50 protein-coding genes are annotated in these 57,671 nt (G+C 73.0%); 15 read left to right on the top strand and 35 right to left on the bottom strand.

Going from position 1 to position 57,671, the window contains the following annotated elements:
* The first annotated feature begins 24 nt into the window (after window positions 1-24).
* Complete coding sequence (locus J2X64_RS10050; protein ID WP_310153364.1) at window positions 25-1,200, top strand: MFS transporter; 1,176 nt, start codon at window positions 25-27, stop codon at window positions 1,198-1,200.
* A gap of 66 nt (window positions 1,201-1,266) precedes the next feature.
* On the opposite strand, the gene J2X64_RS10045 is transcribed toward J2X64_RS10050, so the two are convergent.
* The 9 genes from J2X64_RS10045 to J2X64_RS10005 form a co-directional block, all read right to left on the bottom strand.
* Window positions 1,267-1,587 (bottom strand): hypothetical protein, encoded by a 321-nt coding sequence (locus J2X64_RS10045; RefSeq protein ID WP_310153362.1) that lies wholly within the window; start codon window positions 1,585-1,587, stop codon window positions 1,267-1,269.
* Between the two features lie 13 nt (window positions 1,588-1,600).
* Window positions 1,601-3,364 (bottom strand): sodium:solute symporter family protein, encoded by a 1,764-nt coding sequence (locus J2X64_RS10040; RefSeq protein ID WP_310153360.1) that lies wholly within the window; start codon window positions 3,362-3,364, stop codon window positions 1,601-1,603.
* Window positions 3,365-3,442: 78 nt separating this feature from the next.
* Entirely contained in the window at window positions 3,443-5,479 is a 2,037-nt protein-coding gene (locus J2X64_RS10035; RefSeq protein ID WP_310153358.1) for an ABC transporter ATP-binding protein, read from the bottom strand.
* 55 nt (window positions 5,480-5,534) lie between these two features.
* Window positions 5,535-7,268: an ABC transporter ATP-binding protein gene (locus J2X64_RS10030; RefSeq protein WP_310153355.1), complete on the bottom strand. Its 1,734-nt coding sequence runs from the start codon at window positions 7,266-7,268 to the stop codon at window positions 5,535-5,537.
* On the bottom strand, window positions 7,268-7,882 hold the full coding sequence (locus J2X64_RS10025; protein ID WP_310153352.1) for a TetR/AcrR family transcriptional regulator: 615 nt from the start codon (window positions 7,880-7,882) through the stop codon (window positions 7,268-7,270). The genes J2X64_RS10030 and J2X64_RS10025 overlap by 1 nt, the downstream gene beginning before the upstream one ends.
* Window positions 7,883-7,991: 109 nt before the next feature.
* Window positions 7,992-9,491, bottom strand: a complete 1,500-nt coding sequence (locus tag J2X64_RS10020) for a PqqD family peptide modification chaperone (protein ID WP_310153349.1) — start codon at window positions 9,489-9,491, stop codon at window positions 7,992-7,994.
* On the bottom strand, window positions 9,491-10,201 hold the full coding sequence (locus J2X64_RS10015; protein WP_310153346.1) for an AIM24 family protein: 711 nt from the start codon (window positions 10,199-10,201) through the stop codon (window positions 9,491-9,493). Before J2X64_RS10015 ends, J2X64_RS10020 begins: the two co-directional genes overlap by 1 nt.
* Window positions 10,202-10,327: 126 nt before the next feature.
* On the bottom strand, window positions 10,328-12,838 hold the full coding sequence (locus J2X64_RS10010; RefSeq protein ID WP_310153342.1) for a sodium-translocating pyrophosphatase: 2,511 nt from the start codon (window positions 12,836-12,838) through the stop codon (window positions 10,328-10,330).
* Window positions 12,839-13,073: 235 nt separating this feature from the next.
* Complete coding sequence (locus tag J2X64_RS10005) at window positions 13,074-13,418, bottom strand: anti-sigma factor antagonist (protein ID WP_310153339.1); 345 nt, start codon at window positions 13,416-13,418, stop codon at window positions 13,074-13,076.
* Between the two features lie 70 nt (window positions 13,419-13,488).
* Here J2X64_RS10005 and J2X64_RS10000 point away from each other — a divergent pair, with 70 nt between their 5' ends.
* Entirely contained in the window at window positions 13,489-15,876 is a 2,388-nt protein-coding gene (locus tag J2X64_RS10000) for a DEAD/DEAH box helicase (RefSeq protein ID WP_310153338.1), read from the top strand.
* A 126-nt stretch (window positions 15,877-16,002) separates the two neighbouring features.
* Window positions 16,003-16,896 (top strand): hypothetical protein, encoded by an 894-nt coding sequence (locus tag J2X64_RS09995; RefSeq protein ID WP_310153336.1) that lies wholly within the window; start codon window positions 16,003-16,005, stop codon window positions 16,894-16,896.
* A gap of 55 nt (window positions 16,897-16,951) precedes the next feature.
* Here J2X64_RS09995 and J2X64_RS09990 read toward each other — a convergent pair whose 3' ends face one another.
* The 8 genes from J2X64_RS09990 to J2X64_RS09955 all read right to left on the bottom strand — a co-directional run bounded on the left by J2X64_RS09990 (window position 16,952) and on the right by J2X64_RS09955 (window position 23,128).
* A complete protein-coding gene (locus tag J2X64_RS09990) occupies window positions 16,952-17,371 on the bottom strand; it encodes an Rv3654c family TadE-like protein (RefSeq protein WP_310153333.1) in 420 nt (139 codons plus the stop codon).
* A 38-nt stretch (window positions 17,372-17,409) separates the two neighbouring features.
* A complete protein-coding gene (locus J2X64_RS09985; RefSeq protein ID WP_310153330.1) occupies window positions 17,410-17,739 on the bottom strand; it encodes a TadE family type IV pilus minor pilin in 330 nt (109 codons plus the stop codon).
* A 20-nt stretch (window positions 17,740-17,759) separates the two neighbouring features.
* Window positions 17,760-17,954 carry a DUF4244 domain-containing protein gene (locus J2X64_RS09980; protein WP_310153327.1) on the bottom strand — a complete coding sequence of 65 codons (195 nt, stop codon included), beginning with the start codon at window positions 17,952-17,954 and terminating at the stop codon, window positions 17,760-17,762.
* Between the two features lie 135 nt (window positions 17,955-18,089).
* Complete coding sequence (locus J2X64_RS09975; RefSeq protein WP_310153324.1) at window positions 18,090-18,665, bottom strand: type II secretion system F family protein; 576 nt, start codon at window positions 18,663-18,665, stop codon at window positions 18,090-18,092.
* Window positions 18,662-19,363, bottom strand: coding sequence for a type II secretion system F family protein (locus tag J2X64_RS09970; RefSeq protein ID WP_310153320.1), 702 nt, complete (start codon window positions 19,361-19,363; stop codon window positions 18,662-18,664). Before J2X64_RS09970 ends, J2X64_RS09975 begins: the two co-directional genes overlap by 4 nt.
* Window positions 19,360-20,640, bottom strand: a complete 1,281-nt coding sequence (locus J2X64_RS09965; RefSeq protein ID WP_310153317.1) for a TadA family conjugal transfer-associated ATPase — start codon at window positions 20,638-20,640, stop codon at window positions 19,360-19,362. Before J2X64_RS09965 ends, J2X64_RS09970 begins: the two co-directional genes overlap by 4 nt.
* Entirely contained in the window at window positions 20,637-21,449 is an 813-nt protein-coding gene (locus tag J2X64_RS09960) for a hypothetical protein (protein ID WP_310153313.1), read from the bottom strand. Before J2X64_RS09960 ends, J2X64_RS09965 begins: the two co-directional genes overlap by 4 nt.
* 836 nt (window positions 21,450-22,285) lie before the next feature.
* Entirely contained in the window at window positions 22,286-23,128 is an 843-nt protein-coding gene (locus J2X64_RS09955) for a Fic family protein (RefSeq protein WP_310153310.1), read from the bottom strand.
* 78 nt (window positions 23,129-23,206) lie between these two features.
* On the opposite strand from J2X64_RS09955, the gene J2X64_RS09950 reads away from it, so the two are divergent.
* The 7 genes from J2X64_RS09950 to J2X64_RS09920 all read left to right on the top strand — a co-directional run bounded on the left by J2X64_RS09950 (window position 23,207) and on the right by J2X64_RS09920 (window position 30,174).
* Window positions 23,207-24,409 carry a histidine kinase gene (locus J2X64_RS09950; RefSeq protein ID WP_310153307.1) on the top strand — a complete coding sequence of 401 codons (1,203 nt, stop codon included), beginning with the start codon at window positions 23,207-23,209 and terminating at the stop codon, window positions 24,407-24,409.
* A gap of 9 nt (window positions 24,410-24,418) precedes the next feature.
* Window positions 24,419-25,231: a LytTR family DNA-binding domain-containing protein gene (locus J2X64_RS09945; protein ID WP_310153304.1), complete on the top strand. Its 813-nt coding sequence runs from the start codon at window positions 24,419-24,421 to the stop codon at window positions 25,229-25,231.
* Between the two features lie 2 nt (window positions 25,232-25,233).
* Window positions 25,234-25,617, top strand: coding sequence for a hypothetical protein (locus tag J2X64_RS09940; RefSeq protein ID WP_310153301.1), 384 nt, complete (start codon window positions 25,234-25,236; stop codon window positions 25,615-25,617).
* A 40-nt stretch (window positions 25,618-25,657) separates the two neighbouring features.
* Entirely contained in the window at window positions 25,658-27,187 is a 1,530-nt protein-coding gene (locus tag J2X64_RS09935) for a cation acetate symporter (protein WP_310153298.1), read from the top strand.
* Between the two features lie 184 nt (window positions 27,188-27,371).
* Window positions 27,372-27,710, top strand: coding sequence for a DUF485 domain-containing protein (locus J2X64_RS09930; protein ID WP_310153295.1), 339 nt, complete (start codon window positions 27,372-27,374; stop codon window positions 27,708-27,710).
* 50 nt (window positions 27,711-27,760) lie between these two features.
* The gene (locus tag J2X64_RS09925; RefSeq protein WP_310155815.1) at window positions 27,761-29,392 is read left to right on the top strand and encodes a cation acetate symporter; all 1,632 of its coding nucleotides are present in this window, start codon (window positions 27,761-27,763) and stop codon (window positions 29,390-29,392) included.
* Between the two features lie 212 nt (window positions 29,393-29,604).
* Window positions 29,605-30,174: a hypothetical protein gene (locus J2X64_RS09920; RefSeq protein WP_310153291.1), complete on the top strand. Its 570-nt coding sequence runs from the start codon at window positions 29,605-29,607 to the stop codon at window positions 30,172-30,174.
* On the opposite strand, the gene J2X64_RS09915 is transcribed toward J2X64_RS09920, so the two are convergent.
* Window positions 30,116-30,988, bottom strand: a complete 873-nt coding sequence (locus tag J2X64_RS09915) for a hypothetical protein (protein ID WP_310153288.1) — start codon at window positions 30,986-30,988, stop codon at window positions 30,116-30,118. The genes J2X64_RS09920 and J2X64_RS09915 overlap by 59 nt on opposite strands.
* Window positions 30,989-31,139: 151 nt before the next feature.
* Here J2X64_RS09915 and acs point away from each other — a divergent pair, with 151 nt between their 5' ends.
* From acs to J2X64_RS09895, 4 genes are all read left to right on the top strand, one after another.
* Complete coding sequence (gene acs / locus J2X64_RS09910; RefSeq protein WP_310153285.1) at window positions 31,140-33,086, top strand: acetate--CoA ligase; 1,947 nt, start codon at window positions 31,140-31,142, stop codon at window positions 33,084-33,086.
* Between the two features lie 12 nt (window positions 33,087-33,098).
* Complete coding sequence (locus tag J2X64_RS09905) at window positions 33,099-33,746, top strand: GNAT family N-acetyltransferase (protein ID WP_310153282.1); 648 nt, start codon at window positions 33,099-33,101, stop codon at window positions 33,744-33,746.
* Window positions 33,747-34,083: 337 nt separating this feature from the next.
* Window positions 34,084-34,539: a PA2169 family four-helix-bundle protein gene (locus tag J2X64_RS09900; RefSeq protein WP_310153278.1), complete on the top strand. Its 456-nt coding sequence runs from the start codon at window positions 34,084-34,086 to the stop codon at window positions 34,537-34,539.
* 200 nt (window positions 34,540-34,739) lie between these two features.
* Window positions 34,740-35,366, top strand: coding sequence for a hypothetical protein (locus J2X64_RS09895; protein ID WP_310153276.1), 627 nt, complete (start codon window positions 34,740-34,742; stop codon window positions 35,364-35,366).
* A 106-nt stretch (window positions 35,367-35,472) separates the two neighbouring features.
* On the opposite strand, the gene J2X64_RS09890 is transcribed toward J2X64_RS09895, so the two are convergent.
* From J2X64_RS09890 to J2X64_RS09880, 3 genes are all read right to left on the bottom strand, one after another.
* Window positions 35,473-36,177 carry a LuxR C-terminal-related transcriptional regulator gene (locus tag J2X64_RS09890; protein ID WP_310153274.1) on the bottom strand — a complete coding sequence of 235 codons (705 nt, stop codon included), beginning with the start codon at window positions 36,175-36,177 and terminating at the stop codon, window positions 35,473-35,475.
* 68 nt (window positions 36,178-36,245) lie between these two features.
* Window positions 36,246-37,091: a glycerophosphodiester phosphodiesterase family protein gene (locus J2X64_RS09885; RefSeq protein ID WP_310153271.1), complete on the bottom strand. Its 846-nt coding sequence runs from the start codon at window positions 37,089-37,091 to the stop codon at window positions 36,246-36,248.
* Window positions 37,092-37,245: 154 nt separating this feature from the next.
* On the bottom strand, window positions 37,246-38,061 hold the full coding sequence (locus J2X64_RS09880; RefSeq protein WP_310153268.1) for an IclR family transcriptional regulator: 816 nt from the start codon (window positions 38,059-38,061) through the stop codon (window positions 37,246-37,248).
* 112 nt (window positions 38,062-38,173) lie between these two features.
* On the opposite strand from J2X64_RS09880, the gene aceB reads away from it, so the two are divergent.
* Complete coding sequence (gene aceB, locus J2X64_RS09875; protein ID WP_310153265.1) at window positions 38,174-39,790, top strand: malate synthase A; 1,617 nt, start codon at window positions 38,174-38,176, stop codon at window positions 39,788-39,790.
* Window positions 39,791-39,923: 133 nt separating this feature from the next.
* On the opposite strand, the gene J2X64_RS09870 is transcribed toward aceB, so the two are convergent.
* The 14 genes from J2X64_RS09870 to J2X64_RS09805 all read right to left on the bottom strand — a co-directional run bounded on the left by J2X64_RS09870 (window position 39,924) and on the right by J2X64_RS09805 (window position 57,406).
* A complete protein-coding gene (locus tag J2X64_RS09870; protein WP_310153261.1) occupies window positions 39,924-41,231 on the bottom strand; it encodes a guanine deaminase in 1,308 nt (435 codons plus the stop codon).
* Complete coding sequence (gene xdhC / locus J2X64_RS09865; protein WP_310153258.1) at window positions 41,228-42,043, bottom strand: xanthine dehydrogenase accessory protein XdhC; 816 nt, start codon at window positions 42,041-42,043, stop codon at window positions 41,228-41,230. The genes J2X64_RS09870 and xdhC overlap by 4 nt, the downstream gene beginning before the upstream one ends.
* Before the next feature lies 1 nt (window position 42,044).
* Window positions 42,045-44,489: a xanthine dehydrogenase molybdopterin binding subunit gene (gene xdhB / locus J2X64_RS09860; protein WP_310153255.1), complete on the bottom strand. Its 2,445-nt coding sequence runs from the start codon at window positions 44,487-44,489 to the stop codon at window positions 42,045-42,047.
* On the bottom strand, window positions 44,486-46,012 hold the full coding sequence (locus J2X64_RS09855; RefSeq protein ID WP_310153252.1) for an FAD binding domain-containing protein: 1,527 nt from the start codon (window positions 46,010-46,012) through the stop codon (window positions 44,486-44,488). The genes xdhB and J2X64_RS09855 overlap by 4 nt, the downstream gene beginning before the upstream one ends.
* Window positions 46,013-46,304: 292 nt before the next feature.
* The gene (locus tag J2X64_RS09850; RefSeq protein WP_310153249.1) at window positions 46,305-47,039 is read right to left on the bottom strand and encodes an aspartate/glutamate racemase family protein; all 735 of its coding nucleotides are present in this window, start codon (window positions 47,037-47,039) and stop codon (window positions 46,305-46,307) included.
* Window positions 47,036-48,586, bottom strand: coding sequence for an NCS1 family nucleobase:cation symporter-1 (locus J2X64_RS09845; protein WP_310153247.1), 1,551 nt, complete (start codon window positions 48,584-48,586; stop codon window positions 47,036-47,038). Before J2X64_RS09845 ends, J2X64_RS09850 begins: the two co-directional genes overlap by 4 nt.
* A gap of 99 nt (window positions 48,587-48,685) precedes the next feature.
* Window positions 48,686-49,393, bottom strand: a complete 708-nt coding sequence (locus tag J2X64_RS09840; RefSeq protein ID WP_310153244.1) for a GntR family transcriptional regulator — start codon at window positions 49,391-49,393, stop codon at window positions 48,686-48,688.
* A gap of 61 nt (window positions 49,394-49,454) precedes the next feature.
* A complete protein-coding gene (locus tag J2X64_RS09835; protein WP_310153242.1) occupies window positions 49,455-50,297 on the bottom strand; it encodes a bifunctional allantoicase/(S)-ureidoglycine aminohydrolase in 843 nt (280 codons plus the stop codon).
* Complete coding sequence (gene allB, locus J2X64_RS09830) at window positions 50,294-51,679, bottom strand: allantoinase AllB (protein WP_310153241.1); 1,386 nt, start codon at window positions 51,677-51,679, stop codon at window positions 50,294-50,296. Before allB ends, J2X64_RS09835 begins: the two co-directional genes overlap by 4 nt.
* Window positions 51,680-51,750: 71 nt before the next feature.
* Window positions 51,751-52,629: a fumarylacetoacetate hydrolase family protein gene (locus J2X64_RS09825; protein ID WP_310153239.1), complete on the bottom strand. Its 879-nt coding sequence runs from the start codon at window positions 52,627-52,629 to the stop codon at window positions 51,751-51,753.
* Window positions 52,630-52,640: 11 nt separating this feature from the next.
* Window positions 52,641-53,771 (bottom strand): glycerate kinase, encoded by a 1,131-nt coding sequence (locus J2X64_RS09820; protein ID WP_310153237.1) that lies wholly within the window; start codon window positions 53,769-53,771, stop codon window positions 52,641-52,643.
* 7 nt (window positions 53,772-53,778) lie between these two features.
* Complete coding sequence (gcl, locus tag J2X64_RS09815; protein WP_310153235.1) at window positions 53,779-55,557, bottom strand: glyoxylate carboligase; 1,779 nt, start codon at window positions 55,555-55,557, stop codon at window positions 53,779-53,781.
* 45 nt (window positions 55,558-55,602) lie between these two features.
* Window positions 55,603-56,487, bottom strand: a complete 885-nt coding sequence (locus tag J2X64_RS09810) for a 2-hydroxy-3-oxopropionate reductase (protein ID WP_310153232.1) — start codon at window positions 56,485-56,487, stop codon at window positions 55,603-55,605.
* 85 nt (window positions 56,488-56,572) lie between these two features.
* Window positions 56,573-57,406, bottom strand: a complete 834-nt coding sequence (locus tag J2X64_RS09805) for a TIM barrel protein (RefSeq protein WP_310153230.1) — start codon at window positions 57,404-57,406, stop codon at window positions 56,573-56,575.
* Window positions 57,407-57,671: the final 265 nt, after the last annotated feature.

Genomic DNA, 57,671 nt, shown 5'->3' with positions numbered 1-57,671 from the left:
GGATCAGGTCCTAGGGTGCTGCGCATGAGGGAGCTGCCGGTCTGGGTGCGGTGGCTGCTCGCGGGACGGTTCGTCAACGCGCTGGGGTCGATGGCCTGGGTGTTCGTCCCGCTCTACCTGGTCTCCGACCGCCACCTCGACGAGGCCACGGCGGGCTCCGTCGCGGCGGTCTGGGGCGCCGGCATGATCGTCGGGAACCTGGTCGGCGGCACCGTCGGCGACCGCTTCGGCCTGCGCCGCACCCTCGCCGGCGCCTCGCTGGCCTCGGCCGCCGGTTGCCTGCTCGTGCCGGTCACGCCGACGGGCAGCCTGCCGGTGGTCCTGTTCCTCATGGGCGCCCTCGGCGGCGTCGGCCGACCCGTGTCGTTCGCGCTCGTCACCAGCGCGCTGCCCACCGAGCACCGCCGGCAGGCCACCGCGTGGATGCGAGCGGTCAACAACGCCGGCACGGTGCTCGGTCCACCGCTCGGCGGCCTGCTCGCCGTCCACCACTTCGGCGTCGTCTTCGTCATCGACGCCGCAGCCAGCCTGCTCATGCTGGGTGTCGTGATGTTCGTCGTGCCGACCTCCGCCCCCACGACCCTCTCAACCGAGACGCCCACCCGGCTGCTGGCGGCGCTGCGGGCGGACCCTCGCTTCGTCCTGCTCCTGCTCACGGTCGTCGCGGCCGACACGGCCTACCGGTTCGCCTACTCGGCCGTCCCCTGGCAGCTCGAGTCGCTCGGCGCCGCGCCCTGGGTCTACGGGACCACGATCTCGCTCAACTGCGCGCTCATCGTGCTGTTCGAGCCGTGGCTGGCCCACCGCCTGCGCGAGCGGCCGCCGGAGCGGCTCATCGCCGGGGGCTTCCTCCTCGTGGGTGTGGGGTGGCTGCTCGTCGCGCCCGCCCCGGGGCTCGTGCTCGTCCTCGTCGCGGTCGCCGTCGTCACCGCCGGCGAGATGCTCTACAAGCCGACCGCGACCGCCCACGCCGCCGACCGTGCACCCGAGGGCATGCACGGCCGCTACCAGAGCCTCTACGGCGCCGCGTCCATCGGCGGCACGGTCCTCGCGCCACCCCTCTCGGGCGCCCTCTTCCAGGTGGACCCGCGGCTCATGTGGGCGGTGGGCGGCCTCCTCGGGCTGGCCGCCGCCGCGGCGCTCAGCCTCACCGGGCGCAGGGCGCTGCGCCGCACGCCGGAGTCCGTGCCCCACCCCTGACACGCGTATGCCGCGTGGACGCGTCCACGCGGCATACGCACCCCGGTCGGTGGTGACCGGAGAGGGTCAGTGGCTCCCGCCCCTGCGGGTGGGGCCCGGACGCGTCGGGTCGGTCTCGGCCGGCTCGACGTGCTCGGGCACCACGATCGGGCGCAGCCGAGCCCAGCCGAGGAAGACGGCCGAGGCGACGGCCAGGGCGAGGCCTGTCCACAGGTTGGCGTTGATGCCGCCGGTCTTGTCCTTGTCCGGGTCCATGAACAACCCGGCGAGCAGGAGCAGCACCCCGTAGATGCCGAGCAGCAGCCCGATGATGTTGCGGATGTCGAACGCTCCAGCGGTCTTGCGCGGCGCGCGGGCCCCCTGACGGGACCTGTCGTTGTCTGCCATGGCTGCGCTCCTCTCAGAAGGCGACGTTGAGGATGATCACGAGGACGAGGGCGATGCCGGCGAGGGGCATGGTCCGCTGGTACCACGGCTGGCTGGCCTCGTCGGGGTCGACGAGGTCCTCGCGCGGCGTCTCGGAGTAGACCAGGCCCTTGAGCTCGCTGACGGGCTTGGGCTGCGTCACCATCGACACGACCACGCTGAGGACGATGTCGACGACGAACGCGGTCGAGGCGGCCACGAAGCTCGCGCCCTGGCCCGACAACGGGATCACCCCGAGGCTGGCCGAGCCGAAGGCGTCCTTGGACAGGAACGCCACGGCCACCGCCGACAGCGTGCCCGCGGAGAGACCCACCCAGCCGGCCGTCGCGGTCATCCGCTTCCAGAACATGCCGAGGATGAACGTCGCGAACAGCGGGGCGTTGAAGAACCCGAACAGCGTCTGGAGGTAGTCCATGATGTTCGAGAAGTTGCTCGCCAGCGTCGCGGTGAAGATCGCGACGATCGTCGCCGCCACCGTGGCCAGCCGACCGATGCGCAGGTAGTAGTCGTCGCTGTGGTCCTTGCGGATGTACCGCTGCCACAGGTCGTAGCTGAAGACGGTGTTGAACGCCGAGATGTTCGCGGCCATGCCCGCCATGAACGCCGCGAGCAGTCCTGCGATCGCCAGCCCGAGCAGGCCGTTCGGCAGGACGTCACGCATGAGCAGCAGCAGCGCGTCGTTGTACTTCACGCCCTCGCCCGAGGCGCCACCGGGCGGGGAGCCGCCGTTCTTGAGGTCGATCATCTCCTTGACCAGCACCGCGGAGACCATGCCCGGGAGGATCACGATGAAGGGGACGAACATCTTCGGGAAGGCGCCGATGATCGGCGTCTTGCGCGCCGCCGAGATCGACTTGCTGGCCATCGCCCGCTGGACCTCGACGAAGTTCGTCGTCCAGTAGCCGAAGGAGAGGACGAACCCGAGGCCGAAGACGATCCCGACGACCGACCAGAAGCCCGAGTCGAAGCCTGACAGGGCCTGGCCCGGCCAGGACTCCAGCTGCTGCTGCGCGGTGGCGACCTTCGCCGACGGCGGCGCCGCACTGGCGGCCGCGGTGATCTTGTCCTTGAGCCCGCCGTACCCGCCGACGCGGTGCAGGCCGATCAGGGTCAGCGGCAGGAGGGACGCCACGATGACGAAGAACTGCAGGACCTCGTTGTAGATCGCGGCCGAGAGCCCGCCCAGCGTGATGTAGGACAGCACGATCGCCGCGGCGACGATCAGGGCCACCCAGAGGGGCCAGCCCAGCAGCGCGTGGACGATCGAGCCGAGGAGGAACAGGTTGACGCCGGCGATCAGCAGCTGGGCCAGCGCGAAGCTGATCGCGTTGACGAGGTGGGCGCCCGTGCCGAAGCGACGGAGCATGAACTCCGGGACCGACCGCACCTTGGAGCCGTAGTAGAAGGGCATCATCACGACGCCGAGGAAGAGCATCGCCGGGATCGCGCCCACCCAGAAGTAGTGGACTGTCGGCAGGCCGATCTGCGCGCCGTTGGCGGACATCCCCATGATCTCGACCGCGCCGAGGTTGGCGGAGATGAACGCCAGGCCCGTCACCCACGCCGGCAGCGAGCGCCCCGACAGGAAGAAGTCGATCGAGTCGGACACCTGCCGCCGGGCCAGCACACCGATGCCCAGCACGAACGCGAAGTAGGTGGCCACCAGCAGGTAGTCGAGCCAGTTCGCGTTGATGAGGGTGTCGGCGGCCGGGGCGGCCAAGTGGACCAGGGAAGACATCGGCGGCTCCTCGCGCACGGACGGACGTCCCCAAACTAGGCGGTATGCCGTGGTTCGGCACCCGGGGACCCCGTGGCGTCAGCTGCCGGCGGTGGCCATCTCCGCGGCCGGCGCCTCGCCGGTGTCGACGTCCACGGCCGCGCCGCTGAACTGCGCGGCATACAGCTCGGCGTAGGCGCCCCCGCGCTCGAGGAGCTCCTCGTGCGAACCCTGCTCGACGATGCTGCCGTCGCGCATCACGAGGATGACGTCGGCGTCGCGGATCGTCGAGAGCCGGTGGGCGATCACGAAGCTCGTGCGGTCGTGCCGCAGCGCGGCCATCGCCTGCTGCACGAGCAGCTCCGTGCGGGTGTCCACCGAGGAGGTGGCCTCGTCGAGGATGAGCAGCGCGGGGTCGGACAGGAACGCACGCGCGATGGTGACGAGCTGCTTCTCACCGGCGCTGATGTTGCCCCCCTCGGCGTCGAGCACCGTGTCGTAGCCGTCGGGCAGCGTGTGCGCGAACCGGTCGACGTAGGTCGCCCGCGCCGCGGCGAGGACCTGCTCGTCGGTCGCGCCGGGGTTGCCGTACGCGATGTTCTCGCGGATCGTCCCGCCGAACAGCCAGGTGTCCTGCAGCACCATCCCGATCTGGCTGCGCAGGCCGCGCCGGGTGAGCTCGGTGATGTCGACGCCGTCCAGGGTGATCCGGCCGGCGTCCAGCTCGTAGAACCGCATGATGAGGTTGACGAGCGTCGTCTTGCCGGCACCGGTGGGACCGACGATGGCCACGGTCTGGCCGGGCTCGACCACGAGGTCCAGGTGCTCGATGAGTGGCGCGTCCTTCGTGTACGAGAAGGACACGTCCTCGAACGCAACCCTGCCGTGCGGCGTCGCGAGCGTCGTCGGGTTCCCGCTCTCCGGCTGCTGCTCGGGGGCGTCGAGCACCTCGAAGACCCGCTCGGCCGACGCGACGCCCGACTGGAGCAGGTTGGCCATGGAGGCGACCTGCGTCAGCGGCTGGGTGAACTGGCGCGAGTACTGGATGAACGCCTGCACGTCGCCGAGGCTCATCGACCCGCTCGCCACACGCAGGCCGCCGACCACCGCGACGACGACGTAGTTGAGGTTCCCGATGAACATCATCGTCGGCATGATGATGCCGCTGATGAACTGGGCGCTGAAGCCGGCATCGAAGAGGTCGTCGTTGCGGGACCGGAAGGCCGCGCGGACCTCGTCCTGGCGGCCGAAGACCTTGACCAGCTGGTGCCCGGTGAAGGCCTCCTCGACGATCCCGTTGAGCTCGCCCGTGCTCTTCCACTGCTGGACGAAGTGCTTCTGCGAGCGCTTGCCGATGGCCGCGGTCACCACCATGGTCACGGGGATCGTCACGAGCGCGATCACCGCCAGCAGAGGGGAGATGTAGAGCATCATCGCGATCATCGCGACGACCGTCAGCAGCGAGGTGAGCATCTGGCTCAGGGTCTGCTGCGTGCTCTGCGCGACGTTGTCGATGTCGTTGGTCACCCGCGACAGCAGCTCGCCACGGGGCTGCGCGTCGAAGTACGGCAGCGGCAGCCGGTTGAGCTTGTCCTCGACGTCGCGCCGCAGGGTGAAGATCGTCCGGTTCACGGCCCCGATGAGGATCCAGCCCATCGCCCACGACAGCAGGCTCGCCACGGCGTAGATCGCGAGGACCGCGAGGAGCACGCGACCCACCGCGCCGAAGTCGATGCCCTGGCCCGGGACCAGGTGGTCCATCCGCGCCACCATGTCGGCGAACGTGCCCTTGCCCTGCGCCCGCAGCGCCTCGATCACCTGCGCACGGGTCGCCGTCGCCGGCAGCCGCTGGCCGATGACCCCGGCGAAGATCAGGTCGGTGGCCCGGCCCAGGATCTTGGGGCCGATCGCGTTGAGCGCCACGCTCGCGACCGCGAGGCCCAGCACGGCATACAGCCGGTGGCGCTCGGGGCGCAGCAGGGACAGCAGCCGCTTGGCCGACGGGACGAAGTTCTGCGACTTCTCCGCCGGCATGCCGACGCCCGCCATGGGCCCGTGCCGCTGCCCGGCGCGTGCCGCCGGCCCTCGTCGGGCCTCGGCGGCCCGCTCCTCCTCGGTCTTGACTCCCTCAGCCATCAGGCTGCCCCCGTTCCCCGGTCGGTCGTGGTGTGCTCGTGGTGGGCGCGCGCGGTCATGCCGCCTCCTGCGCCGCTCGCTGGGACTCGACGATCTCGACGTACGTCGGGCACGTCGCCAGCAGCTCGTCGTGGGTCCCCGTGCCGACCACGCGGCCGTTGTCGAGGACGACGATGTGGTCCGCGTCGACGATCGTCGAGACCCGCTGGGCCACGACGACGACTGCCGCGTGGCGGGTCACCGGCCGCAGGGCCGACCGCAGCCGCGCGTCGGTCGACAGGTCGAGGGCGGAGAAGCTGTCGTCGAACAGGTAGATGTCCGGCTTGGCCACCAGGGCCCGCGCGATGGCGAGGCGCTGGCGCTGGCCGCCGGAGACGTTGGTGCCGCCCTGCGCGATCGTGGCGTCGAGGCCACCGGGCATCGCCCGGACGAAGTCGTCGGCCTGCGCGATCCGCAGTGCCTCCCAGAGGTCGTCGTCGGTCGCGTCGGCGTCGCCGTAGCGCAGGTTGGAGGCGACGGTGCCGGTGAAGAGGTACGGCTTCTGCGGGACCAGGCCGATCCGGGCCCAGACGTCCTCGAGCGCCGCCTCACGGATGTCCACCCCTCCGATGAGGACGGCCCCGCCGGTCACGTCGTACAGCCGCGGGACGAGGGAGACGAGCGTGGACTTGCCGGAGCCGGTGCTGCCGATGATCGCCGTCGTGCGGCCGGGCTCGGCCGTGAGCGAGACGCCTTGCAGGACAGGGACGTCCGCGCCGGGATAGGTGAACTCGACGTCCCTCAGCTCGAGCGTGACGCCGCGGGTGGGCAGTGGCACCGGGGCCGAGGGCTCGACCACGGTCGACGCGGTGTCGAGGACCTCCCCGATGCGCCCGGCCGACACGGTCGCGCGCGGGATCATCATCGACATGAACGTCGCCATCATGACCGACATGAGGATCTGCATGAGGTAGCTCATGAAGGCCGTGAGCTCGCCGATCTGCATCTGCCCGCTCTCGACACGGTGCGAGCCGAACCACAGCACCGCCACCGTCGAGGCGTTGAAGATCAGCATCACGATCGGGAAGACCATGGCCATGAGCCGGCCTACCGCGAGCGCCGTGCCGGTGTACTGCGTGTTGGCCTCGGCGAACCGGGCCTCCTCGTGCTCCTCCCGGACGAATGCGCGCACGACCCGGATGCCGGTGATCTGCTCGCGCAGCACCCGGTTCACCCAGTCGACCGACTCCTGCATGAGCCGGAACTGCGGGATCATCCTGCGGATCACCAGTGAGACGGACAGCGCCAGCAGCGGCACCGCGACGGCCACGAGCCAGGACAGCCCGACGTCCTCGCGCAGCGCCATGATGATCCCGCCGACCATCATGATCGGCGCGGAGACCATCATCGCGGCGCCCATGAAGACGACCGTCTGAACCTGCGTCGCGTCGTTGGTGTTGCGCGAGATCAGCGTGGGTGCGCCGAACCGCGACACCTCCTGCGCGGAGAAGTCGCCGACGCGGGCGAAGACGTCGGCGCGCAGGTCGCGGCCGAGCCCCGCGGCGCACCGGGCGCCGAGGTAGGTCGCCGCGACCGTGGCCGCGATCTGCGCCAGCGAGACCGCCAGCATCCAGCCACCGGTGCGGATGATGAAGCCCGTGTCACCGCGCGCCACCCCCTCGTCGATGATGCGGCCGTTGAGGCTGGGCAGGTAGAGCGAGGCGATGGTGCCGACGAGCTGGAGCGCGACGAGCGCGACCACGAGGCCGCGGTACGGCGCGAGGTAGCTGCGGATGATCCTGACGAGCACTACTTCTTCCCCCTGGTGGACGGTGTGGCGGTGTCGGCGAGCGCGCCGTCGAGGAGGACCCCGACGAGGGCCTCCGGCGCGGCGTTCGTGCCGTCGAGCATCGGGTGGACGCTGGAGAGCGTGAGCATGCGCAGGTAGGCGAGGAAGTCCCGGGCCGGGATGCGCAGGTCCTCGACGTCCGCGCCGACGAGGTCGACGAAGGCCGCGTCGAGCTCGGCGGTGGCCTCGCGCCTCCGGCGGACGGCGTCGGCCCCGGTCGGGTGGGCCAGCGGCTGCCCGGTCGCCTGCAGGACGCTCATCATCGTGAAGATGCCCTTGAGGTGGTCCTGCATCACCCCGACCGCGACCGCCAGCCGGTCGCGCAGCGGCAGCCCCCGGTCGACCGCGGCGAGGTCGGCGAGCAGCCCGGCGTTGTCGAACGCCTCGTGGACGCACGCCGTGATGATCTCGTCCTTGTTGTCGAACGCGCGGAAGAGCGTGCCCTCGGCGACCCCGGCCGCCTTGGCGATCTCACGGGTGCTCACCGCCCGGCCCTTCTCCCGCAGCAGCGGGAGGGTGGCCGTGACGATGGCTGCACGACGTGCGTCGGGCGTCATGGGGCGGGCTCGGGTCACGCCCTTCAGGCTAAGTGAGTGAGCACTCACTCACAACAGTGTTTCCGACCTGCGCAGATGCCGTCCCCCGTGACGGAGGTCTGGGTCGCCGCTCACTCCGGCGCCGCGGTCAGACGAGCAGCCCGTCCGCCACCAGCGCCCGGAGCAGCGGCAGCACCTCGGCGCGCACCTCCGTCTCGTCGACCCCGAGGAGCGAGGCGATCGCGGCGACCGCCGCACCGGCCGACAGGCTGCCGTCGCACACGCTGACGAGGGCGGCCCCGGCGGTGCCGAGGCGCACGACCCGGCCGAGCCCGCCGCCCTGCCGGAGCAGGATCACGGTGGGGTCGGTGTCGCCGGGACGGCCGTGCCGCTCCTCGGTGACGTCGTCCGCGCAGCGCCAGGCCACCTCGAGCAGCTCGTCGTCGGTGTGCTCGGCCAGCCACGTCCGGGCGGCCAGGCCGGCGAGCACGGCCGGACCCATGGGGCTCGCCACCGGACCGGTCGCCTCGGTCAGGTCGAGGAACGGGTCGCGGTCACCGGTCGGCCGCTGCAGCGTGATCACGCCGAAGCCGATGGCGCTCACGCCGCGCGAGGCGAAGTCGTCCAGCCACGCGGCATACATCGTCGCGAACTCGCTCGTGGCGCTGTGGTGGCCGCCGTCGCGCGCCCACGTCTCGGCGTACTGCGCCGGGTCCTGCACCTCGCGCTGCACGACCCACGCGTCCAGCCCCGAGCCCGCGACCCAGCCGCGCACGCGGTCGCGCCAGTCGGAGTCGCCGACGACCTCCCAGTTGCCGAGGAACTGCGCGATCCCGCCCGGCGCGAGGTGGTCCCCGATCGAGCGCACGAGGTCGGCGACCAGGGAGTCCCCGGCCTGCCCGCCGTCGCGGTACTCGAAGAGGGGGACGTCGGGGGTGCGCGGTGTGATGACGAACGGCGGGTTGCTGACGATGAGGTCGAACCGTTGTCCCGCAACGGGATCCAGCATCGACCCCTCGACGAACGTCCAGTCGCACCCGTTGAGCTCGGCGTTGAACGCGGCATACGCCAGCGCGCGCGCCGAGATGTCGGTGACGGTGACGGACGCGGCGTGGGCGCCGAGGTGCAGCGCCTGCACGCCGCAGCCCGTGCCGAGGTCGAGGGCCCGCTCCACCCGTGGGCGGGGCGTCCAGGAGGCGAGGGTCGTCGAGGCGCCGCCGATGCCGAGCACGTGGTCCTCGGACAACGGTGCGCGGGTGGCGAGCTCGGACAGGTCCGAGGCCACCCACCAGGCGTGGTCCTCGTCGGCGTAGGGGCGCAGGTCGCACGTGGCCACGACGCCGGGGCCCTGCTGCACCACGAGGCGCAGCCGCTCGGCCCCCTCGACGCCGAGCGTGGGCAGGGCGCGGGCCGCGTCGTCGGCGTCGACCGCGTCACCGAGGGTGAAGAGCCGGACGAGCGTCGCCAGCGGGGTCCCGGCCGTGGCGGTCACCCGCTGCGCGGGCAGCACCTGCTCGCGACCCAGGGCCGCGGAGGCGAGCGGCCCGAGCAGCTCCCCCACCGCCTCGACGGTGTATGCCGCGTGCTCGAGGTCGGCGCGCAGGCGGGCGACGAGGTCGGCGTCGACGATCGGCGGCGGCGCGCTCATCAGTCGAGCAGCCCGCCCAGGTTGAAGCCACCACCGCTGCTGCCGCCCTGCGCCGGCGGCGGGGTCCACTCGTTCGGCTGCACGATCACGAAGCCCGGTCCGGAGAACGCGTACTGGAACGCCTCACCGGAGCCGCCGCGCAGCATGGACCGCACGTTCATGCTCGACACGACCTGGGGCACGAGGTTGGCGGACCAGCCGACGCAGGCCTGCACGTCGACGTACGTCGGCTGCTGGCCGCAGTCGAGGACGACGGGCTGGCCGACCGTGTGGATGGCCACCGTGCCGGTGCCCTGCAGGGTCGTGTTGAACAGGCCGCCGCTGAGCATGCCGGCGCCCTGGACCCGCTTGATGTCCCAGCCGATGCTCGAGTCGAACGCCAGCAGGTTCCGGGCGTTCACCGACAGGGCGTCCCCGGCGAGGTCGACGAGGAAGACGAAGCCGCCCTCGGAGGCGAAGAAGACGTCACCCTCTCCGGAGACCCGCATGAGCGACACGTCCTCGCCCGTGACGACCTTCTTGAAGAGCTTGCCGACGCTGCCGGCGCTCTCGTGGTCGAAGCGGATCGCCCCCTGGTAGGCGACCATCGCTCCCTTGACGGCGAGGACGTCGCCACCGAGGTGGACGCGCAGCATCTGCGGGTTCTGCAGGGCGAAGCGCTGCTGCGCCTGGACCTCGAGGTTGGCCTGGTCGAAGAGAGGGCTGTGCACGCGCCCCAGCCTAGGGGCGCGGGGGTGCGCGCCGACACCGGTCCGAGTCGACTGAACGCAGTTCCCGCACGACGACGCGGCCGGCGCCACCCGTGGTGGCTCCGGCCGCGTCGGCTCCCGAGGGGGTCAGCGGTTGACGGGCTCCTCCGTCGCCTCGGCGGTGTGGCCGGGGACGGTGCCGTCGGTCGGGCCCGCTCCGGGGGTGGGACCACCGGCGGTCGAGGCCTCCGAGGAGGTCGCCGCACCCGGGACGGTGGCGGCGCCCGTGTCGGGAGCCACTGCGCCGGCCCGCGTGGCGGACTCGTCGTCGCCGATCGCGAGGTCGCGGGACTTGGAGACCGCGACCGCACCGATGACGATGACCAGCGCCGCGATCGCGATGCCGTATCGGACCGGGCTGTTCTTCCCGTCACCGATCGACAGGGTCACGATCGCGGGGGCGATGAGCACCGACACGAGGTTCATGACCTTGATGAGCGGGTTGATGGCGGGGCCGGCGGTGTCCTTGAAGGGGTCACCGACGGTGTCGCCGATGACGGTGGCCGCGTGGGCGTCGCTGCCCTTGCCGCCGAAGTGGCCGTCCTCGACGATCTTCTTCGCGTTGTCCCAGGCCCCACCGGAGTTGGCGAGGAACACGGCCATGAGGGCGCCGGTACCGATGGCGCCGGCGAGGAACCCGGCCAGCGCACCGATGCCGAGGCCGAAGCCGACCGCGACCGGCATCAGGGCCGCCAGCAGGCCCGGCGTCGCCAGCTCACGCAGCGAGTCCTTGGTGCAGATGTCGACGACCTTGCCGTACTCGGGACGGGCGGTGCCCTCCATGATCCCGGGGATGTCGCGGAACTGGCGACGGACCTCGAACACGATGGCACCGGCGGCGCGGGTCACCGCGTTGATGGCGAGCCCGGAGAAGAGGAACACGACCGCGGCACCGATGAGCAGGCCGACCAGGACGTTCGGGGAGACGATCTCCAGCCCGAAGGAGGTGGTCAGCTGCTTCTGGATCGCCTGCACCTCGGCCTGGCCGATGACGCCGGTCTGGGCCTGCTGCTCGAGCTTGGCCAGGATCGGGTCGAAGGCGCCGCGCCAGGCGTCGGAGTACGAGCCGAACAGCGCGGTGGCCGCGAGGACGGCCGTCGCGATCGCGATGCCCTTGGTGATGGCCTTGGTGGTGTTGCCGACCGCGTCGAGGTCGGTGAGGATCTGCGCGCCCTCGCCGTCCACGTCGCCGGACATCTCCGCGATGCCCTGGGCGTTGTCCGACACCGGGCCGAAGGTGTCCATGGCGACGATGACGCCGACCGTGGTCAGCAGGCCGCAGCCCGCGAGCGCGATGAGGAACAGGGACAGGACGACCGAGCCGCCACCGAGCAGGAAGGCCAGGTAGACCGCGCCACCGATGATGACCGCGGTGTAGACGGCCGACTCGAGGCCGACGCCGATGCCGGACAGGACGACCGTGGCAGCGCCGGTGAGCGAGGTGCGGGCGACGTCCCGGGTGGGACGCTTGTCGGTGCCGGTGAAGTAGCCGGTCAGCCACAGGATGATCGCGGCGAGGACGATGCCGATGACCACGGCCAGGATCGCCGTGACCCGCGGGTTGCCCGTCAGCTGCGACACGGACTGGTCCGTCGACTCCAGACCCTTGAAGGTGTCGGGCAGGTAGACGAAGGCGGCGACGGCCGACAGGACGGCGGCGATGGCGGCCGAGATGTAGAAGCCGCGGTTGATGGCCGACAGCGCGTTCTCGCCGGGCTTCACGCGGGTGATGAAGACGCCGATGAGGGCGGTGACCGCGCCGATGGCGGGCACGAGGAGCGGGAAGACCAGGCCGTAGGTGCCGAACGCGACCGAGCCGAGGATCAGCGCGGCCACGAGCATCACGGCATACGACTCGAAGAGGTCGGCAGCCATGCCGGCGCAGTCACCGACGTTGTCGCCCACGTTGTCGGCGATCGTCGCGGCGTTGCGCGGGTCGTCCTCGGGGATGCCGGCCTCGACCTTGCCGACGAGGTCGGCGCCCACGTCGGCGGCCTTGGTGAAGATGCCGCCACCGACACGCATGAACATGGCGAGCAGGGCGGCGCCGAAGCCGAAGCCCTCGAGCACCTTGGGGGCGTCACCCTTGTAGAGCAGGACGACGACGGAGGCGCCGAGCAGGCCGAGGCCCACCGTCGCCATGCCGACGGTGCCACCGGTGCGGAACGCGATCCGCATACCGCCGTCGCGGTCGCCCTCGCGTGCAGCCGAGGCGACCCGGACGTTCGCCTTCACGGCCAGGCTCATGCCGAGGTAGCCGATCGAGGCGGAGAAGAGCGCGCCGACGACGAAGAAGGCGGACCGTCCCCAGCGGATGCTCGCCGTGTCGGCGGGCAACAGGAGCAGGAGGCCGAAGACGAGCACGACGAAGATGCCGAGGGTCTTGAACTGCCGGGCGAGGTACGCCTGGGCGCCCTCCTCCACGGCGGCACCGATCTCCTGCATCTTCTCGGTGCCGGCGTCGTGCGACAGGACCTGCTGGCGGAAGAACACACCCATGCCGAGCGCGATGACGGCAACCACGGCCACCACGATCACCAGGGTGAGATTGGAGCCGTCCAGTGTGAGGGCACTGGCGGCTGGCGCGACGCGCAACATTCCATCCTCCTCGATGGGGAAACTCTCCAAACCGCCCACGGGCACGCTGGCCAGCGCGCCGCACGAGGGGACGATGTCGCGAGGGTAATGCACGTCACACCGTAAATGTCAGCGGGTGAGCAGGGTCACACGCAGATTTCCTGCGGTGTTTTCGCAGCGTGTGCGCCTGTCCGTGGCCGCGGCGCGGCGTGTGAGCCGGACCGGTCGGCCGCCTCCGTGCTGTGACGCCGAGAGCTCAGACCGCCGACGCGGCGGTGGCTTCCTCGACGGTCGGGTAGATGTGGAACACCTTGTCCAGGCCGGTGATCTTGAAGACCTTGAGGATGCGGTCCTGGGCGCTGACGATGCGCAGCGTGCCGTTCTGGCCGCGGACGAGCTTGAGCCGGCCGACCAGGACGCCGAGGCCGGTGCTGTCCATGAAGGTGACCTTCTCGAGGTCGACGACCAGCTCGGTGCGCCCGGCGGCCACCTGCTTGTCGAGCACCTCGCGCAGCAGGGGGGCCGTGTAGACGTCGATCTCACCGGCGACGTGCACCACCGTCACGGCACCCTGCTCCGTGCTGGAGACCGACAGATCCACGCCTCTTGCCTTTCACCGCGTTGACCGGGCGCGACGGAGACCGTCAGCCCACGGGATTACCGTAGCGGCAATGTCCATCCCCAGCGCCACCGGATCCCCAGCGGCGAGCCGCGGGGCGGCCGGAGAGCTCGGCCGACCCCCCGGCTTCGACCCGCTGGCCGCACTGTCCGCGCTCGCGTCCGGTGCGCCCGACCGGCTGCGCCACGTCCACGAGGTGCCGGCGCGGAGCGCGCGTCCCGAGCCGTGGCCATCGTGGGTGGACCCGACCGTGTATGCCGCGTGCGCCGGCACCGGGATCACCTCCCTGTGGTCCCACCAGCGCGAGGCCGCCGACCACGCGTGGGCCGGCCGGCACGTCGTGATGTCGACCGGGACGGCGTCGGGCAAGAGCCTGGGGTACCTGCTTCCCGTCCTCTCGGCCGTCGTCGAGGGCGCTGCGGCGCCGTCGGGCCGAGGTGCGACGGCGCTCTACCTCTCCCCCACCAAGGCACTGGCCGCCGACCAGCTCGCCCGGATCCAGGCGTGGGCCGTGCCGGGAGTCCGCGCTGCCACCTACGACGGCGACACCCCCACCGAGGAGCGGCGCTGGATCCGCGACCACGCCCAGCTCGTCCTGAGCAACCCGGACCTCGTGCACCACTCGCTGCTGCCCGGGCACGAGCGCTGGGCCCCGTTCCTACGGGCCCTGAGGTACGTCGTCGTGGACGAGTGCCACGTCTACCGGGGCGTGTTCGGCTCGCACCTCGCCGCGCTGCTGCGCCGGCTCCGGCGGGTCTGCGCGCGGTACGGGTCGCACCCGACGTTCGTGCTGGCGTCCGCGACCGTGCGCGACCCCGGGCTGCACGCGCAGCGGCTCACGGGGCTCGAGTTCGAGGAGGTCACGCGGGACGGGTCACCGCGGGAGGCGATGACCTTCGCGCTGTGGGAGCCGGGCGAGCTGCCCGACGGGTCGGGCCGCCGCAGCGCGACGTCCGAGGCCGCGGACCTGCTCGCGTCGCTCGTCGCCGACCGGGTGCAGACCGTCGCGTTCGCGCGGTCGCGCGCCGGTGTCGAGGCGCTGGCGACGAGCGCCCGGCGCACGCTGGACGACGAGGGGCACGTGCGGGCGGCCACGGGCGTCGCGGCATACCGGGGCGGTTACCTTCCCGAGGAGCGCCGCGAGCTCGAGCGCTCGCTGCGCGACGGCACGCTCGTCGGGCTGGCTGCCACCAACGCGCTCGAGCTCGGCGTCGACGTGTCCGGCCTGGACGCCGTGCTCATGGCCGGGTGGCCCGGCACGCGGGCCTCGCTCTGGCAGCAGGCGGGACGGGCCGGGCGCGCCGGGACGCGCTCGCTGGCCGTCTACGTCGCGGCCGACGACCCCCTCGACACCTACGTCGTCGGGCACCCGGAGGTCGTGTTCGGCCAGCCGGTGGAGGCGGCGGTCCTCGACCCGGAGAACCCGTACGTCCTCGGTCCGCACCTCGCGGCCGCCGCGGCGGAGCTGCCGCTGCGTGAGGTCGACCTCGACCTGTTCGGGGGCGAGGCGGTGGCCCGGCCGCTGCTCGATGCGCTCGTCGCGCGCGGCATCCTGCGGCGCCGGCCCAACGGCGGGTGGTACTGGGCGCGCTCGGACCGGCCCGGTGACCACCTGTCCCTGCGCGGGGCCGGCGAGGTCGTCGGGATCGTGGAGAGCCGCACGGGTCGGGTGCTGGGAACCATCGACGGCGCGAGCGCCCACACGCAGGTGCACGCCGGGGCGGTGCACGTCCACCAGGGCCAGACGTACGTCGTCACCGAGCTCGACCTCGAGGGCGGCACCGCGACCGTCGTGCGCGGCGACCCGGGGTGGAGCACGTTCGCCCAGTCGGTGAGCGCGTTCGACATCGTGGCGGCCGAGCGCTCGCGACGGGTCGGGCCCCTCGAGGTGTGCTTCGGCTCGGTCCGGGTCCACACGCAGGTGACCTCCTTCCTGCGGCGCCTGCCGAGCGGGGAGGTCCTGGGCACGCACCCCCTCGACCTCCCGCCGCGGACGCTGCGGACCAAGGCTGTCTGGTGGACGATGCCGGTCTCGTGGCTCGCCGCTGCCGGGGTGGCCGAGGTCGACATCCCCGGCGCCGCCCACGCGGCCGAGCACGCAGCCATCGGGATGCTGCCCTTGGTGGCGACCTCCGACCGGTGGGACATCGGCGGTGTGTCCACGGCCGATCACCCCGACACGGGCCTGCCGACGATCATGGTCTACGACGGGTACCCCGGCGGGGCAGGCTTCGCCGAGCGCGCGCACGAGGCGGTCAGTGCCTGGCTGCGGGCCACGCTCGAGACGATCGAGGGGTGCGGCTGCGAGGCCGGGTGCCCGGCGTGCGTCCAGTCGCCCAAGTGCGGCAACGGCAACGAGCCCCTGGACAAGGTGGGAGCCGCGCGGCTGCTGCGGGCCACGATGGGCGAGCTGGGACGTGAGGCGGCGTCAGGTCCCTGACCTGCGGTTTTGCCGCCGGCCGTGCTGGACAAACCGGACGTTGCTCGAACAGCGCTCCGCCCACCCAGCCACTATGGTCGAGGCGGACGGCGCACCACGCGCCCTTGACCACTGGAGGTAGGCCTCGTGCTGGTCCTCGGACTTCTCGTCGTCATCGTGGCGATCGCAGCAGGCGTGCTGCTGTTCCTCGCCACCCAGTCACTGACCACGCCCGTGAACCTCGATGCCGCCGGGATCAGCGTGGGCATGACGCCCCTCGCGCTCGTCATCGCCGGTGCCGTCGTGCTGCTGCTCCTGTGGCTCGGCCTCGCGCTGCTGCGCGGCAGTGCCCGACGCCGCGCCCGTCCTCGCCGCGAGGCCAAGGAGGCGCAGCGACAGGCCGAGTTCGAGGAGAACATCCGCGCCGACGAGCGCAACCGCGCCGAGGAGACCCACCAGCAGGCGATCGCCGAGCGCGACCGGGTCCGCGAGCAGGAGTTCGAGTCCCGGCTGGCCGAGCGCGACCGGGCCCGCGAGGAGGAGTACGCGAGCCGCCGCTCCGAGGACGAGTCACGCATCCGCGCCGACGAGCGCGCCCGGGTCGAGCGTGAGCTCGAGGACCGCCACAGTGCTGCGGTCGCGGCCGGCGGGGGGGCCCTGGCCGGAGCCGCCGCCGAGGGCGTCGCCCACCGGGACGACCGCACCCACGACGGGCTCGGTGACCGCGGCGCGACCGAGGCCGCGGACCGCGACGGTCTCGGCACCGACGCCGCCGGGTCCGCCGGCGCTGCCCCGGACCACGACAGGGCGCTGGACGACAGCGCCAACGAGCGGCGCGCCGAGGCCACCGACCTGCCGGCGACCTGGGACGACGGCGCCGGGTCCTCGCGGAACGGGGTCGAGGGCAACGGCACCACGACGCACGACGCGGACGACGAGGTCGACGACACCGCCTCCGACGCCGAGCCCGGACGCCACCGCCACCGCACCGTGGCCGACAAGATCATGGGCCGCACCGGTCGGGACGACAGCACCAGCTGACCGCGTCGCCGACGCACACTCGAGGCCGCCGCCCGGACCCTTCCGGGCGGCGGCCTCATTGCATTGGATCGGGCGGCGTCGGACCAGCTCGTGCCGAGGCAACGGCGGCCCGGGGCTGGCCGGGGATCGCGAGGGTGACGTGGGTGCTCGTCCGCACCAGCACCGAGCCGTCCGCCCCGGCCCGGCAGTTCCGGAGCACGGCACCGTTGCGCGCCGCCACGACCCGCGCAGCGCCACAGGCCGAGGAGGACGGCTGACCCTGCGCCAGCGCCACCGCGCCCGAGAGCGCAGCCAGGTCGGCTGCCGCCCTGGCGCGGTGCATGGCCAGCACCGCGCTCGCCACGGCGACCCCGGCGATGGTGAGCAGGAACAGCACGGCAACGACGGCCACCATCAGGACCGTCCCGCTCCCGCGCTCCTGGCACGACCCGCCGGCGCGGGCACGGGCCAGCCGGCCGTCACGGCGACCTGCCACGGGGTGGGGGCGGACCCTGTGGCGGCCGGTGACCACACTCACCCGAGGTCCTCGCGTGCAGCCACGGCGCGGGCGGACGGCGCACCGACCGGACCGAGCCAGTGCAGCGCACGAGGTGGGCGGCCGCGGACGGCGGACTCGACCGTGGACCCCGCCACCTCGACGGTGACGGTGGCCCCGGGTGGCGCCAGCCGGCGTCCGAGGGCGACCGCGTTGCCGGGGGCGTCGCCGCGGGCGGCGGCCCGCGCTGCCGCCCGGGCCGCGTCGGTGCACCGGACCTGGTCCGTGACGGCCCGCACCGCTCCCAGGCCGAGGACGAGGCACAGCACGACGGCGGGGAGGGCGACCGCCAGCTCGACGGTCGCCATCCCATTCTCGCGTCGCCGGCTCACCCGACCGTCCGGAGGGCGGTGGTGATGATCCCCGCCAGGGCGGACTTCACCCCGCCGGAGCGGACCACCGCCAGCAGCACGGCCGCAAAAGCGCAGGCGGCCAACGTGCCCACCGCGTACTCGGCCGTCGTCATGCCGGCCTCCGCGCGGCGCCGCAGCCCCTCGAACCTGTGGGCCAATGACCTCTTCATGAGAACTCCTCCCGTGTGGTGAAGGCCATCGCGCCTTCCCTGTCACCAGCGAAGCGAGGATCCGAGAACCCGGGCAGGTCGGCCGTCGCGACCCGTGGACAACGTGCGGGCAGGCGACGGACTGTGGACGAAGCCTCACGGTGCCGACGAGCCCAGCACGCTCGTCGCCAGGGCCAGCACGACGGGGACGACGGCCGTAAAGGCGAACGCGGGCAGGAAGCCGAGGCCGAGCGGCAGCACCAGCAGCACCCCGGCCCGCGCCGCGCGGCGCGCCTGGTCCTGCTCCTGCTCGTCCCGGATCCGGGCGCCGGCCTCGACCAGCAGGCCGGTGGGAGAGGCGCCGGTGCCGGCGGCCATCTGGAACGCGAGCGCCGCCGGACGCCAGACGGGCCCGGCATACCCCCACGCCTCGGCGACCGGTACACCCCAGCGCAGCGCAGCCACGACCGCGTCGAGGTCACGGCGCACCGCACCCTGCGAGACGGCTGCCACGCCGCTCACCGCACCGGCCAGGTCAGCACCCGACCGCAGGGCCAGGACCACCAGCACCAGCGTATCAGCGACGTCCTCGGGTCGCGGCGTCGTCGCGGGGGCAGGTGCCGCCCCTCGCGGTCGTCGGGCGGTCACGGCAGCCGGAGCTGAGCCGGCCCGGTCGCGCGACGGCCACAGCAGGACCGCGGCCACGGCGAGCAGCACGGCCAGCCCGGTCATGCGGCCCGCGCCAGGATCCGGGCGCTCCACCACCGCGCCAGCGCCGCCAGGACCAGTCCGGCGAGCAGGCTGCCGGTGGCCGCCGGGCTCGACAGGTAGAGCGTCCGGGGACCGATCCCACAGGCCAGGCCCACGAGCGGCCCGGACAGCGGCAGGAGCAGCAGCACGAGCATCGAGGCCCGCGGTCCCGCGGCTGCCGAGGCGACCCGGTCCGCCGCACGACGCCGGGCGCGCACGACGTCCAGGGAGGTCTCGAGGGCGTTCGCGAGCGGGGCCCCGGTGTCCTCCGTGAGCGCCCAGGCCCGCGCGACGAACCGCAGCTCGTCGCTCCCGAGGCGGTCCGCCCACCGTGACCACACGGGCGCGAGCGGCTCGGCGCGCCGACCGGTCGAGACGAGCTCGGCCACGAGGCCGTCCAAGGGGCCGGGTCCGAGGGCCGACCGCGCGGCCTCCAGCGCGACCGGGGCCGGTGCACCGGAGCGCAGGGGACCGGCCACCAGCGCGAGCAGCTCCCCCAATGCCTCGTCCCGGCTGCGGCGGGCCCTGCGCGAGCCGGACCCCGTGAGCCGCCCCCGCAAGAACCCGCCGCCCGCGACCTCGTCGCCACTCGTCGACCACTGGGGCAACGGCGGTCCCGCACGGGGCCATGCCAGCACGGCCACCCCCGCCAGCAGCGAGCACAGGACGACACCGGTCATGCGCCCGCCCCCGTCAGCGGCCCACCGACAGGGCGCGCACCGTGGTCAGCGCCCGCGACACCGTCGCTGCGTCGGTCGCCACCGCCGTGGTCGCCGGCCGACGGAGCGGCAGCGACCGCCTCGCACAGCTCGAGCCACGCCGGGCCCCTGGTACCAGTGACCGCGTCCAGCGCGAGGGCACAGCGGACCTGCCCGGTGTCACGCGCCGACCTCAGCACGGACAGCGACGCCACCCGGCGCCCCTCCGGGCGTCGCTGCACATGCACGACCACGCGGACCGCGGACGCGAGCTGGGCGTGGACGGCAGCCGGCGGCATACCTGCCAGCGCCCCCAGGGCCTCGAACCGGGCCGGGACGTCGGCGGGCGCGTTGGCGTGCACGGTGCCGCAGCCGCCCTCGTGGCCGGTGTTGAGCGCGGCGAGCATCTCGCGGACCTCGGCGCCGCGCACCTCCCCCACCACGAGCCGGTCCGGGCGCATGCGCAGGGCCTGTCGCACGAGGTCCACGAGGCCGACCGCCCCGCGTCCCTCGACGTTGGCGCCCCGGCCCTGGAGGCGTACGACGTGGGGATGGCTCACCTGGAGCTCGCGCACGTCCTCGACGAGCACCAGGCGCTCCGGGTGCGGCACCTCGGCCAGCAGGGCGGCGAGCAGGGTCGTCTTGCCGCACCCCGTCCCGCCCGTCACGACGAACGAGCAGCGGGCGAGCACGAGACGGCGCAGCAGCTCCTCCGTCACCGGCCCGAACATGCCGGATTCCCGGAGGGCGCGCAGCCCGTCGGCTCGGGCCCGCGGCACCCGCAGGCTGACGTGGGCACCGCCGTCGACCAGCGGCGGGAGGATCGCGTGGAGGCGCACGCTGCCCGGCAGCAGCCCGTCCACCCAGGGCTGGCTCTCGTCGAGCCGCCGCCCGGCGAGCCCGGCCAGCCGGACGGCCAGGCGACGGGCCGCGGCGGGGTCCTCGAGCTGCACCTCGGCCCGGACGAGGCCGGCCCCGCGGTCGGCCCAGACCGAGCCGTCGCCGTTGACGAGCACGTCGGTGACGTCGGGGTCGAGCAGCAAGGGCTCGAGCGGGCCTGCCCCGAGCACCTCGGCTGCCAGGTGTTCGCGCGCGGCACGGACACCGGCGGCACCGAGTGTGGCGGTGTCGACCGCCGCGACCTCCCGGACGAGGCGCTCGTCCGGGGACTGGCCTCGTCGGATCTGGTCCGCGATGGCTCGACCCTGGCCGGGTGCGACCGGGCGGGTCCGACGACCGTCGGCGTCCGCCCGGGTCACCGCCCACCTCCACGGTCCGCGGGCGTCGTATCGAGCTCCCCCAACCGGTCCGCAGCCGACGGCACCGACGGCCATGGGTCCGCCCTGTCCTCCGGCGGCGCCGGCCGGGGCACGGCCGGCCCCGGTCCCGCGCCCACCCCCACGAGCGCCAGCAACCGGTCGGCCACCGTCTCGACGGCGCCGCGCGCACGCGACCCCGGCAGCCGTGCACGGTCCTCGTCGGCACGCACCCGCGCGTCGTCCCGCAGCACCGCCGCGAGGGGGAGGTCCAGGTGCACGGCGACGTCCTCGGGCGCGACCGGCTCGCGGTGTGCGCCGCGCAGGACGAGGTGGGTGTCGGCCGGCAGCGCAGCGGCCTGGACCAGCGCCCCCGCGTCCGCCAGGCGCCGGGCGCTGACGCCGGCCAGGACCACGACCGAGGTGCACAGGTCCACCAGCTCCGGGGCCGCTCCGGTGTCGAGGACCACGAGACCGCACACGCCCGCCAGCCCTTCCACGACCGCCCGAACCGTGGCACGGCCCGCAGGGGTGCCGCGGGCGGCGAGCACGCGCAGGGACCCGTCCCCCGGCAGCGCCCGCAGCAGCGCGGCACCGTCGACGCGGCCGCGCAGGTCGGCGAGGTCTCCCCAGCGCAGCCCGGGCAGGTGCTCGACGCAGGCGGTGACGTCCACCCCACCGACGTCGGGACGGCCGTCGACACAGGCGGTCACGCCGACGAGCGGACCCGCGCGGACGGCGAGGGCGACGGCCAGCGTCGACGCCCCCAGGCCTCCGGAGGCGCCGACGACACCGATCACGTGGTGGTCCATGCCGGCCAGCCTCGTGTGGGACAACCGGTGCGGGCAGTGCGGGGCCACGGGCCTGTGGACGAAGCGGTCCGTGGCCGCGGGCTGTGGACGACAGCCACCGAGGACCGGGGCACGCCCTCAGCAGGCCGGCCAGGACCGGCGTGCCCCGCGTCCGCGAGCGCAGCGGACGTCACGGTCGGCCCGGCGCTCACGCAGCAAACCTCGGCTGCAGCACACCTCGGCGGCGGTTTCTGCGCCGGGAAAGGGGACGGCCCCGGTCGGGGGGACAACCGGGGCCGTCGACGCGCCATGCTCCGGGGGGGAGGAGCAGGTGCGCCGGTCCGCTCGACCCCGAGGGGGAGCGAACGGAGTAATCGTGGACCATTTAGCCTTCAACCGCAACTCGCCACGCGACCGGCGTGGCGCGCGCCTGGCCCGAGTCCGGCGCGGGCCCCGGCCGGTTCGGCGCCGGCCCGCCGGGCGCCCCCACCGCGAGCCTGCGCGAGCCCTGCGCGGACGAGGCCGACCCCTGTGACGGTGCTCACAGGTGCGCCCGGACAGGCCCGGACACGGGATGGCACCCCGCTGGTGCGAGGTGCCATCGACCGCGACCCGGCTCGAGTTACCAGGCGTGCACTCTGTTGTCGCAGCGGGACAAGCCCGCCCACGATCGGTCCACCAGTGGACTGCCCGCGCGTGGGTGCCCGAGGAGGATCGCGGTGGTCGTCGGACTCGCGTACGTCGACTTACCTCATGTCTACCCCTGTCGGCGGGCCAACGTAACCCTTGACTTTGGTCCCGGGTTCGTCCCGAGCAGGTCGCTGCAGGTCAGCAGCCTGCGGGCCCGGACGGGCGACTCAGGACAGCCGGCCGGCCCGCACGGCGTCGCAGACCTCGACCCCCGCACCCGCCGCCGCGACGAGCGCGTCCGCGCAGTGCTCCAGCCACAGGCCCACTCCTGCACCGGAACCGGTGGCGTAGGCCGCGAGCGCGCCGAGGTACGCCGGGCCGCCCTGGGCCGCGTGGCCGGCCTCCACGACCGCGACCCCGGTCGGGTCGAGTCCCCGGGCCTGGACGACCGCCCGGGCCAGTGCCCGGGCGACGACACCGTTGCCGCGGACGAAGGGGCGCGCCGTGACCACCTCGGCATGGGCGACGGCGGCGACGACCAGGGCCGGGACAGCCGCGTCGACGGTGAGGACCGCGGTGAGGGACTCGAGGCGTGCCGCCAGCGAGGCGGCGTCCGGGGCCGGGCCCAGGTCGGTGAACTCCGCACTGCCCTCGTCACCGGTGCGCGGACGACCGAGCTGGTCGGGAGCCACGAGCCCGGCGGCCGCAGCCACGTGCAGCCGCGCCAGGGCCTGAAGGGGCACCGACGACACCAGCGCCCGCACGTGCTCGCTCTCCGCGGTCGCCTGGACGGCACCGCGGGCCACCTGCTCGACCGGGTCCGGCTCGAGGGGCCACTGCGCCGCCCCGCGCATGACGTCGCGGACCAGGTCGAGCGGCACGGTCGCGCCCTCGAGGGCGGCGCTCGCCTGGGCACCGCGGACCCGGGACTCCGCCGACGCCTCGGGGATGCGCCGGCGCAGCGCCTCGTGCCAGCGCAGCTGCTCGCACGCCTGCCGCGCGGCCGCGACCTTCTCGGGTATGCCGGGCAGCTCGCCCAGGGCGGTGAGGGAGGAGGCGACGTCGACCACGGCCAGCAGCCTAGAGAGGCGGCCACCGCCCGGCGCAGGCAGCCACCACCCGGACGCCCCGCGCCCTACAGTGCCCCTGTGTCGGGCAGCTTCTCCGTCCCCACCGCCATCGTCGTCGCGGGCGCGATGGTGCTCCTCTACGCGCTGGTACGGCTGGTCCACCAGGGCCGCAGCGCCCGGCGCGGCTTCGTCTCGGACGTCGACCAGGCGACGTACCGCACCCTGCACACCGCGTCCCTCGCCGCCAGGCACCTGCAGGACGGGCTCACCCCCGAGGGCACGGCCAAGGCGGCCCGACACCTGCGCAGCCTGCTGGGCTCGTCCGCCGTCGCCGTCTGCGACGGCACGGGACTCATCGCAGCCGACGGGCTCCCCGACCAGCACGCCCCCAAGGCCCCGGAGCACGCCGCCGAGGTGCTGCGCACGGGCCGGACCATCGTCCTGGGCCCGGACCGGGTGCAGTGCCACGACCCCGACTGCCCGCTGCGCACCGCCGTGGTGGCACCGGTGGTGACCGGCGACCGCGTGGTGGCCGCCATCACGGCATACGGACCGCAGGCCTCGGCAGGCCTCGCCCGCGCGACCGAGGAGGTGGCGGGCTGGATGGCGACCCAGGCCGAGCTCGCGGAGCTCGGCCACCAGCGCAGCCGCGCCATGGAGGCCGAGCTGCGCGCCCTGAGGGCCCAGATCAGCCCGCACTTCATCTACAACGCCCTCGCGGCGATCGCGACGTTCGTCCGGACCGACCCCGCCCGGGCCCGGGAGCTGCTGCTGGAGTTCGCCGACTTCACCCGGTACGCCCTGCGGCGCGGCGGTGCGTTCACGACCCTCGCCGAGGAGCTGCGCAACGTCGAGCGGTACCTCACCCTCGAGCAGGCCCGCTTCGGCGACCGGCTGCGGATCTCCCTGCTCGTGGCCCCCGAGGTGCTGCCGGTCACGGTGCCGTACCTCGCGATCCAGCCGCTGGTCGAGAACGCCGTCCGCCACGGCCTCGCCGGCAAGGAGGGCGGGGGCCAGGTGCGGATCGTGGCCACGGACGACGGCGCCGCGGCCACGATCACGGTCGAGGACGACGGCGTCGGGTCCGACCCGGTCGTCGTGCGGGCGGCGCTCGACGGCCACGCCGACGCCGACAGCATCGGCCTGGGCAACGTCGACGCCCGCCTGCGGCAGGTCTACGGCGACGACTTCGGGCTCGTCGTCGAGACCGCGCCGGGCGCCGGCACCAAGGTGACGTTCCGGGTGCCCAAGTACGCGCCCGGCGTCCACGCCACCACGTAGGCTTCGCCCGTGGCCGGCGCCCCCTCCGCAGACCCGGAGAACGTCCGCCCGCAGGACGCCGACGGCGGCGCCGCGGGTCCGGCCCTCCGCGCCCTCGTCGTCGACGACGAGGCGCCCGCCCTCGAGGAGCTCAGCTGGCTGCTGCGCCAGGACACCCGTGTCCGCGAGGTGCGCACCGCCTCCAGCGGGGCCGACGCCCTCCGGGCCCTGGACGCCGGCGACGTCGACGTCGTCTTCTCCGACATCTCGATGCCCGGGCTCGACGGCATGGAGCTCGCCCGGGTCATCGCCCGGTTCAGCCAGCGACCGCAGGTCGTCTTCGTCACCGCCCACGACAAGCACGCCGTCGACGCGTTCGCGGTGGAGGCCACCGACTACGTGATGAAGCCGGTGCGCGCCGACCGGCTCGCGGAGGCCGTACGCCGCGTGGTCGCCGCGCGTGAGCCCGGCCCTCCCCTGCCCCGCACCGAGCCCGACGACGAGACGATCCCCGTCGAGCTGGCCGGCGTGACGCGGTTCGTGGCCCGCAGCCAGATCCGGTACGCGCAGGCGCAGGGCGACTATGCGCGGCTGCACACCGACACCGGATCGCACCTGGTGCGGATCCCGTTGTCGACGCTCGAGGAGCGTTGGGCCACAGCGGGTTTCGTCCGCATCCACCGCAGCACGCTCGTGTCGCTGCCCCACGTCCGAGAGGTCCGCATGGAGCACGGCCGCTGCAGCGTGGTCCTCGACGACGTCGAGCTGCAGGTCAGCCGACGGCACACGCGTGAGCTGCGCGACCGGCTGCTGCGGGCTCCGAGGCCGGCACCGGGGACCTAGCGGTGAGCGAACGGGAGGACCCGCCGCCGCGGGTGCGTGTCACCTCGAGCCGCCGCGACGCGCCCACGCGCAGCACGCCGCGACCGCTGACCCGGGACCTGGACGAGCAGAGCACGCTCGGCGAGGTCTACATGTCCGGCCTGATGGCGGCGCAGCTGCGGCTGGCCCTGCAGGTGCTGGCGTTCGGCGCGGTCGGGCTCGGGGGCCTGCCACTGCTGTTCCTGCTGGTGCCGGCGACCCGGGCGCTGACCTTCGGCGGGATCCCCCTGGCCTGGCTGGTCCTGGCGCTCGTCGTCTACCCGGTCGCCCTCGTCGTCGCCCGGTACTACGTGCGCGCCTCGGAACGGGTGGAGGCGCAGTTCAGCCGCGAGGTCGGACGGCGATGACGCACGGGACCACGGCGCGCGGCGCGGGCGGGGACCCGGCGTGAACACGGCATACGGCGTCGTCGCGATCGTCCTGGTCTGCGCAGTGACGCTCGCGGTCGGCGCGTTCGGCCTGCGGCTGTCGCGCACCACGAGCGACTTCTACGTCGCCGGCCGCACCGTCACGCCCTACCGCAACGCGAGCGCGATCGGTGGCGAGTACCTCTCTGCCGCAAGCTTTCTCGGCATCGCAGGCCTGGTCTACACCGGAGGCCTCGACATGCTGTGGTTCCCGGTCGGGTACACCGTCGGCTACGTCGTGCTCCTCGTCCTCGTCGCCGCCCCGCTGCGGCGCTCCGGGGCGTACACCCTCGCCGACTTCGCCGAGGCCCGGCTCGAGTCCACCGCGATCCGGCGCCTGTGCTCGCTGCTCGTGGTCGGCATCGGCTGGCTCTACCTGCTGCCGCAGCTGCAGGGTGCAGGGCTGGCACTGCGGGCCGTGACCGGGGCGCCGTCCTGGCTCGGCGGCCTGGTCGTCGCGGTCGTCGTCGTCGCCAACGTCGCCGCCGGTGGCATGCGCTCGATCACCCTCGTGCAGGCCGTGCAGTACTGGATCAAGCTCACCGCCATCGCCGTGCCGGCCTTCGTGCTGCTGGCCGTCTGGGTCGGCGACGGCACGCCGGCCCCGGACGTCCTGCGGTCCGACCCCGGGTGGGCCCAGCCGCTGCACGGTCTCGCCGGGCAGGGCCACCCCGTCTACGCGACGTACAGCCTGCTGCTGGCCCTCGCCCTCGGCACCATGGGCCTTCCGCACGTGCTGGTCCGCTTCTACACCAACCCCGACGGCCGGGCCGCCCGCCGGACCACGCTGACCGTCGTCGCGCTGCTCGGCGTCTTCTACCTCTTCCCGCCGCTGTACGGGCTGTTCGGCCGCGTCTACCTTCCCGCGCTGCCCAGGGGCACCGCGCCGGACACCGTCATGCTCAGCCTGCCGGGGAGCGTGCTCGGGGGCACGGGCGGCGAGGTCCTGTCGGCGGTGCTGGCGGGTGGCGCGTTCGCCGCGTTCCTCTCGACGGCCAGCGGCCTGACCATCTCGGTCGCCGGGGTGCTCGACCAGGACGTCCTGCGCACGCGGCTCGCGCGGGTGACGTCGCACGACGCCACGACGGTGCAGGGGTTCCGGCTCGCGGCGGTGCTCGCCGTGGTGGTGCCGTATGCCGCGTCGCGCGTCGTCGAGCCCGTGGGCCTGGCGACGATGGTGAGCCTGGCGTTCGCCGTCGCGGCCTCGACGTTCTGCCCGCTGCTGGTGCTCGGGTCGTGGTGGCGCGGCCTGTCGACCGTGGGGGCGGCTGCGGGGCTCGTCGTCGGTGGCGCGCTGGCGGCGGCAGCCGTCGGCATCACCGTGCTGGCCGGGCCGATCGACGGCTGGCCGGGGGCGCTGCTCGGGCAGCCGGCGGCCTGGACCATCCCGCTGGCCTTCGCGACCAGCGTCCTGGTGTCGCTGGCGACGCCGGGGCGCATCCCCCGCCACACCGCCCGGACCATGGTGCGGCTGCACACCCCGGAGGACCTGGCCCTCGACCGCGGGTGACGCCCGCCGTGCAGCACCGTTCATCGCGCCGGGACGACCGCTCGGCGCAGGCCCGCGCACCATCCGGCGACCACGGCCCCCGCACGGCGAGAGGCACCGGGACGCACCTCCCGGGAGGGCGTGACCGGCGCCACAGTGACGCGCAACGCGGGAGTGGCCCGCGCAACCACTGGAGGTGCCTGCCGTGAGCAACGACGCTCGCACGGACAGCGACCGCTACCTCGACCTGCAACGGTCCGAGGAGTTCGCTGAGCTGCGGAACCGGTTCCGCAGGTTCGTCTTCCCCATGACCGCGCTGTTCCTGGCGTGGTACTTCCTGTACGTCCTGCTGTCGACGTACGCGCACGACTTCATGTCGACCAAGGTCGTCGGCAACATCAACGTCGGGCTCATCTTCGGGCTCGGGCAGTTCGTGTCGACCTTCGTCATCACGATGCTCTACGCCCGCTGGGCCGACCGCGAGTTCGACCCCCGGGCCGCCGAGCTGCACGACCGGCTCGAGGAGCAGGGGGTGGACCTGTGAGCGCGCTCGCCACCACGGCCGCCACCGGCGTCACCGCCACGCCCTCGCTCGTGCCGCCGTCGCTCGTGCCGGCCGCGACTGACGTGGGCAGCCCCACGCTCAACATCACGATCTTCGGCGTCTTCGTCGTCATCACGCTGGGGATCGTCATCCGCGCCTCGCGGAACAACCGCTCCGCCGCGGACTTCTACGCCGGCGGACGCGCGTTCACCGGGCAGCAGAACGGGATCGCCATCGCGGGCGACTACCTGTCGGCGGCGAGCTTCCTCGGCATCGCCGGCGCCATCGCCCTCAACGGCTACGACGGCTTCCTCTACTCGATCGGGTTCCTCGTGGCCTGGCTGGTGGCGCTGCTGCTCGTCGCCGAGCTGCTGCGCAACGCGGGCAAGTACACGATGGCCGACGTCCTGTCGTTCCGGCTGCGGCAGCGGCCGGTCCGGATGGCCGCGGCGATCTCGACCCTGGCCGTCTGCTTCTTCTACCTGCTCGCCCAGATGGCCGGTGCGGGCGGCCTCGTGGCCCTGCTGCTCGGCATCGAGGACAAGGCCGGCCAGTCGCTCGTCATCGCCGTCGTCGGCGTGCTGATGATCGCCTACGTCCTCATCGGCGGCATGAAGGGCACGACCTGGGTGCAGATCATCAAGGCCGTGCTGCTCATCATCGGCGCCGGCGTGATGTTCCTGTGGGTGCTGGGCAAGTTCGGCGTCAACCTCAGCTCGCTGTTCGGCGACGCGGTCGAGGCGTCCGGCGGCAAGAAGGTGCTCGACCCGGGCCTGCAGTACGGCAAGACCGGGACGACGAAGATCGACTTCATCAGCCTGTCGCTGGCCCTGGTCCTCGGCACGGCGGGCCTGCCGCACGTGCTGATGCGGTTCTACACGGTGCCGTCGTCCAAGGAGGCGCGTCGCTCGGTCGTCTGGGCGATCTGGCTGATCGGCATCTTCTACCTGTTCACCCTCGTGCTGGGCTACGGCGCGGCTGCCCTCGTCGGCCCCAAGGAGATCGCGGCGGCCCCCGGCAAGGCGAACTCCGCCGCACCGCTGCTCGCCTACGAGCTCGGCGGCGAGCTGCTGCTGGGCGTCATCTCGGCGGTCGCCTTCGCCACGATCCTCGCTGTCGTCGCCGGCCTCACCATCACGGCGAGCGCCAGCCTCAGCCACGACATCTACAACTCGGTCATCAAGGAGGGCACCGCCACCCAGGCCGACGAGGTCAGGGTCGCCCGCATCACCGCGGTCGTCATCGGCATCCTCGCGATCCTCGGCGGCATCCTCGCCAACGGCCAGAACGTCGCGTTCCTCGTCGCCCTCGCCTTCGCCATCGCGGCGAGTGCGAACCTGCCGACGATCCTGTACTCGCTGTTCTGGCGCCGGTTCAACACCCGCGGGGCACTGTGGTCGATCTACGGCGGGCTCATCACCGCGCTGACGCTGATCGTCTTCAGCCCCGTGGTCTCGGGCAAGCCGGCCGACCCGGTGACCGGCAAGTCGCTGTCGATGTTGCAGGGCACCGACTTCCACTGGTTCGCGCTCGACAACCCCGGCATCGTCTCGATCCCGGTCGGGTTCCTGCTCGGCTGGATCGGCACGGTGACCAGCACGGAGCACAACGAGGCGAAGTTCGCCGAGATGGAGGTCCGCTCCCTGACCGGCCACGGCGCCGAGAAGGCGACGAGCCACTAGCCGCAAGGCCCCCCGACCACGGTGCCGTGTCCCCGCAGCAGGGGGCACGGCACCGTGCTGCCGGGCACTATGCGGCCGGACCGGCGGCTGGTGAGCGCGCTGACCGCCGCGGACGAACTTGGGACGATGGACCCTGTTCCCGGCTGCTGCGGTCAACCAATGGTGGGTCTCGGACGTCCTTGGGGGGTCCGCATGGTCGAGAGGAGACCGCCATGAACACGCACCGCACCACCCGTTCGCGACTGGCAATCAGGTCGCTCGTCGTCGCTGTCGCCGCTGGAGTGCTCCCGCTCGCGGCCGCAACCGCACCCGCCGAGGCGGCTCCCTACTGCGGCATCCGGTGGGGGTCACTGCCCAAGAGCGTCTCCACCATGGTGCGGGGCCCGGTCACCAACATCCGTTCCGGGCAGCACGCCTGTTACGACCGGCTGGTGGTGGACCTCAAGGGGAAGGCGCCCGGGTACACCGTCAAGTACGTCACGAACGTCTACAGCGAGGGCAAGGGCACCGTGGTGCCGCTGCGTGGCGGCGCCAAGCTGCTCGTCGTCGTGCGCGCCCCGGCCTACACGTCCGCCGGAAGGCCGAGCTACGTCCCGCGCTACCAGGCGAACGTCGTGAACGTCGCGGGTTACCGGACCTTCCGTCAGGTGGCGTGGGCCGGCACGTTCGAGGGCCAGACCTCGCTCGGCCTCGGGGTGAGGGCACGACTGCCGTTCCGGGTCTTCACGATCCAGGACGCGACCTCGGCGCGGCTCGTGATCGACGTCGCCCACCGCTGGTGATCGCGCGGGCCGCGGCGATGGCGACGGCCAGCGCCGCGGCCACCCAGAACCAGCTGGCCTGCGCGCGCAGCATCGCCTCGCTCGAGGTCCACCACTGGGTGCGCACGAAGTCCCAGCAGGCGTTCGCCACGACGCGCGCCTCGCCGCGGCGCGACCCGATGTTCATCTGCGGGTGCAGCACGTCCCAGCCGTACCGGCACGCGGCCGCGAGCAGTCCCGCCACCAGCCAGGTGACCAGCACCCGCAGCACGCTCAGCACGGTCGGCGCGACCCGGTGCCAGCTCGCCACCGCGAACGGCAGCGCGAGCGCGACGGCCAGGGGGGCACCGTGCGGCCAGGTCGCCGGGGAGAACCCCGCCACGAAGGCGAGGACACCGGCCGCACCGAGCGGCCCCTTGTGCCCCCGGGCTCCGAGCACGATCCCGACGAAGGCGCTCCCGGCCAGGATCAGGGCCAGCGACTGGCGCTCGTCGGGGTAGGTGTCGTGCGAGGGCGCACTGACCAGCCAGCCCAGTGCGCTCCAGCCGATGACGATGACGAACCGCGGCCAGGGCGAGCGCACCACCAGCGACACCGACGCCGCCGCAGCCGTCGCGCCCAGGAGCAGCAGGTCGCCGTCCAGCGGCCGCAGCGGCAGCCGCGGCCACGACTCCAGGCCCCAGAAACCGGCCGGCCACCACAGCACCGCACCCACGGCGACGGCCACCCAGGGCCACACGCGGCGCGACGTGCGCCGCCAGCCGGCGAGGGCACCGGACGCACGGCCCGGCTGGGCCTGCGAGGGCGCGGCGAGCGGTGCCGTCTTCTCGGTCACGACGCGAGGGTAGCCGCCCGGCGCGGCAACCGTCCGTCGGTCGAGCCGAGCCGGCCCTCCCCTTGTCCCGCGCGGCGGATGCGGGTTGGCTGGGCAGGTAACCGCGTGCTCGCCCACCGAGCCGCCTGTCGTTGATGCCAGGAGGTCCACCGTGTCCCAGTCCACGTCATTCGAGCCGAGCGCCGAGTTCGCCGAGCAGGCCAACGGGCAGGCGGGGCTGTACGACGAGGCGGCCGCCGACTTCGAGGGCTTCTGGGCCACCCAGGCGCGCGAGCGGATCAGCTGGGCCACCGACTTCGGGCAGACGCTCGACTGGAGCGGCGCCCCCTTCGCCAAGTGGTACGTCGGCGGCGAGCTCAACGCGGCATACAACTGCGTCGACCGGCACGTCGAGGCCGGCAACGGCGACCGCGTCGCCATCCACTTCGAGGGCGAGGGCGGGGACACCCGCACCATCACGTATGCCGACCTGCAGCGTGACGTCGCGAAGGCGTCGAACGCGTTGCAGGACCTGGGAGTTCGCAAGGGTGACCGGGTCGCGATCTACATGCCGATGATCCCCGAGACCGTCGTGACCATGCTGGCCTGCGCGCGGATCGGCGCCCCGCACTCGGTGGTCTTCGGCGGGTTCTCGGCCGACGCGCTGCGCACGCGGATCGCCGACGCGGAGGCCAAGGTCGTCGTCACCAGCGACGGGCAGTTCCGCCGCGGCAAGCCCGCCCCCCTCAAGGCCGCGGTCGACGAGGCGGTCACGGTGGACGGCTCGCCGGTGGAGAAGGTGCTCGTGGTCCGTCGCACCGAGCAGGAGGTCGAGTGGGACGACTCGCGCGACGTGTGGTGGCACGAGGCCGTCGAGTCCGCCAGCGACCAGCACGAGGCGCCCGCGCACGACAGCGAGCACCCCCTGTTCATCCTCTACACGAGCGGCACGACCGGGAAGCCCAAGGGCATCTTCCACACGACGGGCGGCTACCTGACCCAGGCGGCATACACGAACTCCGTGGTGCACGACGTCCACCCGGAGAGCGACGTCTACTGGTGCACGGCCGACGTGGGCTGGGTGACCGGCCACTCGTACATCGTCTACGGGCCGCTGGCCAACGGTGCCACGCAGGTCATCTACGAGGGCACGCCGGACACCCCGCACCAGGGCCGCTGGTGGGAGATCGTCGAGAAGTACAAGGTGACGATCCTCTACACGGCCCCCACCGCGATCCGGACGTTCATGAAATGGGGCGACGACATCCCGGCGAAGAACGACCTGTCGTCGCTGCGCGTCCTCGGCTCCGTCGGCGAGCCGATCAACCCCGAGGCGTGGCTCTGGTACCGCAAGCACATCGGGTCGGACCGCTGCCCCATCGTCGACACCTGGTGGCAGACCGAGACCGGGGCGATCATGATCAGCCCGCTGCCGGGCGTCACCGACCTCGAGCCCGGCTCGGCGCAGAAGCCGATCCCCGGCATCAGCGCGGAGATCCTCGACGACGACGGCAACCCCTTCACCGAGCCGGAGAAGGTCGGCTACCTCGTCCTCACCAAGCCGTGGCCGTCGATGCTGCGCGGCATCTGGGGCGACCCCGAGCGGTACAAGGAGACGTACTGGAGCCGGTTCGGCGAGAAGTACTACTTCGCCGGCGACGGTGCGAAGTACGACGAGTTGGGCAACATCTGGCTGCTCGGCCGGGTCGACGACGTCATGAACGTCTCGGGGCACCGCCTGTCGACGGCGGAGATCGAGTCCGCTCTGGTGTCGCACCCGTCGGTCGCGGAGGCCGCCGTGGTGGGCGCGACCGACGAGACGACCGGCCAGGCCGTGTGCGCGTTCGTCATCCTGCGCGGTGGCGCCGAGGACCACGGCGACGAGACCGTGCAGGAGCTGCGCAACCACGTGGCCAAGGAGATCGGCCCGATCGCCAAGCCACGGCAGATCATGGTCGTGCCCGAGCTGCCGAAGACGCGCTCCGGCAAGATCATGCGCCGTCTGCTGCGCGACGTGGCCGAGAACCGCGAGGTCGGCGACGTCACGACGCTGGCCGACTCCTCGGTCATGAGCCTGATCAAGCAGGGCATGTCCTCCGGCGCCTCCTCCGAGGACTGAGCCATCCCCGACGTGGCGGACGACGGCGGTCCAGCAGAGGCGCCGCCGGAGGGCACGAGCGGCCCGGTCCGCGGGTACACCCCGCGCGACCGGGCCGCGCTCTACCAGGTGTGCGTGCGCACCGGGGCCGAGGGCGAGGACGCCAGCGACCTGTATGCCGTGCCGCGGCTGCTGCCCGAGGTCTACCTGGGTGCCTACCTGGAGTTCGAGCCCGAGCTCGCGTCCGTGCTCGACGACGGCGCGGGGGCCGAGGGCTACGTCGTGGGCACCCTCGACACCCGGGCGTTCGAGGCGCGCTGCGAGCGCGAGTGGTGGCCGGCCCTGCGGTCCGCCCACCCGGAGGGCTCGGTGCCGGAGGGGACCGCGGATGCCCGGCTGGTGCACCTGCTGCACGAGCCGCCGGTCGCGCCGGCGCACGTAGTCGCGCAGCACCCGTCGCACCTGCACGTCGACCTGCTGCCGCGCTGGCAGGGCGGCGGTTGGGGTCGCGTGCTGCTCGAACGGCTCTTCGCCCAGCTCGCGGCGGCCGGGTCGCCGGGGGTCCACCTCGGCGTCGGGACCGCCAACGAGCGCGCGGTGCGGTTCTACGGCCGGCTGGGCTTCGAGGTGCTCGACGACACCTTCCCCGGCGCCCTCTTCCTCGGCCGCCGCCTCCCCTGAGCGCCGGCACACCCCCGCTGCTCGAGGTGTGCCGTGACGTCCGGGGGACGAGCCTGCCTGCCGTGCGGCCGGGTCCTCAGCAGAGGTAGGCGCACTCAGCAGAGTGTGCATCCTGCGCTGAGCGCGCGAACCTCTGCTAGCAGAGGTTCGTGCCGACCCAGCAGAGGGTGGTGCCGGCGGATCGGTCACTGGTGCAGCGGCGACGAACACCCCGCAGCGGTGGGCTCGCAGCCCGTCGAGTGACCGCCTGACCTGCGAGGACGCCGGACCTGTGTCAGGGTCGAGGGAGACAGATCGGCACGACACGCAGGGCCGACCGACACCGAAGGAGTACCGCATGTCAGCTGACGCAAAGGTCGCCAAGGAGCTCGTCGAGACCCTCAAGGACGGCGAGAAGGGCTTCGCCTCTGCCGCGGACAAGCTGCGCGACAGCGACCACCCGGAGGCCGCCGCGACGTTCCAGCGCTTGTCGGAGCAGCGGGCCGGCTTCGCCCGCGACATCGTCGCCATGGGTCACGAGTACGGCGACGACGTCGACAAGGGCGGCACCGCGACGGCTGCGCTGCACCGCGGCTGGCTCTCGCTCAAGGACGCCCTCACGGGCGACGACGCCTCGGGCGTCATCGGCGCCGCGGTGACCGGCGAGGACCACGCCGTCTCCGAGTACGAGAAGGCGCTCGACGAGGACGACCTCAGCGACGGCTTCCGCGCGCTGGTCCAGCAGCAGCACACCGCCGTCGTGGCGGCGCGCGACGAGGTCAAGGCTCTGCAGAACCTCTCCCAGGACGACTGAGCCCACCGACCGAGCGCCCGGTCCGCACCAGCGGGTCGGGCGCTCGGCCGTGTCGGGCCCGGTCCCTACCACGGCACCTCCAGGCGCGCCAAGGACGGTGACGGGTTCCGGCACCGGACCTGTCCGACGGATCAGCCGCCGCGATGGGATCGGTCGCGCAGCCGCTCCGGCTCGCGTCCGAACCATCCACAGGAGGATCCGTGCACACCGCCATCGAGCACACCACCCCGACTCCCGCCCGGCGCGGCCGCACCCGCGCCGCCGTCCTTGCCACCGCCGTGGCCCTGGTCGCCGCCTTCATCACCGCCCTGGTGGGCAGCCCGGCCCAGGCCCACACGCTCAACGAGCTGGCTCCGTCCGGCGCGTCGCCCTGGCTGTACTCCCAGTCGTGGGCCCTGACGGGCTACGGCTACAACACCGCCCCCACCCACGTCGACTACTACAACGGCGACCACCTCGCGGACAACTACGCGCTCGACATGACGCCGACCGGCGGCCTCAGCGCCTGCGGGCAGCCGATCTACGCCAGCTGGGACAACATGACCGTCTATGCCATCTCGACCGGCACGGGGAGCATGTACCTGCGCAAGACCATCAACGGCGCCCTGTACGAGCAGAAGCTGACGCACATGAAGAACCTCCAGTACGGCGTCGGCCAGACGGTCGGGACCCTCAAGCCCGCCGGCTACAGCAGCAACACCGGCACCGGGTCCTGCCACCTGCACGTCGCGATCCACAAGATCGTCAACGGCACCCGGTATGCCGTGCGGCCCGTGTTCTGCGGCAAGGAGATCACCGTGCGCAACGTCGGCTACAAGGGCTGCTGAGGTTCACCTCGGGCAACCCGACGCGGTGCACCACCCGGCGACCGGCCGGGTGGTGCACCGCCGTCTGCAGGTGACCTCGCCGTGGTCGCCGGCGGGAGCGCGGTGCTCAGCCGGCCGGCACGAGGGTGCGCACGCGGCGGTCGACCTCGGCCAGCTCGTGCGAGACCGTGCGTTCGGAGATGCCCACCGCCCGGGCGATCGCGGCATGGGTGCGTCCGAGGGCGCGCTCCCTGGCGATGGTGAACTGTCGCGTCGTCAGCCGCGGCCAGGCCGTCTCCGTCGCGGGTCGCGACAGCTGGGCGGTGGTGCGCCACAGCGCCACCACGTCCGCGACGACCTCCGGCCGCGTGAAGACCCACGCCGTGTTCCCGCCCTGCCTGGTCGGCACCCCGGGCAGCACGGCGCACACGTCGTCGACCAGGATCGCCGGGCCCAGCACGGGCCCGCAGCGGGCATGCGGGTTGACGGTGCGCAGGTAGGGATTGACGACGCCGGCACGCTCCGGGGCCACCATCTCCATCCGTATGCCGCGGCGCCGGGACAGCGCGTCGCGCTCCGGCTCGTCGTCGGTCGGGTCGAACGGCCCTCCCGGCTGGAGGGCACGCACCGACCGGCGACAGCGCGCCTCCACGTGCGCCAGCCGCTCGCGGATCTGCACGTTGCCCTCACCCAGCAGCCACACCCCGTCCGGCGCCCGTCCTCGACCGGCAGCGGCGCTCAGCTCGACCGACCGCACGAACAGGGCACTCCACCGTGCCACCAGCTTCACCAGCTCCGCCGTCGTGTCCTCCACGGGCACGGCTGGCTCCATGACGCCCCCTCGTCCCGGGCTCCCCCGAGCCCTGCAGGGACCGTATCCGGCGCTTGTTCTGCTGCGGGTCAAGCCCCGGACAGGTCCCGGTCAGCGCGCGAACCCGCCGGCCCGGGCCCCATCGCCCGCGAACCGTCGGTCGTGGGCGCAGGACCCGGCATCGGCGTCCACGCGCCGCGGGCCACCAGCACCTCGCGCAGGACGTCCGGCCGGTCGGTGATGACGCCGTCGACGCCCGCGTCGAGCAGGCGCGACATCACCACCGGGTCGTCGACCGTCCACACGACGACCCGCACACCGATGCGGTGCGCACCGTCGACCAGCCGCTCCGCGAACACCGGCACCCGTCCCAGCCGCAGCGGCACGTGGGCGAACTCGGCCGTGGCGAACCGCCGGGCACACGGCATACGCGCACGGGTCGAGGTGACCAGCGCGGTGAGCGACCGCCAGCCCAGTGCCGTGTGCACCCCCGGCACGCGGGCGCGCAGCTCGTCCAGCCACTCGTCCCACGCACCCGCCACGCAGACGCGGTCACGGACGTCCTTGTCCTGCAACAGTTTCGCGAGCGGGGCGATGGCGGCGCGGTCCTTGAGGTCGACGGTGAAGTTCGCGTCCGGCAGGGCCGCCAGCGCCTCACCCAGGGTCACCACCGGCTCGCGCCCGTCGACCGGGGTGGCCCGCACCTGGGCCAGGGTGTGCCGCCGGACCGGTCCGCGCAGGCCCGTGACGCGGTCCAGCGTCGCGTCGTGGAAGCAGAGCAGCTCGCCGTCCGCAGTGAGCCGGACGTCGGTCTCGAGGTAGCGGAAGCCCAGGGCCGCCGCCCGCGCGAACGCCGCCATCGTGTTCTCGGGTGCGAGGCCCGCCCCACCCCGGTGCGCGACCGCGAGCGGCAGGGACCCTGCGCCGTATGCCATGGGCCCAGCGTGCCCCGGGACGGGACCGCCCCGGGCGGCGACGTCCCCTTCGCACGCGAAGTTCACGGACCCGACGGCGCCCGTTGGACGGAGCGTGGCCGGCCCGTGGGGTGCCCGACGGCGCCCGTTGCACGGGGCGCCATCGGGGCACCGGTCAGCCGGTGGCGCCCCGCATCTGGGCGGCAACGGCCTCGGCGGCCTGGTGCAGCGGCTCGACGGCCTCGGCGACGAAGTCGTCGGTCATCCGCGGCAGCGGACCGGACACCGACAGGGCGAGCGGCTGGGGCGCGTCGGGCACGGCCACGGCCACGCAGCGCACGCCGACCTCCTGCTCCCCCTCGTCGAGGGCGTACCCGCGCTCGAGGGTGCGGTCCAGCTCGGCGACAAACGCGCCCGGCGTCGTGATCGTGTGGCTCGTCATCGCCGGCATACCGGTGCGGTCGAGCAGCGCGAGCACCTCGTCCCGGTCCATCGAGGCCATGATCGCCTTGCCCACCCCGGTGGAGTGGGGCAGCACCCGGCGTCCCACCTCGGTGAACATGCGCATCGAGTTGCGCGACGCCATCACCTGTCCGACGTAGACGATCTGGTCGCCGTCGAGCATGGCGAGGTTGACCGACTCGCCCAGCTCGTGGGCGAGGCGCTCCATGTGCGGCCGCGCCCATCGGCCGAGCATGCGCGAGGTGGTGTCGCCGAGGCGGATCAGGCGCGGGCCGAGCGAGTACTGGCGCGACGCCTCCTGCCGGACGTAGCCGAGGTCGACGAGCGTGCGCACGAGCCGGTGGATGGTCGGCAGGGGCAGCTGCGCGTCGTTCGCGAGCTGCGACAGGCTGATGACACCGCCGGCGTCGGCCATCGTCTCGAGGATCGCGAAGGCACGCTCGAGCGACTGGACCCCACCGGTCCCCTTCGCACCGGCACTGCCGGGACCGGCGGCCGGGGCCCCGGCACCGGACGTCGCGGCGCTCATATATCTGACCCGCGACGGATGCCAGTGAAAGGAAGATTCCGTATCATGGAACAATCGTAGCCCGCCGCCGTGCTCGACGGTGGCACCTCCCCATCGAGACCCGAGGACTGGCATGTCGGACAGCACCGTGACCGTGGACGCCCCCAGCACCGTCGAGCGGAGCGAGGAGATCCTCACCCCCGAGGCACTCGCGTTCCTCGCCGAGCTGCAGACCCGGTTCGGGCCCCGGCGCGACGAGCTGCTCGCCGCGCGCAAGGAGCGTCGCGCGCAGGTCTCGCGGACCGGCCGCCTCGACTTCCTCGAGGAGACGAAGGAGGTCCGCGAGGGCGACTGGCGGGTCGCCGAGGCACCCGCGGACTTCCGCGACCGCCGCGTCGAGATCACCGGCCCGACCGAGCGCAAGATGGCGATCAACGCCCTCAACTCCGGAGCGAAGGTCTGGCTCGCCGACCTCGAGGACGCCAACACGCCCCATTGGCAGAACGTGATCGGCGGCCAGGTCAACCTCAAGGACGCCGTCCGCCGCACCATCGAGCTGACCACGCCCGAGGGCAAGCACTACGCGCTCAACACGCCCGACTCGATCCCCGTGATCGTCCCCCGGCCGCGTGGCTGGCACCTCGACGAGAAGCACCTCACCCTCGACGGCACGCCGCTGGTCGGCGGGCTCGTCGACTTCGGCCTCTACTTCTTCCACAACGCCACCGAGCTCCTCGCGCGGCACAGCGGTCCGTACTTCTACCTGCCGAAGATGGAGAGCCACCTCGAGGCCCGGCTCTGGAACGACGTCTTCACGTTCGCCCAGGACCACCTCGGCGTCCCGCAGGGCTCGGTGCGCGCGACCGTCCTCATCGAGACCATCCCGGCCGCGTTCGAGATGGACGAGATCCTCTACGAGCTGCGCGACCACGCCGCCGGCCTCAACGCCGGGCGCTGGGACTACCTGTTCTCGATCATCAAGTACTTCCGCGACTCCGGGCCCGAGTTCACCCTCCCGGACCGCAACGCGGTCACCATGAACGCGCCGATGATGAAGGCGTACAGCGACCTGCTCGTGCAGACCTGCCACAAGCGCGGCGCCTTCGCGATCGGTGGCATGGCGGCCTTCATCCCGAGCAAGGACCCCGAGGTCAACGAGCAGGCGTTCGCCAAGGTCCGGGCCGACAAGGAGCGCGAGGCCGCGGCCGGCTTCGACGGGTCGTGGGTGGCCCACCCCGGCATGGTCGACCTGTGCAAGGAGGTCTTCACCGAGACGCTCGGCGACTCCCCCAACCAGCTCGCCAAGCAGCGCGACGACGTCTCCGTGGCTGCCGACGACCTGCTCGCCGCCTCGAAGACGCCCGGCGAGCGCACCCTCGACGGCCTGCGCGGCAACGTCACGGTCGGCATCCAGTACCTCCAGGCGTGGCTGCGCGGCAACGGCGCGGTCGGCATCCACAACCTCATGGAGGACGCCGCGACCGCCGAGATCTCGCGCTCGCAGATCTGGCAGTGGCTGAACTCCGAGGCCGAGCTCGAGTCCGGGGAGAAGGTCACCCGCGACCTCGTGGACCGCGTGGTGGAGGAGGAGTATGCCGGCCTGCTCGACTCCGCGGGCGACGACGAGGCGGTGCGCGCCTCGCTCGAGACGGCCCGCAAGCTGTTCGTCGAGTGCGCGATCGACCCCGACTTCCCCGACTTCCTGACCCTGCCGGCCTACGACGAGGTGCTGCGCGCCGAGCGCGCCTGACCTCAGCCGCGCCGTCGGGGCCCGGGTAAGCCGGGCCCCGAAGATTGGGCACTTCTTCACTGTGGCCGGGAACCTTTCCCTAGAGGCCGAAGAAGTGCCCAATCTTCGTATGCCGCGGTGGGGCGGCCCACGCCTAGCGGCGGGGCGGCATCCGCCAGCGGCTCGCGGCGATCTGGTCGCCACCGACCCACACGCCCCCGACGTCCGAGGTCGTGCCGAGCGCGAACACCTTGGACAGGGCGTCGAGTGGCGACTTGGCGTTGCCGAGCCCGACCGCGAGCGGGTCACCCGCCTCGGGCAGCAGCCACACTGCGTCGAACTGCTTCCCCACGGACAGGTCGCCGACCTCGTCCCCCAGCCCGAGCGCCCGCGCCCCGGCGGCGGTGCAGAGCCAGAGCAGGTGCGCCGAGGTGAGCGGCAAGCCCTCGTCGGCCAGCAGGCGCTGCATGAAGTACGCCTGCAGACCCTCCTTGAGCATCGAGAAGCCGGTGCCGGCGCCCACGTCAGAACCCATGCCCACCCGCACCCCGGCCTCGACGTGCCGCCGCAGGGGGAAGAGCCCGGACCCGAGGGCTGCGTTGCTCGTCGGGCAGTGGGCGACCGAGGCGTCGCGCGCCGCCAGGGTGGCCAGCTCGGCGTCGGTCGGGTGCACGTTGTGCGCCAGCACCGAGCGGCGGCCGAGCAGGCCGTGCCGGTCGTAGGTGTCGACGTAGGACGCCCCGTCGAACAGGGCGCCGACCTCCTCGATCTCCCGGAGGTTCTCGTTGACGTGCGAGGTGAACAGCGCGCCGTCGACCGCGGACATCGTCGCGGCGCACGACTCCAGCAGGGCGTCGCTGGCGGACAGGGAGAAGCGCGGCGTCACGGCATACCGCAGGCGGCCCTTGCCGTGCCAGCGGGCGGCGAGCCCGCACGCCTCCTCGTGCGCCCGCTCGGGGGTGGTGAGCAGCGGCTCGGGCAGGATGCGGTCGGACGTGACCAGGCCCGTCGCGACGCGCAGCCCCCAGAGGTCCGCGGCCTCGAACATGACGTCGACGGCGGAGGCGAAGTGCGAGCCGAAGACGAGGGCTGTGGTGGTGCCGGCGTCGACCAGGCCGGTGACGAAGTCTCGCGCCACGCCGCGGGCGTAGTCGACCTCGCGCATCCGGATCTCCTCCGGCAGGGCGCACTGGTCGAGCCAGTCGAGCAGGGGCATGCCCAGGCCGCCGATGACGCGGACCTGCGGGAAGTGCACGTGGGTGTCGACGAGCCCCGGCAGCACCATGCCCTCGCGCAGGTCGAGGACCTCCTCGTCGCGGTGGGCGGCGCGGACTTCCGCGAACGGCCCGCGCGCCGTGATGACTCCGTGCTCGACGAGCAGGCCGCAGTCCTCCTCCGAGCGGAGCTCGCCCCCGGCGAAGGGGTCGGCTGGCGTGTCGAGGACGGTCGCGCGGATGATCACCGGGACACCTCCGCCCGCTCGTGGGCGAACGACTCGAGCAGCTCCGCCGCGACGGCGACGGCGATGACGGCGGGTTCCTTGCCGGCGAGCGAGGGTATGCCGATCGGCGTGTGGATGCGCTCGAGGTCCTGCGGCGAATGACCCTCTGCCGCAAGGCGCTTGGCGAAGCGGCGCCACTTCGCCGACGAGCCGATGAGCCCGATCGAGCCGAGGTGCCCGCACCGCAGCGCGGCGTCGCACAGGGCGGCGTCCTCGGCGTGGTCGTGGGTCATGACGAGCACGTGGGTGCCGGGCGGGACCTGGCCGAGGACCAGCTCGGGCACGGGTGCGTGGTGCACGTGCACCCGGGCGACGGCGTCGTCGAGCGCCCGGAGCCGGGCCGGCTCGAGCTGGTCGGCGCGGGAGTCGACCAGGTGCAGCTCGAGGTCGTGCCGGGCGAGCACCCGTGCGAGCTCGAGGCCGACGTGGCCCATGCCGAAGACCGCCACGGCCGGGACGACGGCCAGCGGCTCGAGCAGGATGACGACCTCGCCGCCGCAGCACTGCTGGCCGTGCTCGACCGGCGCCCGCTCGTTGAGCGCCAGCTCGAGCTGCTCGGGCACACGGGCGCCCTCGGCGAGCATGGCGCGGGCGCGCGCGACCGCCGTCGCCTCGAGGTTGCCGCCGCCGATGCTGTCCCAGGTGGCGTCCGCCGCGACCACCATCTTGGCGCCGGCCTCGCGCGGTGAGTGCCCGCGCACCGACGCCAGCGTGACGAGCACGCCGGCGCGTCTCTCCCGCCGGAGCCGCTCGACGGCCCGGGCCCACGACACCTCAGGCTCCTGTCTGGCCGGCCGGCTCGGCGACCCGCTCGGAGTGCGGGTGCAGCCGCGGCGCACCGTCCCCGGGCTGGTCCGGCACCTCGCCGGGTGCGCCCGCGCGCAGGGGGGTCATGTGCGGCGGCTCGGCGCCGCCGCGAGCCTCCTCGACCGCCCAGAAGACGGCCTCGGGCGTGGCCGGGGAGGCGAGGTCGACGCTGGTGCCGGCCGGGCCGAACGCGGCGGCCGCCTGGCGCAGCGCCTCGCGCACCGAGAAGGCCAGCATGAGCGGGGGCTCGCCGACGGCCTTGGAGCCGTAGACGGCGCCGTCCTCGTGCGCGCGGTCGAGCAGCGCGACGTTGAAGACCTCGGGCATCTCCGACAGGCTCGGCAGCTTGTAGGTGCTGGCCGCCTGGGTGGCGAGCCGGCCGCGGGTCGGTCGGTCGGACTCGTCCCAGCGCAGGTCCTCCAGGGTGAGCCAGCCCGTGCCCTGGACGAACCCGCCCTCGACCTGGCCGATGTCGACCAGCGGCGACAGGCTGTCGCCGACGTCGTGCACGATGTCGACCCGCCGCAGCCGGTAGGCACCGGTGAAGCCGTCGACCTCGACCTCGGCCGCGGCAGCGCCGTAGGCGAAGTACTTGAACGGCGACCCGTGCATGACCGAGGAGTCCCAGTGCAGCCCCTCGGTGCGGTAGAAGCCAGCCGCCCAGAGCTGGACCCGCTGGAAGTACGCCTTGCTCACCAGCTCGGGCCAGGACAGCCCGGCGTTGGCCGGGTCCTCGCGCAGCGGGCGCAGCCGCTCGAGGATCTGCTCGCAGGCGTCCTTGACCGCGCCGCCGTTGAGGTCGGCGCCGGAGCTCGCCGCCGTGGCCGAGGTGTTCGGCACCTTGTCGGTGCGCGTCGGCGCGAGCCGCACCATGGACAGCGGGACCCCGAGGGCGGTGGCCGCGACCTGGAGCATCTTGGTGTGCAGGCCCTGGCCCATCTCGGTGCCGCCGTGGCTGATGAGGACCGACCCGTCCTTGTAGACGTGGACGAGCGCGCCGGCCTGGTTGAACGCAGTGAAGTTGAACGAGATCCCGAACTTCACCGGCGTGATGGCCAGCCCGCGCTTGGTGTGCTCGTGCGCCTCGTTCCATGCCGCGACCTCACGACGGCGGGCGTGGAGGTCGCCGCTCTCGACGACCTGGTCCCAGCACCAGCCGGCCCGCTCGGGGTGGCGCACGGGCTGGCCGTAGGGGGTGCTCTGGCCCTCGCGGTAGAAGTTGCGGCGACGCAGGTCGGCAGCGTCGATGCCGAGCAGCGGGGCGCAGCGGCCGAGGATGTCCTCGGTCACGAGCATGCCCTGCGGGCCGCCGAAGCCGCGGAACGCCGTCTGGGACGTCTTGTGCGTCTTGGCGATCCGGCCGTTCACCCGGACGTTCGGGATCCAGTAGGCGTTGTCGATGTGGCAGAGCGCGCGGGCCAGCACCGGCTCGGACAGGTCCAGGCTCCAGCCGCCGTCGCTGGTGAGGGTGGCGTCGAGCGCCTGCAGCATGCCGTCGTCGTCGAACGCGACCCGCCACTGGGCGTGGAAGCCGTGCCGCTTGCCCGACATCGTCATGTCCTGGGCCCGCGACAGGCGCAGGCGCACCGGGCGGCCGGTGAGGGTCGCCCCGAGGGCGGCGATCGCGGCATACCCGTGCGGCTGCATCTCCTTGCCACCGAAGCCGCCGCCCATGCGCAGGCACTGCACGGTCACGGCGTGGCTCGGCAGCCCGAGGACGTGGGCGACGATGTCCTGGGTCTCGGTCGGGTGCTGGGTGCTGCACTGGACGAAGACCTGGCCGTTCTCGTCGACCTGCGCCAGCGAGCAGTGGGTCTCGAGGTAGAAGTGCTCCTGGCCGGCGAACTCGAACTCGCCGCTGAACACGTGCGGTGCGCCCTCGAAGGCGGTATCGACCTCACCGCGCTCCATCGTCGGCTGGCCACCCTGGAAGCTCTCTGCCGCAATGGCTTCCGTGACCGTCACCAGCGACGGGAGCGGCTCGTACTCGACCTCGACGGCCATTGACCCGAGGCGGGCGGCCTCGAGCGTCTCGCCGAGGACCCAGCAGACCGAGTGCCCGAAGAACATGACCTCGGAGGGGAAGAGCGGCTCGTCGTGCTTGACCCCGGCGTCGTTGACGCCGGGCACGTCGTCGGCGGTGAGCACGCGCACCACGCCCGGGACGGCGAGCGCGGGAGCCACGTCGAGCCGGGTGACACGCGCGTGGGCGTGCGGCGCCTGCACCGGGTGCGCGTGCAGCACGCCGGGCGTGCGCCCGATGAGGTCGTCGGTGTAGAGCGCCTGGCCCGTGACGTGCAGGGCCGCCGCCTCGTGCGGGATCGACTCCCCCACGACGGGGTTGTCAGGGCGGCGGGACAGGGGGCTGGGCGTGGTGGCCGTCGTGTCGGTGGCCGTGGCGTCGGTGGTCATGCCCCCACCTCCTGCGGGGTCGCGGTGTCGGCGTGCAGCTTCAGCAGGGCGGTGCCGAGCGTCGCCGCCCGGTATGCCGCGCTGGCGCGGTGGTCGTCCATCGGTGTCCCCTCGGTGCGCATCACCGCCGCGGCGGCGCGCGCGGTCTCCCGCGTCCACGGCCGGCCCTCGAGCGCGGCCTCGGTGGCGAGCCCGCGGATGGGCGTCGCGGCCACGCCGCCCAGGCCGATACGGGCCTTGGCCACGTGGCCGTCGACGACGTCGAGGGCGAACCCGACGGCGACGCTGGAGATGTCGTCGAAGCGGCGCTTGGCGATCTTGTGGAAGGCGGTGACACCGCTGAGCGGCAACGGGATCCGCACCGCCCGGATCAGCTCGCCGGGCTCGCGGAGGGTCTGGCGGTACCCGGTGAAGTAGTCCGCGAGGGCGACGACCCGCTCCCCACCGGCGGAGGCGAGCACGAGCTCGGCCTCGAGGGCCAGCAGGGCAGGAGGGGTGTCGCCGATCGGGGACCCGGTGCCCAGGTTGCCACCGAGGGTGGCGCCGTTGCGGATGAGCCGCGAGGCGAACTGCGGGAAGAGCTGGTCCAGCAGGGGCACGCGTCCGGCCAGGCCGCGCTCGACCTCGGACAGGCTCAGGGCAGCGCCGACCTCGATGACGTCGTCGCCGACGTCGAGGGTCCGCAGCTCGGGGAGCCGGTCGATGCCGATCGCGAACTCCGCCCGCGAGCCGCGGACGTTCGTCTCCACGCCCCAGTCGGTCGAGCCGGCCACGAGGACGGCGTCCGGGTGCTCGGCGAGCAGGCCCAGCGCCTCGGCGAGGTCGGCCGGGCGGGCGTACGTGCCGCTCGGGCCGCTCAGCCGGGTGGACGCCGCAGCGGGAGCGGGCTCGCGAACCCGGGCGGCGAAGGGGTCGTCCGCCTCGGGGCTGCCGAGCGCGTAGGCCGCGTCGCGGATCGGCCGGTACCCGGTGCAGCGGCACAGGTTGCCCGACAGGGCGTGCAGGTCGAACCCGTTCGGCCCGCACTCGTGGTCGGCGCCGTGCTGACCCGAGCCGCCCCCAGGGCGGTGGCCGTTGCCCTCGGTCCCGGCCGCAGCCGAGCCCGCGGCCACCGGCGCCCGGTCCGGGCGGTAGAACTCGGCCGCCATGCTGCAGATGAAGCCCGGGGTGCAGTAGCCGCACTGCGACCCGCCACGCACCGCCATCTCCCGCTGCACGGGGTGGAGCGCGTCGGGCGTCCCGAGGCCCTCGGAGGTGACGACCTCCTGGCCGTCGAGGGCGGCCGCCGGGACGAGGCAGGCGTTGACCGCGGTCCACCGGGTGCCCCCGTCGCCGTCGGGGCGGGCGACCATCACCGAGCAGGCGCCGCACTCGCCCTCGGCGCAGCCCTCCTTGGCGCCGGTCAGGCCTTGGCCGCGCAGCCAGTCCAGGGCGTTCGTCGCCGGGTCGGTGCCCTGCAGCGAGCAGGTCGTCCCGTTGACCGTGACCTGGTGTCCGCCGCCGTGTCCGTCGTTCGCAGCCATCGCGCGCTCCCGTCGCCCCGTCGTCGGGGTCCATCATCCACCAGCCCGTCCGGGCAGGTGCATGGTTCGGTGCGTGAGGCGGGCCGTCGGTTATCCATGCAGAACAACGGCCGCCGAGGTTCCGACGACGGTAGCTCTCAACAAACTGTTGAATCAAGGGTTTCGGGAGCGGGATTTCACCAGGTGGAATCCCGCTCCCGAAACCGCACCCACAGGGTGACCCCGGACCGCCCGTGCTGCCGGCAGGGGCGGTCCGGGGACGCTGGGTGGCGGGGGCCTGTGCTCCCGGGCCTCAGCCGCGGCCGAACCCCGCGAGGATGCCGGTGTAGGCCTTGGGCGGCGGGGGCGCGAGCTCGCCGTGCGTCGACGGCTGGAGCCCGAGCCGCACGATCCCCTCGGCCATCACCGTGGCGGCGGCCACCCCGTCCACGACGGGGACGCCGAGCTCCGCGCTGAGCAGCTCGGGCAGGCCGGCCATCCCCGCGCACCCGAGGACCACCGCGTCGCTGCCGTCCTGGGCCATCGCCGTCTTCGCGAACGAGAGGATCACGGCATACGTCCGGTCGCGGTCCTCCTCGAGCTCGAGGACGGGGATGTCGCAGGCGTGCACCCCGGCGCACTGGCGCTCCAGGCCGTAGACCCGTGCGAGGTCCCACGCCCGGCCGACGGTGCGGCTCAGCGTCGTCACGACGCTGAACGAGCGGCCGAGCAGCGACGCGGTCTTCATCGCCGCCTCGGCGATCCCGATGACCGGCCTGGACGCCGCCTCGCGGGCAGCGTCCAGACCGGGGTCCCCGAAGCAGGCCAGGACGAACGCGTCGGCCTCGGTGTCCTCGCGGACGACCTGGAGGAGGCCGGGCACCGCGAGCGCCTCGTCGTAGTGGCTCTCGATGGATGCCGGTCCCATCGCCGGCGTCCGGCCCGTCACCACCGTGTCCGGGGCGGCGACCCTGCGGGCCTCCGCCTCGATCAGGGCGGTCATCGACTGCGTGGTGTTGGGGTTGACCACGCTGATCCGGATGGTCACTTGACGCACTTCTTCGAGTCGAGGACGCGGTCCGAGACGCCCATCCGGGGAGCGAGCAGGGCGTAGGCGACGAAGCCGACGCCGCACCCGATGAACCAGCTGTAGTCGTCGAGGACCTTGGCACCGGGGACGAACACCACCGCCAGGGCGCACAGGGCCGCGAGTGCCGTCGCGATGATCGCCGGCGGGTTGTAGCCGCGCTTGTAGTGGTAGGCGCCGGACGGGTCGAGCGTGAACAGGTCGTCGATGCAGACCCGCTGCTTGTGCACGGCGTAGTAGTGGGCGATGAGGACCCCGAACAGCGGGCCGATGAAGGCACCGAGCGTGTCCAGCGTGTAGTGGATCGTCTCCGGGCTGTTGTAGAGGTTCCACGGGGTCAGCAGCACCGACCCGACGGCCGCGATCATGCCGCCCATCCGCCAGCTGATCTTCTGCGGCGCGACGTTGGAGAAGTCGAACGCGGGGCTGACGAAGTTGGCGACGATGTTGATGCCGATGGTGGCGGTCGTGAAGGTCAGTGCGGCCAGGACGAGGGCGTAGGTGTTGTCGATGTGGCCCACGGTCTCGACCGGGTCGGTGATGAGCTTGCCGTAGACCGGCAGGGTCGCGGCGGCGGTGAGGACGGTCAGCAGCGAGAAGAAGACGAAGTTGACCGGCAGGCCCCAGAAGTTGCCCTGCTTGACCGCCTTGAACGTGCGGCCGTAGCGGGAGAAGTCACCGAAGTTGAGCATCGGGCCGGAGAAGTACGACACCACCAGGGCGGTCGCGGCGAGCATCGTCGTGAACATCTGGGTGCCCGAGAGGGTGTGGTTGGACAGGTTGAGGTCGACGCTCCAGCCCGCCTTGGACAGCAGGTAGACGCACAGCGCGATCATCACGACGTAGACGGCCGGGCCGGCGAAGTCGATGAAGCGGCGGATGGTGTCCATGCCGGTCCAGAAGACCGCGGCCTGGGCGACCCACAGGATCGCGAACGTGACGTAGCCGAGCGTCGAGAGGCCGAGGAAGCCGTGCTGGGCGACGTTGGAGTACGGCTCGAGGCCGGGCCAGATCCGCACGAGGAGGATGTCGAGCGACGCCGACGCGAGGTAGGTCTGGATGCCGTACCAGGCGACGGCGATCAGGCCACGGATGATGGCGGGGATGTTGGCTCCGAGGACCCCGAAGACCGAGCGGCAGATGACCGGGTAGGGGACGCCGGTGCGCTGGCTGGGCTTGGCCACGAGGTTGCAGAAGCCGAGGACGATGGTGATGCCGACGATCAGGCAGATGAAGACCTGCCAGCTCGTGAGGCCGAGGGCGAACAGGCTGCCGGCGGTGATGTACCCGCCGACGCTGTGCACGTCGGACATCCAGAAGGCGAAGATGTTGTACCAGGACCAGTTCTGGTCCCGGAGGGGTGCGAGGTCCTCGTTGGCCAGGCGCGGGTCGTACGAGGGCTTGATCAGCCCCGTCCCCGCTCCGTGGTCGTGGGGGCCGTGGTGGGTCGCGAAGCCGGCATCGGCGGCGGCGGACTCGGTGAGCGGCGCTGGCTGGATCTGGGTCATGCTGACCTCCCGGTCTGAGAATTGCTCAAACCCTAGGGAGACAACGGTTTCCGGGGAATGTCGTGAACCGTATATCTGCGTATATCTGTTGCGGGCGGGTTAACTTCCCGCGCCTGCCCGGCCCTGTCCGCCGCGGGCCACGGCCGCGCACAGGCGCTCGTGGTGGGCCTGCGCCGTCTCGCGCAGGCGGTCGGCGTCGCGGGCGACGAACGCCGCGAGCATCTCCTCGTGGTCGGCCCGCATGTGGGCGCGTTCGGCGTCGGTGACGCGCATCATCGTCTGGACCGGCTCGGTGACGTTCCAGGCGATGTCGAGCATGTGGAGCAGGCGCGGCATCCGGCACGGCTCGAGCAGCGCCATGTGGAACTCGCGGCTGGCCCGTTGGAAGCCCTCGGCGTCCGCGGCCTCGACCGCCTCTCCCATGCGGGCGTGCGCCCGGGCGGCGCGCTCGTGGTCGGCGGCGCCGGCGTTGTGGACGGCCGCGTCGAGCGCCGCGGCCTCCAGCGCCCCGCGGACGACGTAGAGCTCGTCGATCTCGGCGGGGCTGAGCTGGGTGACGGTGTAGCCCAGGCGCGGCTGGTGCTCGAGCAGGCCCTCCCCGAGCAGGGTCTTGAGCGCCTCGCGCACCGGGATGAGGCTGACACCGAAGAAGGCGGCGACGTCGTCCAGCGGGATCGGGCTGCCCGGTGGCACCTCGCCCGAGGCGATGACCCGCCGCAGCTCGGACAGGACCTGCGGGCCGGAGACGTACCCCTCGGGGCGCACGAGCAGGCCGACGATCCCCGACCGTCGCCGCGGCTGGGTCATCGCACCTCCTCCTCGAGGGCTGCTCCGGCGGGAGCAGCGCTCGTCCTCGGATCCTGTCCGGTCAGAGCAGCTGCCGGCTCAGCACCGCGTGCCGGTTGACGTCCTTGTACAGCAGGTAGCGGAAGCGTCCGGGACCCCCTGCATAGCAGGCCTGGGGGCAGAACGCGCGCAACCACATGAAGTCGCCCTCCTGCACCTCGACCCAGTCGTTGTTGAGCAGGTAGACCGCCTTGCCCTCCAGGACGTAGAGGCCGTGCTCCATGACGTGGGTCTCGGGGAACGGGATCGCGCCACCGGGCTCGAAGTTGACGATGTTGACGTGCATGTCGTGCCGTACGTCCATCGGGTCGACGAACCGCTGGGTGGTCCAGGCGCCGTCCGTGTCGGGCATCTCGCGACCCTCGACGTCGGCCTCGTTGGTCACGAACGCCTCGGGCAGGTCGATGCCCTCGACCCGCTGGTAGGCCTTGCGCACCCAGTGGAAGGTCGCGGCCTCCTCGCCGGTGTTGCGCAGGGTCCAGCGCTGGCCGGGCGGCAGGAAGGCGTACCCGCCGGGCGCGAGCTCGTGCGCGGTGTCGTCGAGCGTGAGCGTGAGGGTGCCGCCCACGACGAACAGCACGCCCTCGGCGCCCGGGTCACCCTCGGGACGGTCCGAGCCGCCGCCGGGCTGCACCTCGACGATGTACTGCGAGAACGTCTCGGCGAACCCGGACAGCGGTCGCGCGATGACCCACAGCCGCGTCTGCTCCCAGAACGGCAGCTGGCTGGTGACGATGTCGGTCATCGTGCCGCGCGGCAGGACCGCGTACGCCTCGGTGAAGACGGCGCGGTCGGTCGTCAGCTGGGTCTGGGGCGGCAGGCCCCCCGTGGGCACGTGGTACCGGGGCGGCGTGGCGGCGGTCATGGCTGTCCTCTCCTCAGGAGCTGCCCGCGGGGGGCGTCATCGGTGTCGACGGGTGTGCCGTGCAGCCAGGTCTGGCGCACGACCCCGGTGAGCTCGCGACCGGCATACGCCGACACGGGGTTCTTGTGGTGCAGGGCGGCGACGTCGACGGTGAACCGCTCGTCGGGGGCGAAGACCACGAGGTCCGCGGTCGCACCCACCTCGATCCGGCCGCGGTCGTGCAGGCCGACCTGGTCGGCGGTGTTGCGGCCCATCCAGCGCACGACGTCCGCGAGGTCGTGGCCCCGCTCGCGCGCCTCGGACCAGATCGCGGGCAGGCCCAGCTGGAGGCCGGCGATGCCGCCCCACGCCTGGCCGAAGTCGCCCGCGTCGAGCAGCTTGAGGTCGGCCGTGCTCGGCGAGTGGTCGGACACGATCGTCGCGATGGTGCCGTCGGCCAGGCCCTGCCAGAGGCGGTCGCGGTTCTCGTGCTCGCGGATCGGCGGGCAGCACTTGAACTGCGTGGCGCCGTCGGGGATGCCCTCGGCCTCGAGGGTCAGGTAGTGCGGGCACGTCTCGACCGACAGGGCGAGCCCCTCGGCGCGGGCGTCGGCCAGCATCGGCAGGGCGTCGGCGTCGGACAGGTGGAGGATGTGCGCCCGGCCGCCGGTGTCGCGCACGGCGTCGACGACGGTGCGGATGGCGCGCTCCTCGGCCTCGCGCGGGCGGGAGCCGAGGAAGTCGGCATACGCCCGACCACCCGGCGAGGCCGACGCGTCGATCACCTCGGCGTCCTCGGCGTGCACGATGAGCAGCCCGTCGAACGACGCGATCTCGGCGAGGGCCTCGCGCATCTCCGGCGTCGTGAGGTGGGGGAACTCGTCCACGCCCGAGTGGAGCAGGAAGCACTTGAAGCCGAAGACGCCGGCGTCGCGCAGCGGTCGCAGGTCGGCGACGTTGCCCGGGATGGCACCGCCCCAGAAGCCCACGTCGACCCACGCCTGGTCGCGGGCCACGTCCTGCTTGGTGCGCAGCGCCTCGACGGTGGTGGTCGGCGGGATGCTGTTGAGGGGCATGTCGATGACCGTCGTGACGCCACCGGCCGCCGCGGCGCGGGTCGCGCTGGCGAACCCCTCCCAGTCGGTGCGGCCGGGCTCGTTGACGTGCACGTGGGTGTCGACCAGGCCGGGGAGCAGAACCTCGTCGGGGGCGAGCTCGACCACGCGGGTGCCGTCCGTGACGTCGGCGTCGAAGGCCTCCACCGCGACGACCCGGCCTCCGGCCACGACCACCGTCGCCGCCACCTCGCGGTCGCCCACGACGGCCCGCCGCGCACGGAAGGCCACCGGCTCGCTGCCGGACGCGTCGGTCCGGGGGCTGTCGGTCAGGGGGCTGTCGCTCACGGGGTTCCTCTCGCTCGACCGCGACGCCGGGACGCCGGCGGTGACGCTGCCTGCCATGTAACCAGTACCGGTCATCCTGCCGCTGCCTCCTCGTCGACGGCCGTGGGGGCGCCGGGGTCGACGACCCTGGTCCGCTGCCGGCCGAGCACGCCGCCGTCGGCCTCGACGAGCTGGCCGTGGCGCAGGTACGGGCGGGGCTCGGGGCGGCCCATCGCCACCCCGGCCGGCGTGCCGGTGAGCACGACGTCGCCGGGCTCGAGGGTCATGACGCCGCTGGTGTAGCAGAGCAGCTCGCCGACCCCGAAGACCATGTCCGAGGCGCAGCCGTCCTGGCGGAGCTCTCCGTCGACCGTGAGCCGCAGCGCCACCCCGGCAGGCCCGTCGGGGCCGAGCTCGTCGGGCGTGACCAGCCACGGGCCGAGGGGGCAGAACGTGTCCGCGGACTTGCCCTTGGTCCACGTGCCGCCGCGCTCGAGCTGGAGGGCGCGGTCCGAGACGTCCTGGGCGAGCACGTAGCCGGCCACGGCCGCCATGGCACGTCCCGGGTCGGTCTCGCCCCGCAGCTCGCGCCCGAGCACGACGCCGAGCTCGACCTCGTAGTCGGTGGTGCTCGACCCCGGGACCATGACGACGTCGTCGGTGGGACCGCTCACGGAGGTGGGCGCCTTGAGGAAGACCACCGGCTCGGTCGGCAGCGGCATCCCTGCCTCGGCGGCGTGGTCGCGGTAGTTGAGGCCGATGCCGACCACCTTGCCCGGGCGCACGACCGGCGACCCGAAGCGGGGTCCGTCGTGCTCGCCGGGGGCCTCGAGGACCGGGAGGGTCGAGGGGTCGATGGCGGCCAGGGCACCCAGGAACGCCGCGTCGACGTCCGGGGTCACGCCACCGAGGTCGAGCAGGGTCCCGTCCGCCGCCACGACCACGGGGCGCTCGGCACCGGCGGCACCCACGCGGGCAACCCTCACGACGCACCCACCAGGTGCTCGCGCGCGATGCGCGCGCCGATCCGCTCGAGCAGCGGCCCGGGGCGCTCGAACGCCTCCCGCTCCTCGGTGGCCTCCTCGAGCAGGGCGTATGCCGTGCCGACGCCGGCCGCCCGCAGCGCGGGCTGGTCGAGCGCCACCCGGCCTGCCACGGCGACGACCGGCACGCCCTTGTCCCGCGCCAGAGCCGCCACGGCCGCCGGGGCCTTCCCGTGCAGGGTCTGCTCGTCGAGCGAGCCCTCCCCCGTGACGACGAGGTCGGCCGTGCACACGGCGTCGGCGAGACCGGTCAGCTCGGCGACGAGCTGCGCCCCCGGCTGCATCCGCGCACCGAGGACGGCGAGCAGGGCGAAGCCCACGCCGCCGGCCGCACCGGCGCCGGGCAGGTCCCGCAGGTCGCGCCCCGTGGCCCCGGCGACGACGTCGGCCCACGCCGACAGGGCCACGTCGAGGGCCTGGACGTCGTCGGGTGTGGCGCCCTTCTGCGGCCCGTAGACCGCCGCCGCCCCGGAGGGCCCGGTGAGCGGGTTGTCCACGTCGCACGCGACGACGAGCTCCGCGGAGGCGAGGCCCGGGTGCAGCTCGCCCAGGTCGAGCGACACGACGTCGACCAGCGGACCGCCACCGGCGTGGAGGGCGCGGCCCCGGCGTCCGCTGATCCGGGCGCCGAGGCCCTGGAGCAGCCCGGCACCGCCGTCGGTGCTCGCGCTGCCGCCGATCCCGACGACGACCCGGTGACAGCCCGCGTCGAGGGCGGCGGCCACGAGGTCGCCGGTCCCCCGGCTCGTGGCGGTGAGCGGTGCGAGCTCGCCCTCCCCGAGCCGGGCGAGGCCGGAGACCTCGGCGAGCTCGATGACGGCCTCGTCGCCGCGGCGCCCGTAGGCGGCCCAGCACGGCATACCGGTCGGGCCGGTGGCCCGCACCGGCACCCGCTCGAACCCCGCCGCCTCGGCGGCGGCCAGGGTGCCGTCGCCCCCGTCGGCGACGGGGACGACGGCCACCTCGAGGTCCGGCACGACCGAGCGCAGGCCGGCCTCGAGGTGGGCCGCCACCTCGGCCGCGGTGAGGGTGCCCTTGAACTTGTCGGGGGCGAGGAGGACGCGGGGCACGACGGCCTCAGTCCAGGTTGGCGAAGACCGCGGTCGGGGCGTGCTCGCCGTGCTCGGCGAGGTCCTCGAACTCGGTGACGTTCGCGATCGAGGTGCCCATCGAGACGTTGGTGACGCGCTCGAGGATGACCTCGACGACGACGGGCACGCGGTACTCGTGCGCCATGCCCTGCGCCTTCTCCAGCGCGGGCAGGATCTCGTCGGGGTCCGTGACCCGGATCGCCTTGCAGCCCAGGCCCTCGACGACCTTGACGTGGTCGACGCCGTAGCCGCCGACCTCGGGGCTGTTGACGTTGTCGAAGGACAGCTGCACGCAGTAGTCCATGTCGAACCCGCGCTGGCTCTGCCGGATCAGGCCGAGGTAGGCGTTGTTCACCAGGACGTGGACGTAGGGGACGTTGAACTGCGCCCCGACCGCCAGCTCCTCGATCATGAACTGGAAGTCGTAGTCGCCCGAGAGCGCGACGACCGTCTCGTCCGGGCAGGCCGTGGCGACACCGATCGCGGCCGGGACGGTCCAGCCGAGGGGCCCTGCCTGGCCGGCGTTGATCCAGTGCCGGTCCTTGTAGACGTGGAGCAGCTGGGCGGCCTGGATCTGGGACAGGCCGATGGTCGAGACGTAGCGGACGTCGCGGCCGAAGGCGCGGTTCATCTCCTGGTAGACCCGCTGCGGCTTGATCGGGGTCACGTCGAAGTTGGTGCGGCGCAGCAGGGTCCGCTTGCGCTCCTGGCAGGCCTGCGCCCACTGGGAGCGGTCCTTGAGGCGGCCGGCCTCCTTGCGCTCGCGGGCGGCGGCCACGAACAGCACGAGCGCGGCCCTCCCGTCGGAGACGATGCCGTAGTCGGGGGCGAAGACCCGGCCGATCTGGGTCGGCTCGATGTCGACGTGGACGAAGGTGCGGCCCTGCGTGTAGGTCTCGAGGTCGCCGGTGTGGCGGTTCGCCCACCGGTTGCCGATGCCGAGGACGACGTCGGACTCGAGCATCGTGGCGTTGCCGTAGCGGTGGCTCGTCTGCAGCCCCACCATCCCGGCGTTGAGCGGGTGGTCGTCCGGGACGGTGCCCCAGCCCATGAGGGTCGGGACGACCGGCACGCCGGTCAGCTCGGCCAGCTCGAGCAGCAGGTCGGCCGCGTCGGCGTTGATGACGCCGCCGCCGGCGACGATGAGCGGCTTGTCGCCCGCCTCGAGCAGGTCGAGGGCCTTCTCCACCTGGGCCCGGGTCGCGGCGGGCTTGTAGACGGGCAGCGGCTCGTAGGTCTCGACGTCGAACTCGATCTCGGCCATCTGCACGTCGATCGGCAGGTCGATGAGGACGGGGCCGGGACGACCGGACCGCATGAGGTGGAACGCCTGCTGGAACGTCCCCGGCACCTGGGCCGGCTCGAGCACGGTGACCGCCATCTTGGTGAGCGGCCCCGCGATCGAGGCGATGTCGACCGCCTGGAAGTCCTCCTTGTGCAGCTTGGCCACCGGCGCCTGCCCGGTGATGCACAGGATCGGGATCGAGTCGGCGCTGGCCGAGTAGAGCCCGGTGATCATGTCGGTGCCGGCCGGGCCGGAGGTGCCGACGCAGACGCCGATGTTGCCGGGCTTGGCGCGGGTGTAGCCCTCCGCCATGTGCGAGGCGCCCTCGACGTGCCGGGCGAGCGTGTGGTGCAGGCCGCCGTTGGTCTTCATCGCCTTGTAGAAGGGGTTGATCGCCGCCCCCGGGAGGCCGAAGACGTTCGTCACCCCCTCCTTCTTCAGGATCTCGACGGCTGCCTGGGCCGCGGTCATGCGTGCCATGGGAGTTCTCCTAGAACAGGTTCTGCGTGGCTGGGGAGGGACGGCTCAGGAGTCGAGCCGGCCGGAGAGCCGCTGCACGCCGCGCAGCAGGCCGGAGTGGTCGAGGCCGCCGTCGCCGTTGGCGCGGGCGGACGCCATGAGCTGGGCGACGAGCGCGCCGACGGGTACGACGACCCCGGCCTCGCGGGCCGCCGAGGTGACGATGCCGAGGTCCTTGTGGTGCAGGTCGATCCGGAACCCGGGCTCGAAGCTGCCCCTGGCCATGTTGTCCCGCTTCTGGTCCAGGACCTTGGAGCCGGCGAGGCCGCCACCGAGGACGTCGAGCGCGGCCTGCAGGTCGACGTCGTAGGCCTGGAGGAAGACGACCGCCTCGGCCAGCGCCTGGATGTTCGCGGCGACGATGAGCTGGTTCGCGGCCTTGACGGTCTGGCCGGCGCCGTTGCTCCCGACGTGGACGACGGTCTTGCCGACCGCATTGAAGACCGGCTCGGCCGCGGCGAAGTCCTCCGCCGAGCCGCCGACCATGATCGACAGCGCGGCGTTCTTCGCGCCCGCCTCGCCACCGGAGACCGGCGCGTCGAGGAGCCGGAACCCCTTCTCCTGCGCCGCCTTCGCGAGCTCGACGGTCACGTCGGGCCGGATGCTGGAGAAGTCGATGACGAGGGTGCCCTCCTTGGCGGAGGCGAAGACGCCCTCCTCCCCGAGCAGGACCTCCTGCACGTCGGGGCTGTCCGGCACCATGACGGCGACGACCTCGGCATCACGGACGGCGTCCGCCACGGACCCGGCCGCGCGGCCGCCGGCCTCGACGAGGGGCTTGGTCTTCTCGGGGCTCGGGTTGTAGCCGACGACGTCGTGACCCGCGTTCTGCAGGTGGACCGCCATGGGGCTGCCCATGATGCCGAGTCCGATGAAGGCGATGGTGCTCATGTGTCTGTCTCCTTGCTGTGGCGGTTTCGGGGGTGCGTCCGTGACGGATGTGTCACTCCTGCACCCCCGATCCGGGGAGGTGTCGTCAGTTCGAGGCGCGTCGCTCGCGGGGGAGCCAGGCCAGGCTCTCGGGGGTGGTCGCGGTGGTGGGCTTGTACTCCAGGCCCACCCACCCGGCATACCCGCGCGCGACGAGCTGGCCGAGGTGGCGCTGGAGGTCGAGCTCGCCGGTGCCGGGCTCCCCGCGACCGGGGAAGTCGGCGACCTGGACGTGCAGCGTGCGGTCGGCGTACGTCGCGATGGCGGCGTCGAGGTCGTCGCCGTTGGCGGCGAGGTGGAAGAGGTCGAGCAGGAAGCCGACGTTCGCGGCGCCGGTCCCCCGGACGTCGTCGACGACGGCGACGGCGTCGGCCGCGGTCCGCAGCGGGTACGGCTTGGGGCCGCTGACCGCCTCGACGAGGACCGAGGCGCCGATCCGGTCGGCCGCCTTGGCCGCCAGGGCGATCGACTCGCGGCCGAGCTCGTCCTGCTGCTCGGGGCTCGCGCCGTCGACCCGGTTGCCGAACAGGGCGTTGAACGCCTGGACGCCGAGCTGCTCGCCGATGCCGACGGTCACGTCGACGTTGTCGCGGAACTGCTGCACCCGGTCCGGGACCGACAGGACCCCGCAGTCGGGGCCGGCCAGGTCGCCGGCGAAGAAGTTGAGCCCGACGAGCTGCACGCCGGCGTCGCGGACGGCCGCGAGGAAGGCGTCGACCTCGGCGTCGGACGGGACCGGCTGGTCCGGCCAGGGCCACCAGAACTCGACGGCGTCGAAGCCGGCCTGCTTGGCGGCGGCGGGCCGCTCGAGCAGCGGCACCTCCGTGAAGAGCAGCGAGCAGTTCGCCTCGTAGCGCAGTCCGTGGTCGGGAGTCGTCATCGTCATCAGTCCGTTCGCACTTCCGTATTGCGGAATTCTTTTTCCAACTAGTGAGAGGGTAGGAGTCGTCCTCCGGCGGCGTCAACCGTCGCCGGGGGACGTCTCACGCTGCGGCCCGGATATATCCGGCGGCAGCGGGGGCGCGGCCCGCGGGGGGCCGCGCCGGGGGGGGGCGCGGCGGCCCCCCCCCGCGGGGGGGGTGGCCCCGCGAGGGGGGGTGGCGGGGGGGGTGGGGGGGACAGCGCCCCGGGGTGTGGGGTGGTGG

The organism is Phycicoccus sp. 3266, assembly GCF_031456495.1.
Lineage (GTDB): Bacteria > Actinomycetota > Actinomycetes > Actinomycetales > Dermatophilaceae > Pedococcus.
The sequence above is the reverse complement of the archived record's forward strand: the minus strand, read 5'-3'. Positions and strand labels throughout refer to the sequence as shown.

Excerpts from the sequence above, each read along its gene's own strand:
- J2X64_RS10050 (WP_310153364.1), top strand. The coding sequence starts at position 25 with ATGAGGGAGCTGCCGGTCTGGGTGCGGTGGCTGCTCGCGGGACGGTTC.
- J2X64_RS10045 (WP_310153362.1), bottom strand. The coding sequence starts at position 1,587 with ATGGCAGACAACGACAGGTCCCGTCAGGGGGCCCGCGCGCCGCGCAAG.
- J2X64_RS10040 (WP_310153360.1), bottom strand. The coding sequence starts at position 3,364 with ATGTCTTCCCTGGTCCACTTGGCCGCCCCGGCCGCCGACACCCTCATC.
- J2X64_RS10035 (WP_310153358.1), bottom strand. The coding sequence starts at position 5,479 with ATGGCTGAGGGAGTCAAGACCGAGGAGGAGCGGGCCGCCGAGGCCCGA.
- J2X64_RS10020 (WP_310153349.1), bottom strand. The coding sequence starts at position 9,491 with ATGAGCGCGCCGCCGCCGATCGTCGACGCCGACCTCGTCGCCCGCCTG.
- J2X64_RS10010 (WP_310153342.1), bottom strand. The coding sequence starts at position 12,838 with ATGTTGCGCGTCGCGCCAGCCGCCAGTGCCCTCACACTGGACGGCTCC.
- J2X64_RS10000 (WP_310153338.1), top strand. The coding sequence starts at position 13,489 with ATGTCCATCCCCAGCGCCACCGGATCCCCAGCGGCGAGCCGCGGGGCG.
- J2X64_RS09985 (WP_310153330.1), bottom strand. The coding sequence starts at position 17,739 with ATGGCGACCGTCGAGCTGGCGGTCGCCCTCCCCGCCGTCGTGCTGTGC.
- J2X64_RS09980 (WP_310153327.1), bottom strand. The coding sequence starts at position 17,954 with ATGAAGAGGTCATTGGCCCACAGGTTCGAGGGGCTGCGGCGCCGCGCG.
- J2X64_RS09975 (WP_310153324.1), bottom strand. The coding sequence starts at position 18,665 with ATGACCGGGCTGGCCGTGCTGCTCGCCGTGGCCGCGGTCCTGCTGTGG.
- J2X64_RS09970 (WP_310153320.1), bottom strand. The coding sequence starts at position 19,363 with ATGACCGGTGTCGTCCTGTGCTCGCTGCTGGCGGGGGTGGCCGTGCTG.
- J2X64_RS09960 (WP_310153313.1), bottom strand. The coding sequence starts at position 21,449 with ATGGACCACCACGTGATCGGTGTCGTCGGCGCCTCCGGAGGCCTGGGG.
- J2X64_RS09920 (WP_310153291.1), top strand. The coding sequence starts at position 29,605 with ATGAACACGCACCGCACCACCCGTTCGCGACTGGCAATCAGGTCGCTC.
- J2X64_RS09900 (WP_310153278.1), top strand. The coding sequence starts at position 34,084 with ATGTCAGCTGACGCAAAGGTCGCCAAGGAGCTCGTCGAGACCCTCAAG.
- J2X64_RS09890 (WP_310153274.1), bottom strand. The coding sequence starts at position 36,177 with ATGGAGCCAGCCGTGCCCGTGGAGGACACGACGGCGGAGCTGGTGAAG.
- J2X64_RS09885 (WP_310153271.1), bottom strand. The coding sequence starts at position 37,091 with ATGGCATACGGCGCAGGGTCCCTGCCGCTCGCGGTCGCGCACCGGGGT.
- J2X64_RS09880 (WP_310153268.1), bottom strand. The coding sequence starts at position 38,061 with ATGAGCGCCGCGACGTCCGGTGCCGGGGCCCCGGCCGCCGGTCCCGGC.
- aceB (WP_310153265.1), top strand. The coding sequence starts at position 38,174 with ATGTCGGACAGCACCGTGACCGTGGACGCCCCCAGCACCGTCGAGCGG.
- xdhB (WP_310153255.1), bottom strand. The coding sequence starts at position 44,489 with ATGACCACCGACGCCACGGCCACCGACACGACGGCCACCACGCCCAGC.
- J2X64_RS09855 (WP_310153252.1), bottom strand. The coding sequence starts at position 46,012 with ATGGCTGCGAACGACGGACACGGCGGCGGACACCAGGTCACGGTCAAC.
- J2X64_RS09845 (WP_310153247.1), bottom strand. The coding sequence starts at position 48,586 with ATGACCCAGATCCAGCCAGCGCCGCTCACCGAGTCCGCCGCCGCCGAT.
- J2X64_RS09840 (WP_310153244.1), bottom strand. The coding sequence starts at position 49,393 with ATGACCCAGCCGCGGCGACGGTCGGGGATCGTCGGCCTGCTCGTGCGC.
- J2X64_RS09835 (WP_310153242.1), bottom strand. The coding sequence starts at position 50,297 with ATGACCGCCGCCACGCCGCCCCGGTACCACGTGCCCACGGGGGGCCTG.
- gcl (WP_310153235.1), bottom strand. The coding sequence starts at position 55,557 with ATGGCACGCATGACCGCGGCCCAGGCAGCCGTCGAGATCCTGAAGAAG.
- J2X64_RS09810 (WP_310153232.1), bottom strand. The coding sequence starts at position 56,487 with ATGAGCACCATCGCCTTCATCGGACTCGGCATCATGGGCAGCCCCATG.
- J2X64_RS09805 (WP_310153230.1), bottom strand. The coding sequence starts at position 57,406 with ATGACGACTCCCGACCACGGACTGCGCTACGAGGCGAACTGCTCGCTG.